Origin of the sequence: Pseudovibrio sp. Ad5 (genome assembly GCF_001623095.1) — a bacterium.
Lineage (GTDB): Bacteria > Pseudomonadota > Alphaproteobacteria > Rhizobiales > Stappiaceae > Pseudovibrio.
Genome location: NZ_LMCH01000012.1, coordinates 1 through 57,671, shown reverse-complemented (window position 1 = coordinate 57,671; position 57,671 = coordinate 1). Strand labels below are relative to the sequence as shown.

The following is a 57,671-nucleotide window of genomic DNA, read 5'->3' as shown; positions in this document are numbered from 1 at the left end:
GAACGCTTTGCCTATTCCATTGGCTTTGCCAAATGAATGGTTTCTTTCGCAGTACTTCTTAAAGGTTGAAAAAAGCTCTCCAAGTTCCAAGGTCTCAGCCTGTGCTTGATTGATTGCTTTAACTAGCAAAGTCTTCCGCTCGTTATATCGCTCCTGCCTTTCCTCCAAACCAACAGAGTAATCTTTCTGAAGTGTCACCACCTTTTCAAGGGCCGACGTAATCGGACGTTTGAAGCGGTCCAAACGCAGCTTGTCAAACGGATTACGCAGCGTGGGATCACCCAGGGCCACCTCATCGGCCAAAACCATCGCAAGCTTTTCCTGCTCGCTATTCAGGAAGTCACGATACGCTGAAAATTCTGTTTCTTCGCAGATGGAAGGTAGGTTGAAACGAAATGAATAGAGAATCTTGGTTTGTTTATTCTCTTCCCTTAGTTTTTCGATATCTGCACAAGCAGCTTTAACTCGCCTGATTGTTTCTGGAAGACGGTCCTGTGTATTTTTCACCATCTTCAACCCTTGTTGGAGATCTTCCTTGTGCTGTGAAAGGATTTCGGCATTTCTTCTCTCAATCAAGCTTGCCCTCAGATCAATAATCCGCCTGGCGAGTTCTGCATTCTCGAAATGTTTCAGCTCAAGTTCTGTTGAGTTTCGTTCGGGGTCACTCAGCCTTTTTTGCAGATCTTTTCGGCATTCAAGCGTCACTTGACTAATTAAAGTACCATCAAGCCCGGCATAGATCGGCACATCCAAGCCAGCCATAAGCATCACGCATTGTTCAGTTGATTCCGAAATCAATGGCTGAAGGTCGCTGTTAAAATTCCAGCCTTTGTCGCCAAACAGAGCTGTAAGTTGATCATCAGACACTTCAGGAAGAGGATTGCAGCTCACTAATAGAGCGCATGACAATATAGCTACTGCGCTCAAAGTTGCTTTTGCTGAATGCTTCAAAATCATTTTATTCATAGTCCTTCCAAGAAAATAAGTCTCATTTCGCGAATAAAAAACGCATTATGGAGGCGCGGTGGTCACTGCAAGCCTTCCAACAAGCGCTGCAGGCGAGCACCATCAGGGCTATCCAGCAGCGTGACTTTCTCTTGATTGGCTTTGCCCGGATTGGTGATCATATCGAATGAACTTGTGATCTGAGTACCACCATCAACCCTGCTGAAGCGCAAAGCAGCACGGGCACGTGGAATGCCATCGCTGTAGGAGGCATGCTGCTTTCGTTCCGTGCTGTTTGGGGTGAGGATCTGTTCGACCACAACAGTGTTGCTGGTCTTGCGGATCACCTTAAATCCTATGCCAGCAAATGCATCGATCACAGCCTTTTTGGCTGCTGGAACAGATTTTTGTGTCACCACCCGAGGTGGCTGTTTTGATGAGACGGGAATGGATGTTGTTTGGCAGGCCGCTAAGAGCATGGTTGCGGCAAGAAGAACGAAAAGCTTTTTCATGGAAATCTCCGTTTGAATGATCCATCAAGTTGCGATGGGTGGATTGGTAAGTGATCTGCAACAGCGCAGAGCTTGGGACTGAGTGCGGCTGAGTGAGAAATGACACCCTAAGCGAGCTAAGAACGGCCAGCCGTTAAGGAGGCGAGATCCTCAAAGTTGCCTGAGCGGTCTATGCCGCTCATAATTTGGATGAAGGTTTTTGAGAGCACAGTGCGCTGTTCTTCATTGAGATTTGCCAGCAGGTTTTCAGCTGCTTGCCTGCGGGACTTGACAAGTTCATCAGCTTTTCTTTTGCCCCCGGCCGTGAGCTTCACCTTAACTTGACGGCCCTCACGCTTCATACGCCGGACAAGCTTGCCCTCTTCTAACCGGTCGACAAGCGTTGCCGTTGCGGATTGACTGAGACAGACTTGCTTTGAGATGTACGCAAGAGAGGGCGCTGCTTTTCTGCGCAGAAGTAGCAAGATTGCTGCGCAATTTGCTGGAAGCTCCCCATAGGTTTGCACAACTGCATCTTCTAAAGCGGTGCTGACTTCACAAAGCTGGTCGGCAAGATACTTGGCCTGCACTATAAAATACTCCAAATTCAAATTTCAAAACAATGAGGTGTTGTTCGTTCCCAACATCGCTCAGATCGGTTCATTTCTTCCGTCACAAAAACGGGGGAGAGCGCTGTCAAGGATCGACCCTGAGGCGGGGTATCTCCCACTGGAATGCACTTGCAGCTCGTGTCCTTCTTGCATGACTTTTGGGCCGGATGTGCCGGCGCAAAAGTCCTGCAGGAAGGATGGGGAGGCCTCAGGGTCGGGGAGCAGTAGCTCCCTTGTCCTTGACAGCGATCGGGGGCACAGTCCCATTTTTTTTGAGAGGTGCTTATTCATCCAGATTTGCCTTGCTGAGCAGGCCAAAAACAGACTTTTGAAGGTGCAGATCCCCGGCTTTAGCTTTTGCCAGACAGCCGCGCACAAAGCCGCCATAGGAGTTGATGGTGGTGGCCGGATCGGTGCTGCGGCGCTCGGCAATCACAATCAGCGTTGCGGCCGCGCTGCTCCCAAGTTTGCTGCACGCCTCCTGCCATGCTGGTTTTGAGATCCCAAGATATCCTGCTGCCAGTGTTGCGGCCTCGATGACAGAATCCCAATCGGCACCACCGCTCTTTGAGGCATTGCGGATCATATCGCGCAGCATGGGACTGGCACAGGCTAAAACCTGTTTGAGCGTGATGTGCTCGATACCGGAGCTCAGGAGCACGGCTTGTGCTGAAGGCGGTTCAAGACCGGGCAGGGGAGGCGAGTTGGACCTGTCCTCATGTGCAATCGGGTGTTGACGTGCTGGAGCAGCACTTTCACGCTCGATCTTTTCAAGAGCCCTTTCCGCGTCAGCGGTCAAAGCAATCTTCAAGTCATTGCCGGCAGGCAGTGTCCGCTCACTACTTCTTTCGTTAGAAAGTGTTTGTTTTGTATTGCTTGTATTTATGTGTCGGAACTGGATTTCCGACCTGTCGGAAGTTTTCTTCCGACCAAAGGTGTTTTGAGGTTCGGATTCCGCTGCTGGATCGTCCTCGATCTGGTCAATGGAAGAGGGGTCACGCACCTCATGAAACGCTGCGATCAGCTGCAAGAACTGCTTGCTCCATTGCAACAGCTGGGTGATGGTCAAGCGCGCCTCGATACGGCGCGGCAATGACAGCAACAGCTTTTGCGCATCCCCTGCAGCTGGGTGGTCTGGATGCAAGGTCAGCTGCTCTCTTAAGACCTTTTTGTGAAGCAGCAGCGTTGTCTTTTGCTGTTTCCAGACAAGGGCGCGCTGCTCCAGTTCTTGCGCCATGCGGTAAAGGCGCTTGTAACTTGCGGCCAGAGGGGCAAGATTGACACCGAACGCCTGCAGGAGCTCGCCAGTTGCTGAGCGATGGCCGAACCGGCGCAGGTTGCCGCTGTCGTGCCAGCACACCAAACCAGCACGATTTAAGGCCCGCTCGATGTTGAGCACCTGGCGCTCGCAGATTGAACGCTTGTTGGCGGTCGCGCTTACCGTCAGATAGACAATCGGATTGCTGCCGCTCTGCCAATCCTGATCGCGGGTATAGCCCACGAGGAATTCCAGGTGCGCAACTTGTGTTGCGGTCAAGCCAAGCTCGCGTTGCAACCTCTTCACCAGCGAGAGCACATCCCACCGGCTCACACCGACCGGCAGACCAGTAAAACCTCTGGCCGCGACTTCTGCCTTCTCATTCTGCTGGCGCGATGTGTTGCCGATTCCAAACACTGCCGCTGCCTCATCTGGCATATAGGCATCAATAAACATTCCAAATATTCCGTCTTCACTGGAAGCGTTGAGCCAATTTCAGAGTGAGTTCTCCTGTTCGCAAAAATTATTGCGTTCTTCACTCTTGCAATTTATGGGAGGGCAACATAGAAATTCAGGTGCTAATCATGATTTCTATGTTGTTCTCCCTGGCGGCTCCTGGCTTCCAGGGTTTACTTTTTTATAGGGCAGTGCCCTGATTGCTTTTATCCTTGAGATTTTCGCTAAATTTCATTCAATTGTTACAAACCCCTTTTCGATTTAAAAAGTACAAGTTTAATCGACTTGTGTGTTACACACATGTAAAGACTGATTTCTGATCAATTATTCATAGGACTTTCGAATAGAGCTATGGATTTCCCTAAGTCTTCGAGTAAACTAATCTCATTCTTACTTATTAATTGAGCATCACTACATTATTGATAATGCCCTCCTTTACTTGAACACATTAACTATACTTGAGTTAGTTGTGAACAAAGATGGAACATGCCCAAGTTTCATTGAGAACTCCCCCAGAGTTTTGTAAACTAAAACCAATGGAGGGACATTCAAATGCGCAGAGTATTCAGACACATAGCTATTGATTTGAGCTGGTTTATTTCGTGGGCCGTGATTTCGGCTCCAGCTTTTGTAATCTTGTTTTATGCTTTGATCCCGGTGACTTCTGCCATTAACAATTATGACTTGCTGCCGTTCCATGTCCCTCACGTCAACGAGCTGTTTGTTCTTTGCGTCCAATTCACGCTCATCCTGTTCCTGGCTTCGATACCGGGCATCTCTGAATTCTTTGATGATATCAGGTTGGGTGCGCGCCGCTGTTCGCAGCGCGAGCTTGATCAGATCGAATCCGCTTTTGCCTATCTGCAACACAGCGCCGATACCAAGAACATCAAACTGCCTCACATTGTGTGGCGAGTGGTTGACGACAAAAGCTACAATGCCTGCGCTTATGGCCGCAACCGGATTGCCATCCATAGGGGCGCTCTTTTTGATACCAAATTTCGCGAGCACGGCCTTGAAGAACTGGCTGGGCTTCTTGCTCACGAGATAGCTCATTTGCGGTATTGGGACACAAAACACGCGGTAATATCGGCTGCAATCTTCACGCCGTTCAATGTGCTTTTGTTTTTTGCAAATCTCTTCAAAAGTGTACCAATCCTCAATCTGGTCGTGATGTTCTTCTTCTTTCCTTGCAGCCTGATTATCGGGATCGGAAATCGTATCCCGGCCCTGACCTCTCGTATGGCTGAGTATCGCGCCGATGAGTTTGCTCAAATGCTGCTTGGAAAAGACTGCATGTGTCAGGTCTTTAACAGCATAGGCGATGAACGGGGCGGCACGAACATCATGGCTCACTACCTGACCTCCCATCCCCCGACTGAACTGCGTCATAACAATTTGCAGCTGCGATCTGATTATCGTGCCCAATTCAATGCTCCTCCCTCTGAGGATCTCCTCGCCCGCTTCCGCAAGCATTAAAATGCCTTGCCAAACATAGTCTTCATCCTGTCCCTCTTGCCGCTAGCACCACCAGCAAGTCGGGCAGGGCGCTTTATCTGTCCCGGCCTTTGTCTTTGACCTTGTCGTTGTCAGGCCGCTTAGCCTTGTGCTGCTTTTGCTTTTGCAGTTTCACTCCAAAATGCTTCTCCAGCAGTCCTGGTTGTCGTCTTGACCCAAGTCCCATCAGGGACAACATGGCCTCTTCCCCTTTAAGCATCTCGATGGCCGCATGATTGAGCTGGGCGTAATCCGTTAGAAACGACTTCCAACTGTGTTTGCGTTTGCGCTTGGGTTTACTGAGCTGATCGGTGAACTTCTCCCAAAGATCGGTTTCCCGGTGCCGGTCATAAAGCGGCCTGCGTTCATAGCGGTCCTTGCGCTTAGCCTGAGAGAGATCTTTCTCCGCTGCCTGATAGGGGCCGAACTTGTCTTCCAATGCCTTTTTAGAAAAGTCACGGTGAACCGTGCTGGCTTTTTCCGAACGCGGGCCGTCCAGCTCCTTGAACACCAGGCCATTGCCGCGCTGCTTCAGTTCCAGCGAATACGCCGCGATGCCCTCATGGAACTCCGGCCATGTCTTAGAGCTTTCACGGATCTTCAAAAGCTCTTGCTTGTAATCCTTCACATAAGTGGAGAAGGAGACCTCATAGGTGTTGGCCTCATAATCCCTTGCCTTTGGATTGGTCTTCTCCAGCACCTCGCCCTTGGCGTTGGTGCGGGTCAGGCCGTATTTCACTTCCATCTCAAGACGGGTGCGCTCCAGAGCGTCAAAATCCATATAGGGCGTGTGGACCTTGTAGGTTTTGGGATGAATCCGATTGATCGCCACGTGCATGTGGTAGTTGTCTGTATTGGTGTGAGTGCCGATGATGCGCTCATGCTCTTCAAAGCCAAGCGCCTTGGCAAAGGACTTTTCAATGTCCTTCAATGCCGCCAGCTCGGGCACTTCTCCTTCCGCAAACGAGATCACCAGGTGATAGGAGCGGTCGCCCTTCACACGGGTGTTGTGCTTTTGCGTGTTTTCAATCTCGACAATGGCAAGCTCCAGTTCGTCTTTGGTGCTTGCCAGCTCGCAATTTTCAATCCAAAGATCGCCCAGCTTCTCATTGTCTTCCTTGGCAGCAGCCACATAACGCGCCAGCGCCTTAAAAGAATTCTGTCCGGATTTACGGTCTATCTTGTGTGCAATCATGGATCAGAGCGCCAATACTTTTGCTTTGAGCGCGCTCTGCGTGTCGCGAATGTCGTGCAAGAGCTTTTCCATCTCGCCGTGATTGGCCCTGAGCGCCATATCGGCCAGACCAGCGTTCAAAAGGTTGCCCAAACGCGCCTGGTCGTGATTGACCTTTTTCAGCTCATCAATGGCGGTTAGTTTTGCCGGGTCCGGATGGGCAACGTTTTCATAAACGTAGGCAACGTAATGACCGTATTTCCAGTTCAGCTTTTTGGCCCGCTTTTTGATGTCAGCAATCACGCTGAGCGGCATGTAAAGGTTGAACGCTGCCGTTTTCTCATTCTTTCCTCTTCCGAACTTAAAGCCTGTCTTGTCGATTTTCATAAGCTCATCTCCTGCTCAAAGCTTTGCTGTTTAGATTTTGTGGTATCGATCTGAAGCTCCTGCGCGTTTCCCAGCTTCCGTGCCAACCGGACTTGCGTAATGAACTGGGAGGCCGCTCTTTCTTCGCCGCGCGCGGTGGTCAGATCGTTCCAATCTTTCAGACCTTTGGCTTTATCAGCCTTGTTAAGGGGAGGGCGCACCACATACCCGCCAACGGCCTGCGCGGCCTCAATTGCTTTCTCCATTCCCTTATTGGGAAGAGGCTTTTCGCGTGTGGTGAGATGATGGTCATCATCAGCTGCAAACAGCATGGTCACGTCTGGGAATTTGTCACGCAGCGCTGTGGCAACCTTGACCAGGTTGTCAGCATCAAATGTCACGATGACTGGCTTATTTGTGAGTTTGTGAACGGACGCACCGGTCGCGTAGCCTTCTGCAAAGATAAGCGTATCTCCCTGTCCAGGCTTTTCCGCATCGTTTAAGTAACGCTTTGGATCAATTGCATGGAACAGCCCCTCTTTGCGGCCATGCTTGAGATAGTGTTTGCCTTCACCAACAAACTGCAGCGAGTGGATTTTAAGATCCGTATCACGTAGCGGAATGACCATGCGAGCGTCTTTATCCAGCTTCACACCAAACCCGAGGACGTTTTTTCGTTTCAAGTACTCGCAGTTTGACGGCTTGGCCCAGTCGGTCATGTTGGCCCATATCCCATAGGCTGTCTTCGCAGCTTTTTCCTGATCCAGCCTGCGCTCATTATCCCGGTTTCTTGATGCCTTTTTCCCAGCTTCAATGGCCCGCTGAATTTCATCTTTGGAAAGGTTAAGGTCTTCAAAAACCCACCTTTCTTGCTTGCCTCTGAAGTTGTGCAGCATCCCATTTGGAACACCACCTTCAAGGAAACCTCGATAAGAAGCACTCTTGTCTGGATCACCGTCAATTTTTACCCGGTGCCACTTGCCATCCATCTGTGCCAAGCCGCCAAGAACGACGTTCTTAGACCTTAACCATTTGCTGAACTCCCCTTCCGGATCGCGCTTTTGCTCAGCCGCAGGCGCTTTGCCTTCAACCGACCATTTCATCGTTGCCTTCGCGATTTCAGCGGTCGGCGCAAACCAGCTCTTAGCTTTGCGATCAAACCTGGCACCAAGTTTCTTAGCCTCCTCGCGCTCGTCATAAGGAACGGCCAGATAAGTCCGCTCGCGCTTGTCCCGGTTTGCAGCCTCACTCACATTTCCTTGCTTAAGCACGGGTGTCTTGGATCGGGCAGGGGCTTTGGTCTCACGTTGTGCCATGGTGGATCTCCTCAGGGTTTAAAACGACAGAAAGAATGAGAACTTTTGAGCTCATGAGCCGCCAGCCTTGCTATCAGTGGCCGGGCCTTCAGCAACCCGGCTGAGGGGGCCAAGAAATGGATTGCTCTGAGTTGCAGTCCCGGATTTGCAAGTCTCAGCCTCAAAAGCTTCCTGGATCACCTCTGGCGCGACCTGTTTATCCATATCTGGCTTGGGTGAGGGCTCTGGCGTTCCAACTTGCGCGGGCGAAGCCGGCGCACCTTCAGCAGGGTGAGCACTGTTGCCGCTCTCAATCTGAACCCCTGCTTTGACGTTGCCAGAAGGTTTCAGTTTGGAGCGGGCGTTCATCACCTCATCAAAGAAATAAAGGTATTGCTGGCCCTTGATGGTTGGTTTACCGGCTGTGAACACCAGCACCTCACCTGGGGCAGTAACCCTGCCGTCTTCATCGTATTTGAGACCGGGGAGCAACATGCATTCATCGGGTGTCATCAAAGGCCGTGAGGTCTCAGAAACACTTTCCGAAAGACTGGCACCGCCCCGCTCTAAATTCTTTGACACCGAACGCTTGCGTTGCACCACCGTTGTCTTGCCGGTCATGTCAGACAGAACACGAGCCGTCTCGATCTTGTTAGGTGCATAGGCGATGCGCACATGGCAGTTGGAGATGATGCTCTCATCACGGGTATAGGCGCTTTGAAGCTGGGTGATATCCTGCGTGATCAGGAAAGCTTTGAGGCCATAACCTGCCATGAAGGCAAGCGAGCTTTCAAAAATGTCCAGCTTGCCGAGCTGGGGAAACTCATCCAGCATCAAAAGCATGCGGTGCTTGTAAAGCGTCTCACCCTCATTATGGGACATTTTGGCTGTCAGGCGCGTGAGCATCTGATTGAGGATGATGCGGATAAGCGCCTTCATGCGCCCAATCTCAGCAGGCGAGAGGACCAGATAAACATTGGTCGGCTGATCCGCGTTCATCAGATCATGAATGGTAAAATCACAGGCCGATGTGTTTCGCGCTATGATCGGATCTGCAAAGATCGCAAGTTGAGCCGTGGCCGTGGACGAGACACCTGAGCGTTCATTGGCTGCCCGCTTGCGCATGCGTGATGCCCCGCGCCGGACTTCCTTGTCAGCACCCTCATTGCCGTGCTCATAGCCCTCCATGTCGAGCAACAGCTTTTCAAATCCGTCCTCGTCCTTTTTCTTGCCCTCCGCTTTGGCTTTAACAAGCGCATCAAGCTTTTGCTCATCATCACCGGCTTCATCATCACCGACTGACAGGAAGTGGAGCACATCGGCCAGATTTGCCTTGCGCTTTTCCTCATTGCGTACCCGGTAAAGCACATGCAAAATGGCCGTAGACAGCCACGAAAACCCTTCCTGTTCCCAAAAGTTTTGAAGCCCCTTGCCGGAGGTGTCGATGATCATCTTGGCAACGTTCATGCAGTCACCAATCTGGAAATCGGTGTCGATGCGGATCTCTTCTAAGGGGTTGTAACGGGCAGAGCCTTCGGTTGCAGTCGGCTCAAAGTAAAAGACGTTCTGGCCTTGCGCCGCTCTCCAACCCGAAGTCTTCGCGTAGTTCTCACCCTTGATATCAAGGATGATGGTGCTTCCAGGCCAGGTCAGCAGGGTCGGGATGACCACGCTGATGCCTTTACCGGAACGGGTCGGGGCAAAGGCAAGCACGTGTTCAGGTCCGTCATGGCGCAGCATGGCCGCGTTTTTGAACTTGTCTTCCAGACCACCAACCACAACGCCTTTGCCGCGCAGATAGCCCATGCCCTTGATCTCGGCATCTTCAGCAAAACGTGCCGTGCCATGCAGCGAGCCTGAATCGCGCTCACCAGAGACCGTTTTGTTACCCGCCTGTTCCATGAGGATGCGGCCGACAATCATTATGATGATCATGGCGACAAATCCGCCGCCAAACGGGATCAGGATCTCATGGGGGAGTTCATTGGTCTCAATGTAAAAGGCATAAAGCCATTTCCACCACTGGGCATCGGTGGGATCAAACGCGAGCGTGTAATACCACCCTGCAAGCGTGACGGCGATGAAGGCAAATATGGAGACAAGAGCAACAACGCGAGGGAATACATGCATCACTGAGGTTTCCCGTCTTTGAGGATGTAACGGTTGTTTTTGACCTCGTAAATGTCAGTGACATGACGCACTCCGCGGTCAAAACGAGTGATATGGAAGACCACATCAACCAACGTGTCGAAGTACTCGCTGACTGGCTTTGTCAGGTTCATGCCTGACATATCGATGTTGTGCTGGAACCGCTCAACCACCATCTCAGCACGGTCAGCGTGGATCGTGCACATCCAACCCTTTGCGCCGGTGTTAAGCGCGTTCAAAGCTGGAAAGGCATTTTCAGTAGAGATCTCTGAGAAGATGATGCGATCTGGAGAGATACGCATTTTGTGATTGAACAGTTGCTCCCATGTTCTCAGGCCTGCGCCTTGTGAGGCTTCACGAGCTGCAAACAGCGCAGATCCATTCCAGAAGCGCTCAACTTCCAACTCCGGCGTGTCTTCACATGACACAATGCGCTCTTGGACAGGCAAGAGGCCAAGCAGTTTGTTCAGGAATGTTGTTTTGCCAGTGTTGGTGGAGCCGGATATCGCAATATTCCAACGCTTCTGCATGGCTTCACCAATGTAATCGATGATCATTTGGCTAAGCCCCAGATCTTCGAACTTGATCTCATAGGGATGCTTACAACGCACCGCCATGGAAAGGCCGTTCTGCGTGCTCGGTCCGATCAGACACTCAAAACGATGGCGCTCTGGAAGCGACACGGAAAGATTGGGGTTTGAACTTTCAGAAAACTTCAGGCCGTTGTAGTTGGCAAGCGCCTGACATATGCGCCGGATCTCGGTGAAGCCGATATTTGGCGTCTCGATCTGCTGCAGGTCTGACTTGCGATGTTCCAGAATGAGTTTCCGAGGCCGCATCTGGCGCAGCTCAACTACATTAGGATCGCTGTAGAGTTCAGCTAAAGGTTCCATAAGCTTCATTATCAGTCGATCAGACATAACTTACCCATTCACCCTGAGGATTGCCTCTGGGAGTTACTTTCAAACCATTGGTGTTGCTTGCGTTTTAAGAGTTAAGGAGGATCTGGCAGATCCATGACCTCGGCCTGCCAGATCCTTTGCGTATACTTAGACGTTCATCAGCATTCTTCGCCGCCATCCCCTCTTGAGGTCACGGTATTAGACGTGTTTCTTTGTGAAACCGTCTTCCACTTTGAATAGAATACTTCACCTGCCGGATTAGTCTTTTTATCCCGCGTATAGGTCTTAAAGAGATTGGTTGCTGTGAATGTAGCAGTGTTGCAACGATTGCTTCTTTTGGCACCAGTTGCTGTGTATGGACCGTTTCTATGTGGGCCGTCGTTAGAGTAAGCCCTGTTCTTATCTTTGTCCTCTAAATAGCCCCAACTTGCACGGTTGCTCGTAAACGACACACTCACCCAGCGCTCTTCGATCTCCTGCTGATAGGTGCACCGATCACCTTCATTCACAGGAGTGCCGTCGCTGACAGCCACATAATGCTTGCTTCCATCTGGCCGTTCATAAGCTTGTTTACGCTTGACAGGAACCATCGCATTACATCCGTCATAATAACGCTCTGAGGTGTCTTCATCTTCTTCAACACTCTTCTTCTTGTAAGCAACGTATTGTGCGCCAGGCAGAAGCTTCTTAGTTGCAATGGTGTAACTTAAGCCATCCACTCTGATCGAAACGTCAGACAGTGGCCGTGCTTTGCGCTTGGGATCATCATATTTCCAGGAAGATGTCTCAGCGATATGCGTATAATTCGTATCGCTCTTCTGGCAGCTACCCACATAAACCCTGTCTGGATTGGTGTAATAAAAACGCTCCAGTCCGGTAGACACGCCAGCTGCAAAATCATGCGTGAAGTCCGCAGGACTGATACACCCTTCAATGGTTGGCTTGCACTGATAACCTTCCTCAAAAACGTCCCCATCCCCCAATGGAACCTCCAAACGGGTACTGTCCGGACGCTCAAAAACATCTGTCAGCCTGGTTGGCACAAAGGCATAACAGCCCTCAAAGTAACGTCCTGAAGCAACCTGCTCGGATTCTGTTTCCAGCTTGGTGTAAGCAACTTCAGGTGCCCCAGGCAGCATCATGTTTGAAGCAATCGGGTAGACCTGACCGGCTACATTGATCGACACATCGGAAAGCGGCTGTGCCACCTTCTTCTCGTCATTGTGCTTCCACGACGACACATCCACATTGTGAACGTATGTTGTCCCGCCCTGCTGACAGGAACTTACATATTCACGGGTCGGGTTCTCAAAATAGTGCCGTTCAAGGCCATAAGAGACACCAGCTGCAATGTCGTGATTGAACTCGGCTGGATTGATGCAGCCTTCTGTGGTGGATTTGATTTCAATCGAGGCATTTGAATCTGGTGTGCACTGATCAATATACTGAGAAGCGCCGCCCACTGTAATTTGCGTGCGGTACTGAGGAATTGCCCTGCGCCCGCTCAGATCCACCATGGTCTGGCAGATATCAACGCCGTTCTTTTTAAAGACCTTCTCATGCGGATAGGTGTTTTCAGTCACCGAGCAAGGAGAGGCCTGGAAGAACTGATCGTCCTTTTGATAGATCCACATCGCCATTTCAGTTGAAAGGGAATTGCCGAAATCATGACGGATGGAACAGCCGTCTGTGACCTGCGCCATCTTGATTGGCTGGTAGAATTCAGAGCGTTCACAACTACGAACGGTCTGCAGATTGTTGTTGCCATCGGTGTAGACCATGGAGGTTTCAATATAGGCCATACCCGCTTCCAGATCGATATCAATCGGGCAGCTGTCATCCTCGGTAATAGAGAACGTTGTATCGGGATCAGGCTGACAATCAGAAAGCTGGATGCGCTCCTGCTGGCTGTTGACGTAATATTCGAGATATTGCGGCTTTGCGATCCGGGCAGTCACATCGATCTTGTCATCACAGGTTGCCCCGCTTTTCTGGATCGTGAAATTGGTCCCGCTGTCTGAACACGCGCTTTCCTCAACCACAATGCCTTTTTTGAGCGTTTGCGTCTTGCTTTGAACCCGCACTTGTCCCTGATTGCGGTCAATGACCGGCGAGCACCCCTCAAAGGTCACACGGATTTCTTCTGGCACATCCTCAGGAGCGTCTTTTTCTTCCACCTCTTTGCGATCAGGTGTTTCATAGCCGTTCTGACCAGGCGTCTCACCACCATCTGAAGAGCCTGACCCGGCACCGGACCCGCCGTTCTCATCGCGCTCAACGTCCTCGTATTTCTCCTCGTCCTCTTCCTTGTCCTTGTCTTTGTCGTCCTCAGGCTCTTCTTGCGCATTGAGCTTTTTAAGCGCTGCGATCAGCTCTTCTTCATTGCCCGATACATCAAGTGTTTCTTCCGGATCAATCACATCCTCTTCAACGTCGAACTGAGAAGAAAAGTTTTCTGCATTGAGTTCAACAAAACGCTCGCCCTTTGTCAGACGTGTGAGCACAGCTTGCCCGATCTTCTTCCCATCATGCATGACATATTGGGAGAAGCCCTCTGCGCTCACACCGGCAACGGAAACCTCATCCTTGTTGACCCCAGCGGTGAACTGAGGAGCCTTCTTGATCTGCAGGGCAAGCTCAACCGCTTTGCCCTCAAAAATGGGTGTGGTCTGCTTCACAGCAACAGCAAACAGCTTTTCACGAAGTGCAGCGGTGGCCTGCGCCGCACTCGTTCCTTGCTGACCTATCTGGCCTTGCTGACCGATCTGGCCTTGCTTGCCTGCCCCGGCCGCCTGAGCGGCGGGTGTTGGAGGGGCCGCTGTTTGGGAGAACCCGGCTGCTGTACTTGTCAGCAACATGGCCCCTGTCAGAGAAAGTCTTAAAATATTCCGCATCTAAATAACCTCACATTACTGCTGGGTAGGTGGAGCCAGGTACCAGTCATATTCAGGTCTGATCTGAACTCTGGTGCCCTGGGAAATACGGATGACCGGCCTTAAATTGACCGTGTCTTCCATAAACTTTGCCGACAACTCGCCAACGTTCTCCGAGATGCCTGTCAGGGCAGAAGCAATCGTGTCGGAGCCCTCTAAGCCATAGGCAGAGGCCATGGTGACAGCAGATTCAACGCCCGCGCCAATGGCAACGGTGGTCACAGCAGTGCCGTATTTCTCCCACCAGCGATTATCGACGTGGCCGGACATGCCGCCATACCCTTGCGCATCACCAACTTTGGCTTTGAGCTGGTAGATTTCAGCACGGCTCTCAGCCATGAGAACGCGCTCGCACTGGAAGCCAATACGGGTCTGTCCAACCTTCTTGGCGCTCTCATAGCGGCAGATCATGCGGCTTCCCTTTGGAACCAGAAGATTGGCCCCGTGATAGCCGTAAACATCCCGGCTCACCTGAATGACGACCGTGCCCTCATCAGCAAGCTGGCTGTTAATGCCGGTTTCCATGATGCCGGTGATGTAGCGATCAGCTGTCACAATCCGACTGTTGTCAACCGCACTGGTGGAGATCCGGCCAGACGCCTTGTAGGTGCTGTTTTGCGGGTCGATGCCTTCCGGGGGACTGAAGGAACCGGATAGTCCACCTGCAGGAGGTACGTTGAGCGCCGCTGTGCGCGTTAGACCTTCATCAAGACCTGGAACATTGCCCTCTAACCCGTTTGCCAACACACCTCGCGAGGTGATGTAGCCTTGTGTCCCAAAGCGGGCGGCTCGTGCTGCTTGCAGTTCCAGCTCAAACGGGCTGGGATCTTTGGGTTTTGGAGGCTCAATGATCTTCTCAACCGTGATGTATTCTTTCTTGATGATCGTTCTGGGCGGTGCGTCCTTGCTGACTTCCTTTTCAACCACGATGGGAGGAGCCATGATGATGCGCGGCGGCGGCGGTGCTGGCGGTATCACCGGCTTTGGAGCCGGTGGGCGCTTATACTCAAACACACCATCATCATTTGGAGGCAAACCACGAGAGAGAACCGGCTCAGGGACACACGCCCCACCAAAACTCAATCCAACCGCAAGGAATAACTCACATACACTCATGTTAGTTACCCTTGTACTGGATACACATGTAGGACTGACCGGATTTTAAGGTGATGAGTTTGCTGGTGTTCTCAATGATGTATGCCTTGCCGGACACGCGGGTATTGACCAGTTCATCAATCCCATCGACCACCACATACGCGGTCGGCAACTCCAGATCATTCCATTTGTCGCCGTAAAAAATGTAGGTGAAGTGATCATCACGCAGCACCAGTTCCGGCTTTAACGAGTTGTCAGATCCCCAAAGCTTGTATTCACCCCATCCGCGCAGTTTGGACGGGTCAATGTTGGCGCGTTTGACATAATCGCCCGGCACCTTCTGTGTCTCGTCGCCCTTGGGAGTATAAGCAGGCATATTCATCAAGGGCACTGGCGATCCCCCTGCTGCAACTTCGATCAAAGCCGATTGCACCAATCGGGGTTTTTCGATCTTGAATTGCAGATCCGGAATATGCTTTGAATTGACGGTTTCTGCACGCAGGTAAAAACTGAACACTCTGCCATCTTCAGCATAGACCTGCAGGGAGCTGTCAACGCCTGCTGCCAAAGGCTTGATGACCAACGTGGTGTCATTGCGCACTTTGGTGTCAAACAAGTTCACATCCGCCACATCCGCGTTTTTAATCTTAACGTCTTCAGGCAGCTGGATCACGGTGAGCATGAACTCGCGAAGACGGACCCGGTAAACGCAGGTTCCGCATTCAACCTGCGTGTGAACGCCGCCATCCTTGCCAGCCTTATCCCAGGCCTTCTGGATCTGGCCCAATGGCACGGTCGTGCGGTTCAGGGGACCAAACTGGCCGCGCCGCTGTGCAGCTGCTTGTTTGAGCGCATCCTGCGGCACACTGGCAGCAACATTTGACGCTACCTGCTGACCCTGCGCAACCCGCTGGTTTGGTGTTTGAGGACCGCGATCCAATGAGGTCTGGGCAAGAGCGGTGTTTGAAACAAGTAATGTGACAAGAAATAGAGAAATACGGGGGCTCATGTGGTCGGTCTTTCCTGAACAGCCAATTTTAAGATGCGAATGCCGAGGGGGTTCTCAAACCGCTCCACGCTGGTGACTTCTTGCGGGCGTGTGGTCATTTCCACATAGGCGCGAAGTCTGGATTGCTCAGGCTTTGCCCTGCCGATCCTGTCTGTCTGGATGAAGTCAACGGCGTATTGGTAGATCCCGCCATAGGCATCGACCTGGTTGGCGCTTTCAACGGTGATCGAGCGGTTCAAACCATCTTCAATCGCTTCATCAATGCGGCCTTCGTTTTCTTTCAAGAACTGACGGTAAAAGTCCTGATCGGAATACGTGGCGACTTCCTGAAATCTCGAACTTTGAGAGATCGGGTCAACGGCGAGGATCTGCGCCACATAGCGCCGTGCCATTTTCTCTAACATCAACTCAAAGCCATCCACCTCAACAGAGATCGGCTCGACCCGGTAAATCCGCTCATCTGCTGGATCAACCCGAAGCAGCGCGATTTCCGTCGTCTTAAGGGGCAGGGCAACCGCAATGGCCTGCAGGGCCAACGCCAGACACACGCCCAAAACAACATTGAGACCGGCTGAGATCCTGAACAGCGTCACCATGCGCCGATGGGCGCTTTTATAGGCGAACGGATCTGCATCCAGCACTGCCTTGCGCTGTGCCTGGTCTTTATCAGGAACGCCCACATCAGGCGCGTTGTCCTGAACAGGGACCGCAAGTCCTTGATGCAGTGCCCCCTTAGGCTCGCTCTTTCCCTTGTCTTGCCGCCTTCTTTTAAACATGGGCCGCCTCCACCCACTCAAAGCTTTGCGGCTGGTAGTCCAGATCTACGCAGGCACAGGGCGAGGGACGCATTTCGTCCGTATCAACCGGGGCGTAGGGCATTTCTGCATTGGAGGCGCAGCCAGCCAGAAACAAGACAAGGGAAAGCGTGAAGAGGAACGGTTTGCTCATGATAATTACTTCTCTGATTTCAGGGCATCGGTTGCTTTGGAATTGGGATTGCCGCCAGATTGCAGGCTCATGTCAGCGGCTTTGTCACTGAGCGTGGCATTACTCACGCCAAGCGCTGCCTTACCAGCGCTCCAGCCGCCTTTGGCTCCAGCAGCAATGCCTTTGCCGTAAGCCCCGGCTGTTTGAGCTGCCCCGCTCATCATCGCACCCGGAGTGGCGGCATTGAGCGTCACTTGTGCCAGTGTGCCGGCCAGTGAGGTTGCTTCCTGCACCAGCGCCACACCCGACCACGCGGTCAGGATCACAAGGATGTAAGCCTTCCAGGCGGTATCATCTAAAACATCAGAGCTGATTTGCTCACCACCCGGCATAAGATTGCCGATGCCAGTAATAATCAGCTTGAACACCAGCGTGACTGCAACCAGCGTCAGGATTGAGGTCAAAAGAGTGGAGACCCCGGAGCCGATTTTCTCACGGCCAAAGGGAAATGCAGCCATGGAGATCACATAAGGGGCCAGCAAGCACACCATCATGATCCGGAACAGGCCGATTGCCACATGGACCACGAACACGATCATCATGATGATGAAGGGCAGCATCAGCGCGGCGACAAAGAGCACGATCCCGAATTTTTCTAACCACCCTGCCCCATTCATCATGGTTTTTGCCATTGCAAAGGGTTGGGTAAAGGCAGCTTCCAGCTCGGTGACAAGGCCGGTGATGGCATCCGCGCCACTGCCAGCCCCCATGAGCGCACCTGGGATACCGAACATTAAGGTCGTGGTCGCTTCATAGATCATTCCGGCAAGGCCGAATTTGAGGGCCGTGAGCACGCCAAAACCAAAGAACAAGAACACAAACTGGGAGGCGACCCAGGTTAAATCCGTGGTGGCTGTAGCCAGTTTAAATCCCTGCCAAACCGCCCATAAACATGCTAGACTGGCAAATATTACCAGCATCGGCTCATAGGCTATTTCCATGTATTTATTGACGAATGTACTGCCGTTATCGACATACTCAACAATCAAGGGGCAGCTGATACAGGCATCACTCATAGCCTTCTCCCTTTTGGGGTTTGTGAGTGCGGCCCAGGCTGCGCCCGATCTCGATCATTTGAAGGGTTCCATTGTTCTCAAAGGGAAGGGCTCCACCAATATTTTTGATGGGATAAAAGACACCCGCTTCCTTGATCTGGCTTACGTCCAATGGGCCTGGAACAACCTGAAGAGCCCAACCGATGTTGCGGCCGAGCTTGCCAAATACAAGGGCGCCTACAAAACCTTTGAACAGGCGTCGAAGGTCGAGTTCAAACCTCGCTGGAAGGTCAAGTACATGAGTATTCCAGACAATCAGTGGACTAAGGCCGGACGAGAACTTCGCGCTCAGGTGGACCGGGAGGTATTTGTACAAAGCCCGGATCAGGACGCCATTGCCCGGTACCGTGATCTGACTTTGCTGGAAATGGCATGGGATGGATATGTTTCGCGCAGAGCCCCGTGGCATGCAGAGGACTGGGAAGCCTTTGAGAGCTTTTACTGCAACAGGCACACCCGCGTTCTTGGCTTTGTCATGGACGGTTGCGCCATTCCCAACTGGCACAGGCCCGATCCGGGCGCATGGAAAAAGGTTGGTTATGAGCGGCTGAAACGCGAAGGCAGGCTTGAATTCCTGCAAAGCAATTGAGCTAAGCGTGAAGGTCTGGGAGGTCATGAGGAGCCTCCCTTTTTCTTCATGTCGTCCTTTGCCAGCTCGCTCTCCAATGGAACGCCCTGAATAATCGACTGTGCCGAAGACACTTTAAGAAGCTGGGCAAGCAGCTGATTGGTCTGGGACTGGCTTTGCAGCAGGGCAGAATTAACTTCAATAAGCACCTGCAGGCGCTCATTAACTGTTTGTGCCTTTGCTCCCTCGCTTTTGAGCTCTTGCGCCGCCTCCAGAGTTTTAACCGCGTTTTCCTGCGCCATATCAGCCTGCGCCAGCCCTTTAAACGAGGCATCGGCCACCGTACTGAGGCGGGCTTTTTTAACACTGTTCTGGGCTTTTTCTTTTTCCGACCAAGGCATGCTCTCTATGTCTTTGGGATCAGCCACCAGACCGTTTTGATAGGCATCAGAACGTGAGCACAGCGAGCCCATATCCATCTCATCAAAGCTCACATCCGGCATCAGACTTTCAAAGTCGGGAACCAGGCAGGAATTGTCCGACATGATCTGACCGGTAATGTCACTGAAGTTGATGGAGGGGATCGAGATCTTGGTGACCTCGCCAATGCTCTTAAGCGTATCGTCAATGCCAGCGCGCACATCCTTGACCACATCAAGTTGCTCTTTGAGCGTCTTGATCTGTTCTTTCATCTGCGCAATCTGCTTCTTGGCTTCTGCGATGGCCTTGATATCAATGACGGGACGGGCAGCAAAACCGACGCCGGGTATCAGGCTCAGCGAGAGGACAAGCATGGAGACGGCAATAAACCGGTTGGCTCTCATCAGCTCGCCTCCCCGTCTGCGTCCAGTTCAAGTTTGATCTGCCCGATTGGTTTTAACGGCGTAGAAATTGTCTCAGAAGCCAACGCCTCTCTTTTGAAGATCGTTTCAGGTGCGACCAACCGGTTTGCCTCTCGATCAATGATGACAGGAGGGTCTATAATGACAGGCTGCGCAGTCAACGAGGTCGCAGACAAAGGCATAGGCGTCACAGATGCAACCAGATGAACTGCTCCTTCCAGCCGGGACAGTCTATTTTCTATGTCGCTTTCATCGGCCCCACTGAAGAGGAATGATCCCAGAGCAAAGCAGGTCAGGCAGGCCACCATGACAGCACCCCACGAAGGCCGGTACTGATGGAGATCTTCGTCTACAAGATCTTCATCAGCAGATCCTTCCTCCTCAACGCCTTCCTCGTCTAAGCCTTCCTCGTCTAAGCCGTTGTCGTCATAAAGGTCCTCATCCTCGTAATATTCACCACAAGAATAGTGATCGTCCGACCAGTCAGTCTTATGGTCATAGGAGTGTCTTGAACCTGTCCCGTTAGATGCATTCATTTTACTTTGTTCCCGCCGCTTTGATGATTAAGTCCTGCATGTGCTGTTAGACATGAGCGAGCCATTGCTCGCCCCACACGTCCTGAATTTTGCGAAGTTCTGCCATTGGTCCGGTGCCTGAGCGATAAAACCGCAAGGCATCCCCAAGGCCGGAAAGGTCCACATCAATGATGGTGCTCTCATTGTATCCAGAAGCCAGATCACGCTTGACCAGAAGAACCTGACGGCCTCCTGCCAGATCCCCTTCCCCGCGAATGAAGGCGATCTGATCCTCGCTCAGATTGAACGGCTCAAGGGCTTTATCGCTGCCACCACAGCCAGCCATGAACATAAGGTTCGGGGCGTTGTTGACGATCTTGGCCGAGCCTTCAAACTCCACCAGCGCTTCCGGGTTCTGGAAGGCCAGCCCGACAACACCGCCTAGTTTGCGGTATTCCATGAACATCTGCCCGACGAGATGACGGAAGCCTTCATTGCGGAGCAGATTGGCCGCTTCATCGACAAAGATAGAAAAGCCCTTGTGGTTGACCTTGGCCGCCTCATAAATCGCACTGGAAATATGCGTAACCAAGGCAGGGCCAAGCAGCGGGTCTTTAAGCGGCTCGGTCATATCAATGCCGACCAGATGGCTTTGCTCCAAAAAAGTGCGGATGCTGTCATGGGGGGCGTTGAAGATATGGCTATAAGCCCCCTCTCCAAGCCGCTCATCCTTCACCCACCTGGTGAAAGCGCGCTTGATATCGGAGTTTGAGGGAAAAGCGGCTTTGAAAATGCTGTCGAACGTGCGCTCCCCCCGATCCATGACACTTGCAAAGTCGAGCACGTCATTGATCTGGTCGTCCATCTCCTGCACATACTGGTCGCCCAGCATGATCCGCATCATGGTCGCGGCCCGCTGGCGAGCGCTCTTATTGTCAAGATCACAATCAAGCGGGTTAAGGGAGAGCTGGTCAAAGGACTGGTACTGTCCGCCCATGACCTCACTCATGAACCGCGCGCCCTCCAGACTGTCAAAGACGTAGTTGCGCACGCCTGCAAACTTGGCGATCCCGCCAAGCAGATGCATGATCAGGGTGGATTTACCCGTGCCGGTCGGGGCAAAGATCAGGTAGTGCCCTGCCGCCTGAGGCTTATCTGCAATATGGAACTGGAAGGAATAGTTCTGGCCTGTTGGCGTCTTGAACAGACGCAAAGGACGGTTCCCGAACGGCGATGAATACATGCCTTCGGGGGAATATTGCAGCGGCCAGAGCGCGGCCACGTTATAGTCCATCAACCGCAGTTTGCGCACCAGCTTGTCTCGTCCGGGCAGCCGGTTAAACCAGCAATTGGCAGCTGGTGCCGTCTCGATCGTATGTTTGACGCGGCGCGTGTTCAAAATCGCCGAGATCTGGTCGAGCACCTCATCCAGCTCTTCTTGTGTGCGCGCTCTGACTGTGAACTGAAGCTGGGTCTGGAACATGGTGTTCGTGCTGTTGGTGAGCGCTTCTGTTGCATGAGAAAGCTCTGTGACCATAGCCCCGGAGGTTAAGAAGCTGTTGAGCTGTTCTGCCTTCTTGCGGGTGTATTCTAAAATGGTCTTTTCTGAACTGAGCGGTACACAGACCTGCATCACTTCCAGCTCTGCAGACAAGGCCAGCACCCTGGAGATCATCAGGCCCGATACACTATCTGGATACTCACTCACGCCAATGGTTTTATGAATGTGCTTGAGCGGGGTCTGGGTGAGGATCGTCCCGTCTTTGTTGATGATCAGATCACAGGCGGGCAGGTTGGCGTTAATAGACCGGCTGACGCGCTTTGCATTGTCCGGCATATGTCCGCACACCAGATAGGTTAGGAACGCGGTTAATTCGCACGGCTCATCAAGATCCTTTGCCGCCTCAACCGGCGTGACCTGGTAGTTCTCAAACCCGTTAAGAAGCGCCTTGCAATGCTTGTTCAAAGTTTCAAAGGTGGTTGCTTCCAGCAGGATATACCAGCTCATGGAGTAGGCATGCTTGTAAAGCTCCTGCTCTGCTTTGCCGATTTCAGCTAAGGCTGGAGAGGGCCAGTCCGCCTCAAAGGAAATGTCCTTGAGCCGTTTGACGGCCATCAGGCGAAACGCTGATCCGCTTGATCCAAGCTGGTGCAGGATGTTGCTGCGCTGGCGGGCAAGCGTTTCCTGCTGCGCAAAACTCATAGTGTCGTAGGAAACGCCTTTCAGCCTGAACACCCGGAACAAGGTTCCATCTTTAAGGGCAATGGTGGTGCGGTCTTCAAAAAGAACGTCAAAGTCCAGCTCATCTGCAAGCCAGTCCTGCTCAAAACTGCCCTCCCCATCCTGACGCAATACCTTATTGGCGAGCATGGCCGCGCCGCCTGCAAATCCCAGGGTCGCTGCTGTTGAAAGAAGGAGGCTCATTTTGTCTTGCCCTTTGTCGTTGTCTTTGAAGACCCGCCGACGATGAGGCAGCGGGCTTGATTGCCTTTGAAGAAGGTGTGAGGCAGCAACAGTGTTGCCTCACAATGTGCATCCTTGCGGCGCAAGGCGATGGTGAAGGCAAGGGCTGGGGGAATGGAGAAAATGCAGAGAAGCATGACGAGCGGCGGATCAATCACCAGGGTTAAGATTGCGCCCACAAAGAACACTCCACCCAACGCAAGAGCTGCAAACAATGGCGGCATGCCAAAGATGGTCGAGGGTGACTGAAGGTGCCGATAAACGCCGTTCTGCACTCGCATACCCGCCCCCTTAGGCTAGATTAACAAGGGCGCGGATAGCCGTTGGGGCGGCTACAATGATGATAGCTGCGATGACGTAGTTGACCAGTCTCTCCCAGCGCATGCTGCCAGACATGGCCGACCAAGCACCGAAGGCCACCACACCAAGGCCAACGACAACAGCACCGATCTGAACCATGCCGCTTTCAAGGAAGCCGAATGTTGTAACAACTGGGCTTGCCCAGTCCGCGCCGGCAAAGGCGAGCGTCGGATTTAAAAGCAGAACAGCAAAGACAACGAGTTTGACCTCGCGGGTAAGAAACGACTTTGAATTCTTAGATGAGGACATGACAAACCTACTTCATGATCAGATAAAGAGCTCCAACGGCAAGCCAGTTCAGAGCGGTGAAAAAATAGAGCGGCGATGAAAAGCGTTTGATTTTAGATGTGAGATCTCCAAGTTCGCTTGAGAACTGAGACTGCTGCTTCAAAAGACCCTCAATTGAGCTGGCCTCAACGTTTTGGCGGATTTGTCCGAGCGTGTCGCTCAAACGCGATAATTCGCCCTGCATCTGCTCAGAAAGGATCTTTGCGCTCTCCCCAACCAGTGCTTTGAGCTTGTCTCGTTCGCCGGATTGTCGGGTTTCCACCTCGGAAAGGAGCACCGACAAATCCGAGGTAAAGACCTCAAACAGCGAGTAGAGCATCCAGATCGGATCGTCTGATCCCATGGACTGACCACCATGTTTTTTGGCGATCAAAGCACGAACATCTTCAAGCGAGGAGATCTGAGCGCCGCCCATGGGGGTTGACAGATCCGAATCTATAAAGTCGAAATTTGCCTGATTTTGCTCCGAATCGGGTGTCATAGCCGCCATCACATCCTCACCCACGCTTACAAGGCCATGTTTTCGAGTTGCGTGGAGACGTCAGACCAGACCTTTTTGAGCCTTTGACGGGTCATAAGACCGAAATTCTCGTCCAAAATGGCCTCTGAGAAGGTCTTTCGGCGCTCAATCATGGCCTGAATGTCGTGGTTGAAGGAAGAGCCGGTGCGCTGCGCTAAAGTAGGCACAGCGTAAATACGGTCCTGATTTTCCTTAAACAACTTCAGTTCTTCGAATGGCTTACCGTTTTTCTCCGCCCGTCCTGAGTATTCGTTCTTCCAAAGGACGATCTTTTGCTTTGGGAATACTTCAAACAGTTTCTCAATGCAGGACAATGTGGCGTCTATTGCCCCTCCCCCGCTGACCACGGAATGGATGGCAATCTCGCACTCATGATCATGCAGGAGGTCCAACACATCGTTCTCAGCCAGGTATTTGACCAGCGGTAAGAAGGTGGTTGCACCCGTATCAATGACGAAATGTGTCTCATCATCTGATTCGATTATGCCCTCAACAATGGCGTCAAAGCTGCGATGATCGATCTCTGCGTTATCCATCATCTTTATAAGGTTACAGTTGAGTGCCTTATAAGATGAAAGAGTGGGGTTTACTGGATCGGTATCGATGGCAATAAGGTTCCGTCCTTCTTGCCGAAAATACTCACAAAGCAGAAGAGAAATAAAACTCTTACCGGCCCCGCCTTTTCCTTGCATTACAAAGTTTACATATCTCATGTTTGCTTAAACCTATCAGTCGTAATCTTTAATGGAGTCAGCCATCTGGAACCGGTTTGTACCCTTAGGTTGAGATGGAAGGAGCGGTTCCTGGGGTGTAGTTGACCCGCTCCCTCCTGTTTTGGGTGGAGGTACAACGGCACTTCCTGGAGCCAATTCAGACTTAGGGTTCAAAGCCTTAGCCGCACATTCGTAGAAGGTTTTTTCCGCCATATCGATCTTCCCTTTACTGGAAAGGGCCTCGAAGATCTTACGTTTGGATATACCTCTCCCGATCTCAGCCTCAACATGCGCACGCACAAGTTGAAACTGAGCTCGGGCATCTCCCCATGGAAGCGCCATTGTTTGATTACCCGTCTGTAAAACGGGTATCCCTGATGTTTAATGTTTGGATAAAGGAATTAGACGCGGGTCTGCCCATCGCATTTCGTGACGAAACACGCTAAGCCTCACATCCATTAGCGGACATGAGATGAGCTGCGACTGAATTATGAGTTGTGGGTTCTCCCTATGCGAGTGCCAAGTCTGTTTTGGTACTTGCAAGGCTCTGATGGTTATGACCTGGAAGTTACTAACCGTCAGAGCCGCATGCCATTTTGCTATGGCAGCAAGTAGTGACGTGCATAACGCATCCTTACAACTTTATCTAGCCCTTTTTTGGTCACGATTTCCCAAAGTAAAGCCTTTGTTTTTACTTAAACTTTTACCCATGATATAAAACGGCTGAAATCTTAGAGTTTTGACTCAAAGTTGAGGGAAATCCCCCAGCGCGTTTTCCACAGATAAACTCAACCACAAGTTCCTTTAAATTTGCGCAGCAAAAAGCGTTGAGCACGACAGTGCGAATAAGCTCAATTGTACGGGTTGGGCTCAACTCGTGGAATTTCCGCTAACCGGCTCCGGTTAGCATATCTTGCCAACTCTCACTCACAGAATCTCATAGGAAACTCCCAGAATTTCAAAGCACTCGCAGAAACTCCCAGAATTTCCCGGAATCTCCCAGAATGCTACGCTGGAACTCCCAGAAACTCCCAGAAACTCCCAGAAATACGCAGAATGCTACGCTGGAACTCGCAGAAACTCCCAGAACCAACTAGATCAACCTGTTGTTTGATGAAAACTGAATAGTTGATCAGCTGATGTATGGTTTTTCTGTCAAGGCGACATGGAAAAGAAAACGAAAAATCCGTTACAGCAGCAACAATCACCAGAGCGCGGAGCATGTGCGAGCTTGCAAAGCTTGCGCGTGCTTCGCGCGACAAGGCGCTTTGTGATCTGTGAGTGCAACGAGCGATCGCAAAGCGCCGCACGCCCCGATCTGACAAGGCGAGTGCGAGGCATCGTGTGCCCTGCAAGGGTGCCGATGCCGAGTGCTCGCCTTGTCAGACGGTTGGCAAGAAAAATGAGCGCAGCGCCAAAGCTGGAAGGCGCAGTGGGATCGGCAGATCCCGCGGAGCCTGGAAGGTTTGGAGCAAGCCCAAAATCACAGCCACTTTGCACGGCGATGCTATTTGATTTTTAGGGAGTTTCGGAGTAGTATACCGGAGTGGAAGGGAACCTAAGTCCCCTTCCCTTTGCTAGCTATTTGAAATAGACTCGGAGTTTCAGTGTCCAGCTGTTCCGAGTCTTTTTCATTTTAAGCGTGATCGTAAATGGTAAAAACCACATTTCATCACCCTCCGGTTTAAAAGCAAGGCTGTTGCCTCAGTCGGGAGAGCCTATCTTTCCCGATGCGTTGGCTGGATCAACGCGGCTGCTTCTGCTCTTAAAACTCTCAACTGCTTGTAGCAGATGCACCCCTTGGTTGCTATGGGTGATCACTCAAGGGCTGAGTGATCCCATGCCTTTTTTGTCTTTCTTCAGTACACGGCCCATTCAACGTCTTTGCATTCAATGTGCTCGTGTTTGTACCGCTGTCCCATACAGTCCATGGCCTGAAGGCTCCACGACCCCTTATTCCCGAGGCGGGTGGAGAGTTCCTTTATCACCTGCGAAAACTCTTCAGCTTGAATGAAGACAAGATTGCCAGCGTATCCGGTTGAGGCCATCTCATCACATACCGGACTGATGAGGCAGGCAAATTCTCCCATACCCGGATCAATGTCGAACTCATGGAAATAGTCGTGCTCGTTGCCTTCAGCTTCACACCGGTGCTTGTAGGTGTTGTCGTTCCAGTCCCGTGCACTGACCGACCATGAGTAATCCGTGTGGTAACGCTCAGTGAGGATCGCAATCACCTCATCAAAGGTGTCCGCCTCGATGATCTCCTGATAGTCAATATCAGCTTCCGCGTTCCAGCCCTCACAATGCGTTCCGCTGATCGTGCAGGCAAACTCACCCTGTGACAGGTCCGCTTCCAGCCGTTGGAACACCTCGAACTCATCATCCAAATCATCTTCCTGAAGCGCCTCATCATCCAACATCTGAAAGTACAACTCTGCTTCAGGGTCATGCTGGCGATTTTTGAACTCCAGCTCTTCGCGCTGGTGATCGGCGGAGCTGACAAACAAGTCAGAAAGGAACTCTTTCAGGGTCGTCAGGCTAGGAAGATGCAACATGATTTGTCTCCGTCTTGGTGTGGTCCGTTTCTATTTTCCTTGCCAAGCAAACGGGTGAGCGGGAGCTAGTGAGGAGAGAGGCTGTCCACATTCTCCCGCAGCCCATAAGGCGAGGAAGATTGTGGTCAGGCGAGTGACGATCTAGCTTTCGTGAGGGCGCAAGCCCTTGCAACTGGCCCTCAGGTCAAAACGACATGGAAGAATGAAGAGAAGTGCGGCTTGCTGGAGGCTGGCATGTGTCCCGTGCGCGGGGCGCTTGCCAGCTTCCAGCCCTTCAACAAACATGAGTGAGCTGGTTTGCAAGCGCGAGCTGGGCTCGGCAGAGCCCGGTGAGCGTTTGTGAGCCAGATCGCCCCGCATCAAGACAAACTATATTTAACCTGCCCTGACCTCTCTCAAACAGAGGAAGGGCGCGGAACCCGCCCCCTTCTCTTCCATTCCCTCCCTGTGGCCCTCACTGTGGCCTTGCCTCTTATGCGGCGAGCTTCTGAATTTCTTCCTCCAAGATATCCGGTGCCTGATATTGGGTCTTCAGGCATTCAGGAACCCAGTTTGCAATCCGCTCCTTGGCCTCACTGGAAAGACCATTGCGGTCCGCCTCATTGTTAAACAGCCCATGAAGGCAGGATACCTTGTCGCCTTTTTTCATATTGGCGAACTCCGGCCCCACTGGCTTACCGTCAATGTAGCTCTTGACCTCATCCAACTGGCCGGACTTAAGCCGCTTTAAAAACTTGTTGTTCGGCGTCCATGTCTTGCGGGCATCAAGATTGACGGTGTCAGCCACCAGCTCAACAAACGGCACATGTCCGCTGACAAGGGCGATACGAGCCGCAAAGGACCGCGCTACGGCCTGTGTGAGAAGGGTTGATTTTTCCTGCTCGCTCTTCAGGCGGAAGGCCGCAAACTGTACTGCAACATCTTCGCCATAAATAGAGGTCTCATTTGCAAGGGTCAGTTCCTCAGGTAGGTTCTGGCCGTGATCTTCAGCCTCATTGCGCCAAGTCCCTGACTGGATTTTACAAGGCAGGTCGCCCTCATAGCTCTTGGTGATCATGGAAAAGATCGCGATATCTTTTGCAAGCTCTGCCTCATTCAAAAGAGCGGCCTGCAGGGCACCTGTGCGGATGGCGTTCAAATCGTCCATCAAGGCTTGCGAGTACTCTTTGCTTTCTGGCTCCTGAGACGTGCCTGCAATGATTTGAGAGCCCTTCAGCACACCAGCGGCAATCGCTGCGTCCTGATCTTCTGCCGCAACATAGCCTTTCTCTGCTCTCAAGTCCCCATGATAGCCGATGCCAACAAAGACCCCTGCAACGCTCTTTTGATCGGCATGGAACTGAAGCTCACTTAACCCTTTCAGTTCCTCAAGCTCTTCAGGTGTTGCTCTGCCCTCGTTTTCAGCATCGATTAAAACCTCTCTGCGCTCTTCCTGCTCCTCGCTTAAGCGCACATCTTCAGCATAAAGCCGCTTGAGGCCCCGCAGTTCTGTATGGTCTGGCAGTTCAATGTTGGCCGTTGCCCACTTCCAGCCTTGTGCCAGAAGCTTCTGGCGGGCTTCTTCAAGCTTATCTGTGGCAAGCTGTTCTAAAAGGTTGCTGTCCAGATAATAAACCTCTTCCCCAAACAGGTCTTCACGGATCGCTCCCCCTGCAGCTTCATATGCCTCACGGCCAACAAACACGGCTCGGCGATCGTTGCCCTCTCCAACCTCATCCATCAGACTGCGCTTGATGGTGTGTGGTTGATCTCCGCCCCATCGCTCATTCAAGCGGCCAAAGACGTCTGCTTGCTTTTCCTGATCACTGGAAACCGTATAAGCTGCCGCGATATCAAGCGTGATCTTTCCAGCTTCCAGCGCATCAAGGATGCACTGCGCCAGTCCAGAAAGGCGCAAACGTCCTTTGACGTGGCGCACGGTCTGGGCAAATGCGATTGCAATACTATCAGGTGTGTGACCTGCTTGCGCCATGGTGCGGTATGCTTTGATCTCTTCAGCTGGATTGAGGTCTTTACGGGCGGTGTTTTCGGCATTGGCCCACTGTAGAGCCTGCTGCTGCGTGGCCGCGATGCGCACGGCAACGCTGTAGTTTGGAAGGATATCCTTGCTCTCTTGCAGAACTTGCAACGCACGAAGGCGGCGACCACCAGCAACAATGCCGATGCTATTCCCTTCAGCAAAGCCGACAAGGTTCTGAATCAGGCCGCAAGCCTTGATGGACTGGGCCAGCAGTTCAATCTCGCTGGGATCAACGCTCTGGCGAGGGTTCAGCGCTGACAAGGTGAGTTTGGAAACTGGCACGTTGGAAAGCAGTTTGCCGTTGGTGGTCTTGGTCATGATGTTGTCTCCGTCTCATGAGGTCCGTTTCTATCTTCCTTGCCAATAAAACGGGTGAGCGGAAGCTAGTGAGGAGAGAGGCTGTCCACATTCTCCCGCAGCCTGAAAGGCGAGGAAAGATTGTGGTCAGGCGAGTGACGATCTAGCTTTCGTGAGGGCGCGAGCCCTTAACGCTGCCCCTCAGGTTAAAACGGCATTGAGGAATGAATGAAGCGCGGCTTGCTGGAGGCTGGCATGTGTCCCGTGCGCGGGGCGCTTGCCTGCTTCCAGCCCTTCAGTAGACATGAGTGAGCTGGTTTGTGAGGGCACTGTGGGATCAGCCGATCCCGCTGTGCGCTTGCAAGCCAGATCGCCCCGCTCTTAGATCACTGAAACTGGAAAGCTAGCCAAAACGAAAAAAGGGAGCCTGCGCTCCCCTCCTCTGCCGCGTTCCTCACACCTACTCGGAACCGTCATGAGAGTAGGCATACAGGCTCTCGTCAATCGGCCCATCACAATCAAAGAGAATGTGGGAGCAGTCCTGCGCCCATGCAGCCGTGAGGCAGCTAAGCAAATCAATGGGAAGCTTCTCGCCGCTGTAGTCGTAATCCTTACTGGCAGAGACAAACAAACCGTTCATGAGGTTGCCACCATAGAGCGGGAAGGTCTCAGGCGTCTTCTCGCCAAGCATTGCAAGCGTTTTGGGGGATAGGTGAGCGGTCGATAGATCGAGAACAGATAAGACATTCGAAGCCCGGCTCACAGGTTGTTCCTGCCGCTGAACTGGGGCCTTATCAATTTCACAGACAATCGCACTTGGATCTTCAAGATAGTGATGAGTGGCTTCCATGTACTGATCCATCATCGCAAGCATCAAAGATGGAAGCTCTCTGCCAAAATCGCAGCCTTGAGGGCTGTCGTCCGGGTGAAACATCAAGTCTGCTTTATGCAGTTCAATCAGAAAGGTGATTGCGGTTAAAGAGCAGGTCGGTTTCGTGAAGTTGTACATGGGGTGTCTCTGGATCTGTGCGTTAGAAAAGGCTTGGTTGCTGGTAACCGGCTGGGCTCGCTTCAACTTGCTGGCGATGGGCCGCTGCCTTACTGGAGAGCTTGTGTGTTGGGATGTGAGCAAGACTGGCCGTTGTCTGCTGCCATTGCGCAAGCCCTGCCTTGCTCATATGGCGCTTAATCGCCTGCTTTAACTCATGATCGGTTTCACTAAGGCGCATGAGAGCTGTAACGACAAAAGCCCCGTCATACATTTCAAAGCAATTATCAAAGGCGCGGCTGTCTTCTCCAAGACAAAACCCTTCCCGCGCATAATTCACCCGCTGCTTAAAGGTCGTGTTTTGCGGGTTGATCAGACGCTTCCAAGCCCTGGCACAGTAATAATCTCCCATATCATCAACCTGCCGCTCTTGTTGTGGCAAATGGAACGTCTTGCATCCTTCGCAATACCAGTTTGGTGCATCTTGCTTCGTTTTCATATTCTCAGATCTCCTGTTCAAACTAGCCCCGTGCCCCCTCAAAAGAGGGAGAGTTGAGCAGTTGGGGCTACGTTGGAGATGGCGGCAAGAGGGGGAAGGCAAACCGGCTCCACGGGCACAACAGGAGGTGCCAGCACTGGTGTGGTAGTGAGCTGGACTTCCTCTACCTGACACGGTGAAAAGTCGATCAGGGCCACCTCACACAGCGGGGAAACACCTTTCCAGCTTTTGCGGTAGACGGCGGTATCAATCCCCACGCCGGCCGTCATTTCAAAACCCTGTTTAGCTGCAAACTTGCCGCCTGCGCTGGTTGGTGTCTGGCGATGGCACTGCACACCAGAATAAGCAAAGCTGGCGGAATTCTGGGGAATGATAAATGTCCCCTCATCTGCAAGTTTTGAGGCAATATCTATAACATGATGTTCAAACAGCCCGCCTTTATAGCTTGGGCCATTGCCTGAGCGCGGCACCTTGCCAAAGGGCGGGTTGCTGATCGCCTGATCAAACCGGCCAAGGTTGAGCTCTTCCCACTCAAACACATCAGCACAAATCCAGGTTGCCTCTGGAAGCAGTTTCTTTCCAACGGCCACATAAGCGGGGTTGCGTTCAATGCACACGATTTCCGGCGCTCTGCCGTTGCGCTCTTTTAAGCGGTGGTAGACTGCAAAAGACAGCATTCCGATGCCGGCACAAAGATCAATGATCCGGTGGCCGCCACAGTCAAATGAGAAATCAAAAGCCAGATCCCAAGGGGTGAAAAACGCGCCACGGGAGCCGTTTTCAAACTCAGCGCCTTCATGCCAGTTTTGAAAAACAAAATCCTTGTCGTTCTCGGTGAGCACGTCTTTGTTAAGGAGGTCCACTGCTTGTGCGTGGCGCTTTGCTTCTGCTTTGGTGAGTTTAGCCATTGTTTTTGCTCCCTGTGAGGTCCGTTTCATTTCCCTTGTCTTTAAAACGGGTGTGCGGGAGCTGGTGAGAAGAGAGGCTGTCCATGATCTCCCGGAGCCGCAAGGTGAGGAAGATTGTGGTCAGGTGAGTGACGAACTAGCTTTCGTGAGGGCGCGAGCCCTTGTAGCTGGTCCTCAGGTCAAAACGACAGAAAAGATAGAAGAAGGTGCAACCCGGCACGAAGGACAGTCACCGTATGGCAGAGACAGACTGCCTAAGGCACTTAGCAAGGCTTGGCGCTGTGGTGGCTCAGGAAGAGACAACGCGGCTCCTTTGCCGCGCTTAGTGGTGTGGTGGTTTGACTCTGTAAGCGCCGAGAGGCGCGTTGACCGGCCTGACCCGTCAGGGACGTGTCCAATTACCAATCAAACCAAAGCGATAGTGCCAATGCTGACACTGAGGACCATAGAAACCCAAACAATCCCGAACTTTCGGGCGTTTCCATCATGGGTTGATATGATCTGAATGACGGGCTTAATTTTGCTCCCTCTTGCCAAACATAATTTCCCGCAACTCATCACGGGGGATATTGGCGAAGGCATCGAGTTTCTTAGTCTTCGGTTCTAACAAACTGTAAATCGTGGCACGTGAAACGCTGAAGGTTGCCGCTATCTGTGAGATGGTCTTGCCTGAAGCCTTCATTTCAACAGCTTCAAGCTGCTGCTCTTCGCTCAGCTTAGACGGTCGCCCCTGCTTCCTCTTCGCCTTCTCAATCGCCAATGCCCGGCGTTCATCATCCAGCCCGCGAGCGAAGCCAACAAACGCCGCCATAACCTGAAACACAATAGGGTTTTCTAGTGTGTTTAGTCCTTCACGAAGAACCACCACATCAACGCCGAGCACTTGACATTTAGCGAAGAATTCAGCGATATCACGTTGATATTCCGCGACACGATCCAAAGAGCAAAACACCAACACATCACCCGCAACAGCCTCTTGCATCAGCCTATCAAGCTCAGGCTTCAGGAAGGAGCGCCGCGAAATTCCCTCATCAACGCGGAAGGTTTCGCAGTTTGCGGCTCGCAACTCTTCCATCTGGCTATCTCTGGTGTGCTCGTTTTTGTCGGTTCTTATATAGCCACGTATCATTTCGAATACCCAAGTGTAGGAAAAAATCAATTTCAAATATTTTACTACATCTCATCAGTGCGTATTAAAAGATTGCAATTACATATTTTCCAACGTTCTCCATTTTAAACGCCCGAGTGCGTTTGCGGCTCTATAGAGCACAATGGGATATGGTCTGTGAGTAATAAACTATCATTCTGAAATGACGCCCAATGATCCGAAGTTGCCTGTCAACGCGGTTCGATTTCATAATTGAAGTCTGGACTTTGCTGACGTTCGCTGCGGCGTAGAGAACTGAAAATGAGCATGGCTACGTCAAGATGCGTCGGGCCAATTGCTGCCATTAGAGCGTTTCCATCAAGGGTTGAGCAAATTCATCCAGAAGCGTCTTCAGCTATTTTCGTGAAGGGCCTGAAGTGGCCTGTTTCATCTAGGTCTTCCCAAAAACTAACGGTCAAATCATGGCGTATTTTTATTCATTTGCCTGATGAAACTGGAAACTTTTGAAACATCACCTTCCAAGAAGCGAGAAGGAGCGTTAAGCACAAATTCTTGTACAGTTTTGGTGAAATGTGCCTGATCATAAAATCCAGCCTCCGCAGCCAAATGCGACAGGGGTAGTTCTTCACCAGAAAGTATGATTGAGACGATATAATTGAACTGTGTGATGCGAGAAAAATACTTAGGCGATACCCCAACTATCTTTTTAAACCGACTCGTCAACGTCCTTTCAGGTATATTAAGCTCTTCGATCAGGTGCTTCAGTTTAATATCTCCATAGGCTTCTTCAATAAGGCGAACTGCTTTAACGACAAAGTCTGGCGCTGAAATCGCCTTACCTGCTTGCCATTTGAGTGCTTGCTGCAAGCAAATGAGATAGTCCTCTGTATCCTTGACACCGTTAAGCTTTGCCTGCAGTACAGCTGCAAACTCCGAAGCAGTTTCGTTCACCGAAACAGTTCTGTTAACGAGCGTATCACCATAGATACCAAACAGCTCATAAAGTCCTGTTGCTGTGAACTCTGCGAGTATATGGCCTATATGTCCTTTCCAATGAACGCATGCATTGGTTTTGTACAGCTGCCCGCTAAAATGGCTAACTGGAGGTTTCATTTGAGGGATCGTTTCACCAGCCACATCAACCGTCCCGATCCCCTTCCATATATGCCCCAGTAAAGGGTAACCCGTTGGAGGCGATTGAACAGTGAGATCGTTAACTTTCTGATCCGCAACGTGGTATCCTTTAATGTAACGAAATAGCTTAGGTGACGTAGGGTACTTTTTATAAATTTCCATAAAACCCTCATGGCTTGCCGTTTTTTACAAGACGCCTCATTCAGGTGTCGATAAAACGTACTCAGGCACTAAAATTAACTGTCTTCTTTATTCGAGTTTACTTATCTTCCAAATATTGCCCATATCAACACTTGCTATTGCCGTAGGGTTATATAGATAATACAAATTATGATGGCCGATTTATTGTCGACTTTGTTGAGGCAGGCGGAAACTAAAAAATAACAGTCTGGGGTTTTGAAGGCTAGGCCCATACGACGAGTTCACACTTGCATTGGTGTGAGATGCAACACAAGTGACCGAACCAAAGTGCCGTAGTCCGACAAGAACAAGCCGAGATTGCATCGCCAACTTGATCACAGTTTGCAACCTATCACGCTCCAGATATCGTTACGGTACTATTTGAGGAGCGTGTTTCTGTCCTCCGCAAGCAGCATTTGTGGATTATCGAAACAACATTGCGGGAAGAAGGGGAGGTGGCAACTAGAACATCATTTTGGAAAGCCCAAACGATAACCACGGCGTTTGTCGTTTATTTCGGTGACCGCCAATTGAAGCGAGCAAGTGTGCAAACATTGAGACCCTGCACAAGTTGCGGAGCAACATCTTAGAGAATTGGGGAAAAAATGGATAACTACATTTCGTCAGTTAATGAGTTAGAGGCGCTTTTTGTCAATCGTCACAATTTAAAGAGCTTTCATTACTTCACCAATGACGAAGGAATCTACGATCACTTCTGCAAATTGGTCGCCGAGTCGGTCGAGTCGGACGAAGACCTGAGAAACGCATCGAACATTACCGAAGATGAATTACGGTTGCTAAACGACAAGTACAATCTCAATCTTACAGCTGCGTATATGAATGGACCAGAGTGTGGTTGTGGCCGGATAACCAATGGATACGACTTTATTGTGAATGCCGTATACAGACATGGGTCTGGATTCCTAAGAAATCAAAAATCTACTTACGGTGCGCAATACATTATGCCAATGAGACGAGCCATGGACTATATAGTATGCACCAATTGTGGTGACTTGCTGCCATTGAAAGCAAAGACGACTTATAAGGATTCGTCTAGCATCGACTCTTATGGACCGTGCACCACCGACAGTATCGCTGTCAGTGACAGTGCGAGCCAATAGTGATCCATCCCTGAGCTTAATCGCTCGGTAATCCCTCCATGAATGGGGGGATTACCGAGCGACATAGCGCGAATTGGATTGTCACTATAAGAAAGGTCCGCACCATAAGGCGGGGACCCAATGTTTGGACTGGCCATGACTTAGTGGCGAGACTCTATCTTGATCTATGGTTGTTTCTACTTGCTGACTGGAAGCGCCTAGACTACGGACAAATGGCAGGTATGGTCACGCTGCTACGTGCTAGAAATGTCTGGAAGTTCGGGCCAGCAGCTGCCATTCGACAGATTCCATCAAGGGTTGTTGCTGTCTACATAACGGGCCTTCTGAGTACCTTAACGGGTAGTCCTTCATGGGTCTGTATGATCACTAGATTAGGAGTGAACAATGGAGCAAAAGTTGAAATCGTCAGGCCAGCTTCAAAGATTTCTGGTAGTCTTCTCCGGCCTGCGCAATCTCATCGTTCCACCTCATCATCAACGTTCCGAAATCGACACTCAACTCCACCGTATCAACGCTTTACCACAATGGAAACAAGCCGCGATGCTTCACACTTAAAGTGCGGCTGGAGAAAACTAGCGCGGACAAATTCAGGCTGGCCTTTGATAGCGCCATCAAAGGCCAGCCTGCTGGGAGCAAATTGAACCGCTTTGTATTAATTGCTTTTGCTGAAAGTTCGCGTTTTAAGGCTAGATACCAGTATCTTGAGGCAACCGACAATCAGCAGGACAATGACACAACGAAGCTCCTTACAGGGTAAGATAACACCCGAAGTTCTGGAAAAAGTCTTTACCGCCTCCTTTGAGTTGATCTTTGAAAACGGCCGCTCCAATCTCACTTTAGAAGCTATTAGCGAGCGGTCCGGCGTATGCCTTGAAGCGCTTCAAATGCAGTTTAAGGGTGATCAAGACCCTGTCGCTCCTGCAATGCGATGGTATATTATGCGGTTTAGCCAAGAAGTTCGTTCCAGTTCCGCATTGTTCTCAGACCTGTTTTCACGCATGCATTCCATGTTGATGGATTTTGCCGAACTGTGTGCTGCTCAATACAAAATGGAGGGCAATCTGTTCTGGTCTACCGTTGGAGATATCGCCCGATATGATCCAGAATTGCGTGAAGAATATCTTGAGCTGCGATCCATGTGGGCAGAAGACATTCGAAGCAGATTAAAAAACCATCGCCGGGAATTGAATGACGATGTTGACATCGAAGCTCTCACTCAGTTTTTTATGATGGTGTTTGAGGGCATTATCGAAATGGTCAAGTTTGACACGCCGTTGGAAGACGTACGCAAAGCAATCGACACAGCCATGATAATCCTCAGTAAGCACATGAAAAAAAATGATCTCGAACGAGATTAGGCCTTTGAGTGCCCGCCTCCATCAAAAGGTTTGCTCGTAAGGTCCCGTTAAGACGGATTTGAATTTCGCCTGCCTTTCATCAGCTACTATGGAACAGGCTTGCAGATTTGAATAAAGGAGTGTTTTGCCTCATCGTTGACTCTTAATCTAGTGATCAGGGCCAAGAGCTGCCATTCACGGATTACTACCATCAGTGGAAACGATCTTGAAGAGATGATTGCCTCCTCATTGGGAGCAAACTATTCGTAAGAATGTCGAACTTACACCCCTGTAATCGAACAGCACCGTCATCGTTGATTTACGTCTTAACGCCGCACTCTATTGAGAACTTGGTATCGTAATCTCGTAGAAGATAGAGAGTGAGGAGACCGGCTAACATGGGCCATCCTGCGAAGAATAGGAGGTTGGGGCTTGTGAACGGATCGAGATATCGCTCGAAAGAGACAAGAGTCGATATGATATGCATGATCAAAATGGCGCCTATCGAAAGACGTTTCTTAAACCCAACAAGAAAGCAGATGACGATGAGTGCTTGTATTCCGCCGAGTGCAAACGAGAGAGCCTCGCTCATAGCTGAAAAGCCATAGAAAGCTTCGAAAGTCTTCGCCGTCGAGTCAGGGCTAAGGAATTTATTTAGTGTCCAAAGGACAAACACAATAGATATACTCAGGCGCAAGCTAAAGAGAGACCAGATCAAAGGAGATTTAGGCACCGTGATTGTGTTCATACAAGTATACCTTTCAGTAGGTCACTAAAATACCCTGAAATCCAGAGCAACACTGATCAATCCTATGTATGCTGCCAGATCAGCAATTCAATCGCAAATAATCGACTTTTCAAGCCCTCACAGCGTTGTGACTAAGCAAGCAGGAGATTCTGCTATCAATCCTGTGAGACGTGGCGGCACGTGCTGCCATCGCGTGCCGCCAATCGCTTTCAGGCTACGCGTTGGTCAGATCTTGCTTCGCCATATCAAGAAGTTCCCGAAGAGTGTCTGTTGGTTCAGGACGTTTGGTGTAGTCCGGACTAATGTCAGCGTTCATGACTTTGCCTGTTTGGCTAATAATCAGGCGCGCCGGCATAGGGAGTTCCCAACTTTCATCTCCGTTAAAACTTGGTAGGTCGATACCGATCCCTTTATAAACCTTGCGCAGATCCTCAGGTAGAGAGAAAACGAGACCGAGCTTGCTGGTATAAAGACTACCAAGATCCGAAATGATATCGTAAGATAGACCTTTCTCGGTTTTGGTTTTGAGCGAAGCTGCTTGAGTTTGTGGCGAAATAATCAATATGTTCGCACCAGCTTCTTGGAACTGCTGTGAAACTTCTTCCAGAGCTTCAAGCTCTAACATGCAATAAGGGCACCACGCTCCTCGGAAAACACTGATCACCAGTGGACCGTTCTTAAGCAACTCGTTAGAGTTGACTGGTGTGCCATTCTGATTGGGCAAGGTGAAACCAGGAAGCGTATCGCCAACTTTAATAGTGCCATTCAAAATGCCTGATGCTGCCAGATCTGCAGTAGCTCGGTCCATGACATCGCGAGTCTTCTGAGGCAGTTTTTTTTCGACTTGAGCTTTTAAGGTCGCAATTTTTTCATGTAAAGACATTGTAGATGTTTCCTCTACTTGGTTGAATTATGATCGGTCAAGTCAAACACTGCATGACTAAAGACTGGAAAACGGGGCTATCTTGTGACTCAATTCAAGACATGAAGATGAGAAAGACACGAGATTGATCAAGCCGATGATCGTTTCACCATTGCCTGAAAGAGGGCAAAGCGATTACTCGCGATCTGCTTATCAAGTCATATTTTCCAGTAGTGACAACGTTTGTTGGACAGTGCGAACCTGAGCCTTCGGACAAATGTTATTTAGTGTGCTTTGGTCCTCAATAGATCAGATGAGGGAAATATGGCAGTACTGACGTGCGTGATAAACTGGTTGTTCGGTCAACGCACTATTGCTCAGGAGCAACAATCTCAGGGGGGGCTGAGTTGCTGGAGCATTGTATTGCTTTTGAATGCGGTGGGTTCAAACGACTGCTTAATAAATGAGCTTCATGAAGGGCAACTGGAAGGGGCTGTTTGACTTCAGTATTTCTTCAAATGTTCCACGAGCGAGCGTACCCGGAAGGGAAGGAATGCACGAGATGGATATACCAAGAGGGTCTCCTGGGGTGATATCTCATAGGGCTTGAGGACGGCAACCAAAGCACCCGACTTTAATGCGCTGGTCAGATACCCTTCAGCGAGCCTCGTGAATCCTAAACCTGCACATGCAGCAATCATTAGCGCTCGCCCATTATTGCTGGCCCAACGACCGGAAACCCGGACTTCAAATGTGTCGTCATTCCTGGCAAAGAGCCAGCGCAAGCCCGGTGTTATTAAGCAAGAATGAGATACCAGATCCTCCGGCTCGTTTGGCTCACCATACTCTCTCAGATAATCTGGAGACGCACAAACCATCATCCGTCGGCTTCCTATCCTGCTAACTGTCAAATCAGGGTCTGATGGCATTCCATGACGAATAGCCAGGTCAAACTTTTCTCTGGCCAAGTCTACAGGCCGGTCACTTATTTCAAGGTCAAGTTCAACCTCAGGGTGCGATCTGGCAAAATCAACAAGAGCACTGGCCACCCAAGTCTCGCCAAATATTCCCCCAGCGGCTACTCGGATACGCCCCTTTACCAGGTTTTGCTGTTCAGCTAAGTCAGCTGATAGTGCGTGTATATCTGCCAATATCGCTTTTGAACGCAGGTAATATTGCTCCCCGATATCTGTTAGATTCACGCTACGCGTCGTCCGGTGCAGCAATAGCACCCCTAAGCGATTTTCGAGATTGGAAACTCGGCGGCTAATGAATGATGTCGATACATCAAGAGACTCTGCAGCTCTTTTGAAACCACCGTTTTCAACGACAGCGCAAAACTCCATCAACCCATCAAGCTCTTTCATTGTTGCTCCTGAGCAATAGTGCGTTGACCGGATAACCGATTTATCACGCGTGCCAGTACTGCCATATATTCCTTAACCGATCCATTCAGGACCACAGCGAACAACAAAAACATAAGTCGGCAAATTGGGCCTGTCACGGCCCGGTTATCCTAATCAATCCTGAGAACTCCAGTGAACACTGCTCCCCGCAGATACTCTCACAGTTAAGAAGGTGGTGGCGTTGCCCTCTCAGACATCCTGCTATTTTGTCGATGGGTTGCTTCTGCGAGGGACGTCGCACTATGAGATCGCCTTGATTTCTAGTCTGTCGTGTTAGCGACGTAAATCTCAGCATCTTCCGGGATAAACCGATACGCCGTCTGATCCGCTTTGGTCCTGCTCAACATATTGGTCGACAAGTAGACCGGTTGCGAAGGAGAAACAAAATGTTTCATGTTCAGGCCACTAAAACGGAAATGAAAAGCGTTTTATTGGAATGCCCCGTTAAGAAAGTCCCAAGTCTCGGTCCAGGGATAATTGCCGGGCTTACCGCCAGTCTAATCTGGGGTGCGTATCTCTCACTCTCGCGTGTCGGCGTCACCGCAGGCCTTGATGGGTTTGATATCGCATTTCTCCGTTATATTGTAGCAGGTCCTCTCGTGCTGCTGTTTCTTTTGATCGTGCGACGTAATCCCCTCAAGCGCATCTCCCTCTTACAAGCAGCTGTTGTGTCTGTCCTGTTAGGACCTCCCTTCGTGTTGCTCGGTGTAGGCGGCTATATTTATGCGCCATTGACGCACGGTGCCGTTATTGTGCCGGCCTCTATGATGCTTGGCGGGTTTTTGCTTGCTCGTATTTTTCTGAGTGAACAACTTGGCCTACAGCGCATATTTGGGACGCTGATAAAACTTATTGGTCTTGCTCTCATTGCTGGTCCGGCTGCCATGACCAGTTCTCTTGAGATTTTCATTGGTGATACATTTTTCATTGTCGCAGGAATGCTTTGGGCTGGCTTTAGTGTGTTGCAGCAGCACTGGAAACTAAACGCGCTTGACGTGACTACAGTTGTTTCAATCGCAGGACTTTTGACTGTTGGGCCAATCTATCTCAGCTCTCGTGGTGTTGATGTTTTCACTGCGCAGTCAGTACACATTCTGGTGACCCAGCTCATTGTGCAAGGTGTTCTGTCTGGTGTTGTGGCTATGATTGCATTTGCTAAGTCGGTTCAGATATTGGGTGCGGCTCAGGCTGCTATGTTTCCTGCTTTAGTTCCTGTTTTTGCGTTGATTATCGGAGTTCCCCTTACCGGAGAAACACCATCAGTCATTCAATGGGGCGGCCTCGCTACCGTCGGCGTTGGTCTGACAATTGTGGTGATGAGTGCACTTAAATCCACCCGTTGAAGAGTTTGTTCCATCCCCTTTAATCCGAGGAGTTACCAGATGACACAGGAAGAAGAAAACACAGCTGTCTACGCCATTGTTCAACTGAGCATTCATGATGTTGACCGCTACTTCAATGACTACTCAGCCCATCTAGGATCGATTAGCGCCCGTCATGGTGTCGAGCGGATTGCTGTTTCTCAGCATCCCGATGTCATTGAAGGGACCTACCAGAAAGAGAACACCTTAATTCTGAAGTTTGCCAGCCGTGCTGTCTTTGATGCCTGGTACAATGATCCAGAATATCAACCATACAAGAAAATCCGTCACTCAGTGACCGACCCCAATGCATCCACAATAGTCGTGTTGCCTGCTTTTCAAGGCTAAAACCCAGTACATTTGGGTCAGATTCTATCTTCTCTGACCCAGTATTTTTACCGGAAACCTACACTTAGTAAGACAAGACCTTCGGTGCATTTGCTGTGAGCCGAACGGTGAAGCCAATTAGTAACCGTACCATCCACAGAACATCTAATAGGGTCCTTACAACAACTGTATCTCAACGGCTCTAACGGTGTGTAGCTAAATATGTTGCAATGCCCATGGCTGCCACAAGTATTGTAAGTTCTTATTTCTCTTATGATCTGGTAATTTTGTTAGAAGACAATGGTCCAAGTTACATCGTAGCCGATCCTCACCATTTTCAAACGTCCAGCAAGGCCAAACATTCGCAGCAGACAATAGAGAATTGGCCTTGCTTAAGAAGATATTGGGGAGTTACTTAATCGTCTTCATACAGCGTTTCATAGCAACAACTAGAAATAGCAAGCCCGAAAAATAGGGTGAGCTCTGTACCGAGGCGAATGTCAGCTATTGGTCATAAATTGCGGTTCGACTGTAGGCTCACACCAGCGCTGAACAAGAAAATCCTACGTTTTTCTTGTAGCCCAAGAGCAAGCCTGAACAGTGCGGGTTGAACATAAGAAAACCCGTTGCGAAAAGCATCGCAGCCTCTGGTCTTTTCTTGCGGGCCTGCGTGGGCTTGGAGGCCCCTAATCAGAGACGCTAATATATGACATTCTCAAGCAGCGCGGTTCCGCCTAAAAACGCTCTTCATCCTTAGCAAACGAGACAACACGAGCTGAGATATTGCGAAGCTTCAACTCTTCGACAAACGCCTTGCAACCCGCTTCATAGACACACTGCGATTTGTAAGGCAGTCCCAACAACAACGAGACTTTCCATTCTCCTGTGCTCATGGCCTCACCTACCCCTTTGACTTTTAGAAGGCGCACAAACGGGGCATTGAGATCAGCAAAAACAACATGGGCTCCACCTTCCTCAAAATAATCCCCGTTCTGTTCAACAAACTCCAATGTGGCTTCCAATGAAGCATCCCAAGCTGCCTCCAGCACCTCAGAAAATGAGATGACTTCAGAGCGGTTGATTGCTGACTACTTTGTTGGAAATGTGAGGATCTTGGCATTCATGTTGTGCTCCCTTGTGATCAAGAGACTTGAACGGCTTGCAAAAACCATGATGTTCATTCCGTCTCGTTGAGGTCCGTTTCATTTCCCTTGCCAAACAAACGGGTGTGCGGGAGCTAGTGAGAAGAGAGGCTGTCCATAGTCTCCCGCAGCCCTAAGGGCGAGGAAGATTGTGGTCAGGCGAGCGACGATCTAGGTCACGTGAGGGCAAAGCCCTTAAAGCTGTCCCTCAGGTCAAAACGACAGAAAAGAATGATCAGAACTTCGGCTTGTTGGAAGCTGGCATGTGGTGGGTGCGGCCATCGCTTGCCAGCTTCCAGCCCATCAACAAACATGAGTGAGCTGGATTGTAAGTTCGAAGTGGGATCTGCTGATCCCGCGAAGGGCTTGCAAGCCAGGGCGCGCCGCTTTCATACTTTCCCAGATGAAGACTTTGGAGAGAGTGTGCGTCGTGGGATCGGTAGATCCCGCAAAGCACCGGCCTGCGCACGGCTTAATTCCAAATGAGGCAATAAAGCAGATGAAAGCCTCCCCGCTTCAGGAGGCATTCAGGAAGGCGATGAGCTGCTCCATCTTCTCCAAAGACAGATGTTGAATCTCCAGATCACAATAAGCGCTGTCAGGCCGGATCTCGAAAGCACCGCGAGCACCGCAATCAAAGCTTTGAATAGCCTTGCGCAAACTGTACCTGCCGTGAATATTCACATGCGCTTCTGATGGAGCTGCCCGCTTGACCACTTCTGCAATCCTGCATTTCTTATCGTGATGATCAGCAATCGCCGCCAGTGCCTTAAAGGCCAGCGGGAACGCTGGCTCTGTGATGTGACGGTTGATCTCCTTCATGACTTGCTCAGGATGGGATGTAAACCGGTCAGGCGCAAACGTTCGCCGTAAGGCTGGCTGCTCTCCCCACGCAGCATATTCTTTCAGATTGCGCCAATAGTGACTGTCTCCCAAATCATGCCGCAGGCTGGCATTGGCCCGAATGCGGCCGCGCTCTTTCATAAAGCTGATGACCAAGGCTCCCATAGGAGCCTCAACCGTGACAAGGTGGCCTTGGGAGAGGATTGTCCCCTCCCCCTCAAACAACATTCTGGCGACCGGTAAAACCGTTTCTTCCAGTGTCATGCCGCTGCTCCAAGTGCATAGTTACGGCGGGGAGGACGAGACGGGCGCGTGCTGCCATGTGCGTCTCTGATATCATCCATTGAATAGGTGCCACGGCTGCGAGACTTCCATCCGGACGGGCGATAATTCCACTTCTGTTTTTTCTTGGCGTATTTGAAGCCTACCTGTTTCAAGGTCTCTTTATGTTCTCGGGTATTTCCACCAACCCACACCCATGCACCGCAGATTTCAATTTCCAGCCCATCCAGATCAATAATGGCGTTGATGGCCGCGTTGAGTTCTTCGCCGTAATTACAATCGCTGTCTTCTTGGGTCTGTGTGCTGGTCGCATCGCGCAGCACATCAAAGGCAGCATTAACAAGCTTCATCATCTCAACCCCAGCCGGATTCAGGTCTGGATGGTATTTCTTGGCAGCACCCTTGTAAGTGGATTTGATTTCGTCTTGTGATGCACCTGAAGAAAGTCCGAGGATGGAAAGGGCGTCTGAGATTTTCATGGTGTTTGCTCCGTCTCTGGAAGGTCCGTTTCTACTTTCCTTGCCAATAAAACGGGTGAGCGGGAGCTGGTGAGGAGGGAGGCTGTCCATGATCTCCCGGAGCCTGAAAGGCGAGGAAGATTGTGGTCAGGTGAGTGACGATCTAGTTCGCGTGAGGGCGCAAGCCCTGCTGCGGTGCCTTCAGATCAAAACGGAAGAAAGGATGGGAGGAATTAGCTGATTGCGCTCAAAACGTCAGGGAAGAGTACCCAGCGACACTCATTGCTCTATGAGCGGCCAGAGCACGGAGTGCATGGAATTGCGAGAAACCTGCGTCTCATCAAATCGCACTGGTTTGTCATGAAGGCGCAAGGCAGATAGCAAGACCCATGCTCCTCCCGGTGACTGCCCGAGCTTCAGCACTGTCGCCAGGTCTGGGTTTGGTAATAATTTTGGATTGGTCATTTGGGCAGACAGGCTGGTCACATCAGATTCCAGATCAAGATTATTGATGGCTTCCCACGCCTTCAGCACGCCTTTCCATGTTGTGCCCTCACACCATGAGAGTGCCATGGCTGAAACCGGTGTCCAGCCAGCACCATCGCCAATCAGCGCCCACTTTCTGGCGGGAAATGCTTGCAGCTCATTCAGATATACTGAGTTTTCTGTATCTCTTAGTGGGTGCAGGTCTTCGTTCACATGGCTACATTTCAAGCGCCAGTTCTCCAGCTCGACATGCAGCCCTGTCCAGATCTCAATTGGCGTAAAAGGGGCCAGAACAAGATTTGCTAAAAATCGTACGCTAAGAAAGAACAGAGCTAGAACATCAGGCTGCGTCTGATATTAGTCTCGGAAGTCGTAGAGGTCTGTAGGTATCATTAAATGCAAGCTCGCTATCCCAGGAATAGATACCTGTCAGATTGATGTGCTCCCATGCGAGAGGGGAAATGTGCTTGAGCAGGGTGTTGGGAATATCTCGACCTTGATCGCGGAGGTGTTGGACGATGCGGCTGAGATAAACCGTGTTCCAGTAAACGATAGCACTGACGACAAGGTTGAGACCTGAGGCACGAAATGCCTGGCCGTCAAATGAGCGATCGCGGATCTCACCGCGTTCATGGAAGAATACCGCTCGTTTGAGCTTGTGAGCCGCTTCACCTTTGTTGAGGCCTGCTCGGCAGCGTTGCCGTAAGGCAGGATCAGAATACCATTCGATCATAAACAGCGAGCGTTCCAAACGGCCCAGTTCTCGCAGGGCTTTGGCAAGAAGGCTGGGCTTTGAGGAAGAGGCCAGCTTCTTCAATATGGTTGACGGAGACACTGCTCTGGTTGTCACAGAAGCTGCCAGATGCAGCAGATCCTCCCAATGATCCAGAATGAGAGTAGTGTTGATTGGAGTACCAATATGGCTGGCGAGAGCCGGATAGGCCTCAGCCTTCTCAAAAGCATGTATCTTTCGGGTTTTTAGGTTCCGCAGTCGTGGTGAGAACCGATGTCCCGTCAGCATCAACAAGGCAAATACGTGATCACTCGCGCCGCCCGTATCAGTAAAGATCTCTTCAATTTCTAAGCGGGTTTCATGGTCATACAGTCCATCGAGCACATATAAGGCCTCACTTTCTGTCGGACTGATGGGCAAGATGCCGAAATACCCATATTGATCGGATAAGTGGCTATAAAATTTCGAACCAGGCTCATTGCTATAATGAAGGTTTACATCTCCAAGCTTTTCAGCCCGGTCGCTGGCGCGGAAGAACTGACCATCAGCTGAAGCGGTAGACCCGCTGCCCCAAAGCAGGCTGTGGGGATGTAGGGCGTGGGCATTTGCGATGCAAGCCTGTGCAGCCCGGTAGGTCTCGGACCTGGCATGGAACATCCTCATCCAACCAATTTGATGAGCGCTGATCCCTTTTGAGGCTCCAGCCATCCTTTTTGGGCCAAGGTTTGTGGCGTCCGCCAGCGTGCCTGCCAGCATGGTCGTAATGTTGTTTGGTGCATCCCCAGTGCGCACATGGGTGAACTGATCTGCAAAACCGGTCCATTCATGCACATCCCGCAAAAGATCGGGCACTTCTACATGCGGATACATCTGCGTGAGTTCCTCGTTCAGCTCCTCAACGCCTGAAGGAACATCGCTGGCCTGAGGAGTGACGATGAGTGTACCGTTCTCCAGTCGGACGTCCTTCAGCTTGCCATTGCGTGCTCGGTAGGCCAGCTGCTTGATGTTGAAGTCAAGCTGTTCCTGCATCTTCGATAGCCACGCTGCACCATCTAACGGAACGCCAAGGGCAAGATCGTTGTTGTCTTTGAGCTGAGCAAACTGAGCGGGCGGCATCAAGTGCTCTTTGATAGGGCGATACGACCGGCTACCTTCGACCCAGACATCTCCAGAACGAAGGCGATCACGCAAAACGGCCAAAGTCGCGATCTCATAAAGACGTCGATCCGGCTTTGCTTGACTGAAAATCAAACGGTGTTCCGAATTCCCAAAATGGGAACTGGGTACAGGGCGAGGCAGAACGCGCCGTCCCTCAGCATACATCTTCCCCAGCGTATCGATGGCAGTAAGCAATGGATCATACCGACGAGCAGAGCGAAACTCAAAAGCCTTGAGGAAAGAGCCTGAATATTTGCGTAATGTTCCATAGTGAGCAGCAGCCAGGGTAAGAACGGAAGCATCATTTTGTGCTACAAGCGAGCTCACACCTTGCTGCGCTTGCTCTAGCTGGAGCCATCCTACTTGACGGTCCAGCGCTGCAAGCGCGTCTTCCCCGCTTTCTCGTGCAGATTGAAGTGTTGAGATGGTCTTTAGAAACAAGCGCAATGCCTTTGACGTTTCTTTCTGGGTATCGACCTGTTGTTGCTTTTTCTTGTTGTTGGCCTGAGAGAACAGGCGCCCCATGAGCTTGATGAACATAGTCAGCGCATCATCGGTGATTTTCTGACTGAGCTTGAGGACTTGCACGATAATCATCGCCAGACGGCGGTTTGCCCTGAAATCACCAGCAAGCCAGGCTGGTGTGACATCACTCTCGCGTACCATCTGGTCCCAACGCCCTCGAGGGATTGTTGCTTGCAGATCCGGGTCAATGTGCAGCGCACGCAGGAATTCCAGCCGTTCCAATAATCCCAACAGGTTGTAAGCTCCCGGCGCTTCTGAAGCGGAGCGCAGCCAATGGAGTGGCGTCTGCCCGAGCTCTGGATCAGTCTTTAGCAACCCTTCAAGTTTAGTCTGCGTCTCTAAACTGATCCCTGAAATTAACCTTTCTTCTGCCCGGCGACGTGCTAAGGAGCGAGCGGCAAGACCAATCCGCTCTAAGGTTTCAGGCGCTGGAAGCAGGACGTCCCGCTCTCGCAAAGCAGTCACTATTGCAGAGGCAATCTCAAAGCCGCTGTCGGTTTCTGAGGCTGCATGAAGTGCTGCAGTCAAAGCTGCACGGCGATCTTCTGCAGTGGCGGGCCGCCTGGATACGTAATGCGACAGATAATTGGCATGTTCACGCCGTGTCTCTTCACGTTCTGCATAGATCTGGAACACCGCTGGATTGATGCCGACTTGCTGGGCCACATAATCCAGCATGGCTTTTGGCGGGATCTCATCCACCTGCAACACGCGCCCCGGATAACGCATGAGACAGAGCTGAATGGCAAAGCCAATCTTATTGTGGTCACGCCGACGCCCCTCAATTTCAGTCAAATCAGCCGCAGAAAGCGTATAGTGCCTGATCAGGCTTTCTTCATCTGAGGGAATGCCAAAGAGCTGAGTACGGTCATTAGGTTTTAAGAGCGTCCGGCGGGCCATATTGTGTCTCTCCCTGTTTGAAATATGACTACCACATCTGTTCAAAAACGGTGGTTTACGGACAGGGCTCCAACGCCTGTTCAAATATTAGATTGACCGCATTATGGACAGGCTTATAGTTTCGGACATCAATTTTGGACGGAACCACCACCATGTCACGCACGTCTGCAGCGCACTAAGGCTGAGGGTAAATCACTTGGCAGGCCGCAGCGCCTATCATCTCAGCAGAAGCAGGAAGCTCTTCTGGACCTGGAGAGCGGTATGAGTGTCTCCGCAACTTCCAGAAAACACGGTGTTAGCCGACAAACCACCATGCGCCTTAGAAGATATCCAGCAGTTCATGCCTGAGCCCACTCTGCTACACTGCGCTTCTTAAGCTTCAAAGCCTTTTCTCCTGGAGCCAGATGTCACTTTGCGGATGTACGCAATACCAATACGTTTAATTTGCGCTTAAGCTGAAATGAATTCATGTAGCGAGATCTTCCGTCCTCGTGAAATCACAGCAAAGCGCTTAATCTAGGTTGTGTCCTCTAGGACGGGCACGCAGTAACGTTGAACAGCTTTTGGTTTTTCCGGTTCCTCTTCTCATATATGTTCTCTGCTGGAGCGGAAAGTATGTTGGAAAATGCATGCCTTAAGAAGTATTAATAAGAATGGTCAAGACCTGATATCGACAATCTCATGCAAAAAAAGAATAAATCCTATAATACTTATGTGGCGCAAGAAAGATAATGAGTAATATTAATAAAAGCAAGTATATTCAGGAGAGGGAGAAGTACATGACATTTCTTCCGTTCGCTGCTTCTATTTATGATAGTTATGAACTTTATGTTTCATGGAGCAGAATATCTCGTTGGTTTCTTGTGATTTCAATTTTTACCATATTGATACCATCTTATCTATTTCCTCGGATAATAGCTGCTTCAAGTTTTGATTTTCTCATCCCCTATATTCATGCATTTCCATTGCTTGCTGATAGATTCTACGTCTTGAAATCAATTAATGAGCTGAGTTCTTATCAGTACTTAATTAGCTCATCGACTTCACTTGTTAGTATAATACCCCTCGCAGCTATTTTATCTATGAGTTATTTGAGATTATGCTCTGATAAGAAAATAAATATCGGAATGGCAATGCTTTCCATTCTATCTATATTTCTATTTTTATCGTCTACATATGTATTGTTATTCTTTAATCCTAACTTTTCTGTAAGTAATTATTTGGGGACATTCTATTTGTTTGTTGGGTATCCCTACCCAATACTTTGTGTGGCATACGCATTCTTCTTTTCTGCTGCGCTCTCTCAACCGATCATATTTTGTGTAAAACTGCTCAAGCTCGTTAAATGGGTGTCTCATGATTGAACTTACAATTTACAGAAAAGACGCCCAATGGGGGCGCCTTCCTAAGCCAAAACCGACTACATCTTCTGAACCAGATCTGTCAGTATCAGCTAAAGATGTTGCTAACTATTCTATCGGGGTTATCCGTGAGAGTTCAATCGCATTAGCCGAGAGTTACGGCGGGATTTCTTCAAAAGTTGCTGCAAGAGTTAATCTTTATAGTAGTACCATTTTGGCCTCAGGAGACGTAATTGCGGCACTCGGAACTGGAGACCCTCATGAGATTGCTGTGGAGACTGCCGGCTTCGGAGGAACACTCGGAGGAGCTTATTTAGGAGGGAAAGCCGGAGCTGTTGCTGGAGGCTTTTTATTGGGGCCAGCAGGCGCTATCGGTGGTGGAATTATCTTCGGTGGCTTTGGTGCGATTCTTGGCGAGAAATACATAGAAGAGTGGGTAAATAATATACTACCTTCTTCCTCGCCGTCCCCCTCCCTCGGAAGCGACTGGAACCTTCGCGGAAGTATAGACACTGAGATTCCTAGCTTTGGCAACACTGGTAGTCTGTATTCTGACCCCAATGCACTTAATGCGGGTATTCCGGTGACAATCGGCCTGCCGGAGGCAGCTGCTCCGGTCGGAGGGGTCGGGAACCTTTATTTAGATCCCAATGCTTTGAATGCAGGCACTCCAGTGTCAATTGGTTTACCTCAACCTTTTGGGCAGGCTGGTAACCTATATCATGATCCTAATGCCCTGAATGCCGGAATACCGCCAACAATAGTTTCTCGCCCACCGCTTCCTGGCGATCCGACAGATCAATTATATCATGATTTGGATGAAGCGGCTTCGTCAGGTTCTGATCGTAATACTAACAGTGCCCACCAAAGAAGCACATCGTCATATTGGAATGAGGATGGAACTGGATCGTCTACTGGTGGGGTTCAGACGGATGGAAGTTTTGCTGGCGGCGACAGCGGCAGCACCTCTTCTGATGGCTCCGATTATGGCGGAGGTGGCTGGGGGTTCGGCTCTGATGGCGGAGATGATCACGGTTATGGTGGCGACGGTGGAAGTTCATACGGTGACCCTGATGCTGGTGGTGGCGGGTCTTCTCCTGATGTCGGATCTGGCTGGAGCGATGGTGGTGTAGGCGAAACTTGTTTTGTTGCAGGTACACTGATCCTGATGGCAGATGGTTCTGCCAAGCCGATCGAACAAGTAGCCCTTGAAGATCATGTCATGGCCTTTGATGGTCTTGGTGCGCTTGAGCCGTGCGAAGTTACTGATCTGTTTGTCCATGGCAAAAGACAAGTTCTGGATGTGGATGGTGTGCAGGTCACCTCTGAGCATCCGTTCTTGCTGGCTGATGGCAGTTTCCGACCTGTTGCTGAGCTTCGGGTGGGAGATCAGATCGTTCGTGCTGATGGTTCGCTCCATACCATTGAGCAGATTGCGGACGTTGAAGGCCGTCATACGGTCTACAACTTCACAGTAGCCGAGCTGCACACTTATGTGGCCGCAGGCTTTCGGGTACACAACAAGTTTGTTGATCCGGTTATTCTTGATTTGGATGGCAATGGCATTCAGGTGACGCGGCTGGATCAGTCGACGATCTTCATGGATGCAGGTGGGGATGGTCTGGAGCATCGCACGGCCTGGGCAGCCAGTGGTGATGGGGTGCTGTTTTATGATCCCGATGGCCGCGATGCGATCACCGAAAAACGCCAGTTTGTGTTCACTGAATGGGATCCAACAGCCACCAGTGACATGGAAGCGCTGGCCTCTGTCTTTGACAGCAACGGCGATGGGGTCCTGAGTGCAGAGGATGCTGCCTTTGCCAAGTTCAAGCTGCTGGTGACCAATGCGGACGGGTCCACCAGCGTCAAAACATTGACCGAGCTTGGGATTACGCAGATCAACCTGACGGCGGATGCCTCCAACATTGAGCTCAGTGATGGCTCTGTTATCGCCGGTCAGACCACCTTTACCTGGTCTGATGGAACCACAGGCACAGTGGGCGACATGAAGCTTGCTGCATCCGACATGGGTTATCGGGTGGAACAGATGGAGAGTGTTGATGGCGCTGGCGCACGCACGCTGATTGCGACGGCCTATGAGAGCGATGGCAGCAAAGCCTATGAGATCCACTCTGTTACCAGCGCAGACGGGCTTGTCCTCACCAACCGCTATGATGACAATGGGGATGGGGTTACGAACCGGATCCAGAGTATTGTGACGGTGGTTGGTTCTGATGGCAGCCGCACGCAAACAGAGAGCAATTTTGCTGGCAGCGATATAGCCAGTGCTGTCCTGCGCAGTCGCATTCAGACCACAACCAGCGCAGATGGGAACACCCTGACCATTGAGCGCGATATGACAGGCGGTGGCTGGTTCGACCAGAACGAAGTGCGGGCAACGCAAAGCGACGGCAGCCAGATCATTACCATCAGTGCTCTAGCCCAGGATGGATCTGTAATCACCTCTCGCAGTGAAACTGTATCCAGTGATGGAACCGTGCGTGTAGATGGGCACGATCAGGATGGTGACGGGTCCGCTGATACCACCCAGACCCACAGTGTAACCGTAAACGGTGATGACAGCCGGTCTGAGACGATTGCGATTACCAATCAGGATGGCTCACTGCGCTCGCACGTCAAAGAAGATGTCAGCTCAGATGGTCGCACAAAAGTGGTTGAGCGGGATCTGGACGGAGATGGTGACACGGACACCCGTGAAGAGCTGTCAATTACGGTTGCAGCAGATGGCCAGACGACTTCTGAACTCACCATTAAGAATGGTGATGGTTCCCTGCGCAGTTCAACGACAACCGTTCAGTCTGCTGATGCGCTGACCAAGACCACAACAGCAGATCAGGATGGCGATGGCGACATTGATCTGACCATCGTGGATACCACCACGATTGCCGCAGATGGCAGCCGTGAGCAGGTAGTTACGCAGACCAACGCGGACGGGTCTGTGCGCGCTATGACCCGGGAAACACTGGGCGCGGACAAGGTCAGCCAACAGACCTTTGTAGACCTCAACCAGAATGGGAGCCTTGAGGCTAACGAGGTTGTGTCTTCAGTCGTGTCCAACTCTACAACTCAGGATCGAGTTGCCACAAGCTGGACCCGTAATGCGGATGGTTCTGTGAATGCAAAGACGGTCGCCACCACCAGTGCCGACGGTCTGCGGACCACCACACACACAGACCGTGACGGGGATGGGGATACGGATGTTGCTGTTCAAGACATCACCAGTACTGATGGAGGCGGCAAATCAACGCGAACCGTTACCACCCGCAATTCTGACGGCTCGCTGCGTTCTCAAGCAAAGGTCAGCACCAGTGCGGATGGTTTGAGTGTTACCACAACCACTGACGTAGATGGGGATGGTCAGATCGATGCCCGCACTGTTGAGGTTCTGGCGAAGGAAACCGATGGCGGTACACGCCAGACCCGTTCAGACTATGCTGGCGATGGCAGCCTGATCTCAAAACAGGTCGTGGAGGAAAGCGCAGACCGGCGCGTGAAGACCACAAGCGTTGATCTGGACGGGGATGGCAACAGTGATGCCGTTTCCATACGCACGGAGCAGACAGATGGTTCAGTCAGCCTGCATGAGACCTCTTATGCCAATGACGGCACGGCGCTTGGACAAACACTGACCACCACCAGCGCCAATGGTCTGACCACAAGCGTTGCAAGAGATCTGGATGGTGATTTATCTATCGACGTGACAGTTACAAGTATAACAGTGCTGAATACCGATGGCAGCAAAGCCACCGTACAGGAAACCCGCAATGCAGATGGCTCTTTGCGCAGCCAAAGCACGGTAAGCGTCAGTGATGACGGCCTGCAGAGCGTGACGCAAACGGATGATGATGGTGATGGCACCTTTGAGCGCAGTGTTAAGGACACCACTGTGCTTAAAGCTGACGGCAGCACCCTTCGCACGTCTGAGACCCGCTCTGATAATGGATCGCTCCTGAGCCGCACACAGGCGACCCTCAGCGATGATGAGTTAAGCTCTGTTGTTAAAACAGATGCGGATGGTGACGGCACCTACGACCTTGTCAAAACAACAGAAGCGGAGCTTCAGGTGGATGGGTCCCTTGTCACCACAGTTGAGCTGCGCGACGGTTCTGGTGAGCTGCGCACTCGTTCTGTTGAAACAGTCTCAGACAACGAGCGCTACCGTTCAAGCGAAGTCGATGTGAATGGTGATGGTCAGGCTGATCAGATCACCACGCAGACTGTTGCAGATAATGGTCAGGTCACGACATCTGTGCGCACGCAGTCAAAAGATGGCGAGTTGCAAAGTGAAAGCGTTACGCTGACCAGCGCCAATGGCCTAAGCGTCACGGAACAGCTCGATCAGGATGGTGACGGTGTCTATGAGCGCCGAACAGAAACCACCCGCAGCCTGAATGGGAATGGCTCACAAACCACCACGACCTCTTTGAAGGGGCAGGATGGTACGCTTCTGAAACATACGGTTTTGGAGGTCTCTGATGACACTTTGGTCTCCACGCGCCGTGATGACCTCAATGGTGATGGTCAGAGCGATCGAACGACCAACACTCAGAGGGTGCTTGCCGCAGATGGCAGCCAGACCACAACCAGCAGCATTAAAGCTCAAAATGGGTCGTTGCTGAGCAAGACTGTGAGCACGATGAGTGCAGATGAACGCTCTCATACACGGTCGGTGGATGTGGACGGCAATGGTCATCAAGATGAGGTTGTCAGCACCGTGATTGGTGATGATGGTGTGACCACATCTACGATGGCCTACTACTCTGAGAGCGGCGGGTTGCTGGCCAAAACGGTGCAAAGCAAAAGCGGCAATGGTCTTCAAACCAGCACAACACTTGATCTGGATGGAGATGGCGTCACAGATCGCAGCACCAGTGATGTCACCGTATTGTCTGATGATGGCAGCCGGACACAGACCGTGACCCATATGAATGGTCAGGGTTATGCGGCCGCACGTCTTGAGACACAGACTGCTGATGATGGACTGAGCGGGCAAGTACGTCTTGACCGGGATGGCAATGGTATTTTTGAAACGAGTTCTTCGTTTGAAACAGATTTTGCCAGCAACGGAGACGTGACGCGAACCACGACGACCACAGATACTGGTGGTTTATTGGTCGCAAAAACCACAGGCACCACAAGCGGTGATGGTCTGCACGTGAGCGAGACCACTGACTTTGACGGAGATGGAAACACCAACCGTTCAGTAGACCGTGAACTGGGGGCCTCTGGCGGCGGAACAGAAACGCACACGCTCAGCGCTGATGATGGACAAAAACTCCATAGCACCACGACAGTGACCAGTGCAGATGAGCGTAGCCGGACCTCTACCATCGACCTGGACGGGGATGGTGTGACAGATCAAAAGATCGAGACACAGCTGGACCTAAGCGGCAATCAGACCACGGTCCATTCTCAGCTTCGCGAAGACGGGACTGCAGGGACACTTGTTACTCAGACCACCTCTGCCAATGGGCATGAGCAATCCTATGCGTTCGATCTGGATGGCGATGGCCGTGCGGATATCTTGCGCAAGACCAGTATCTCCTATGATGAGACTGGCAATCAGGTGAAGGTGTTTGAGGAAAAAGACGGCGATGCACTCAAGTATTCCAGCACCACTGTCACATCAGGCAATGGCCTGACCGCAACAACTACGGTTGATTCCAATGGTGATGGGGAAACTGATACCACCACCGTTGATGAAACCATTTTAGGTACAGATGGCAGTACCACCTTTACCAGCACGGAGCGCAATGAGGGTGGAAGCCTGCGCTCCAGTTATCAGAAAGTCACCAGTGCAGATGGCCGGACTGTCTCAAAGACTTTTGATTTTGATGGTGATGGCAGGAAAGACAAAACAGAGGTCACCAAAACGCTGGCAGATGGCAGCAAGACCGTCACAGAGACGGCTTACAGTGCGAACGGTTCAGCTCAAAAGAACTTTGTGACCCAAACCTCATCTGACGGCCTAACCACCACGATCTTGCGTGAGGGCATCACGCAGACCATCGCACGTTCAGTGTTGAACGATGGCAGTTACACCTGGGACAACGGGGTAAGTGCGTCTTCAAGCAATGAACATATCAAAGTGAGCCATGAGATCGATGCCCATGGTCTGGAGACCTGGCGCATAGAAAAGACAGTTGATGGCTCAACCACGGTAACCTCACAGCGCTTTGATGAGGCGGCAAAAAACCGTTTGCTGCAAGAAGCTGCTCAAATCTATGACAGCGTGCTCGACAGAAAGATGGACATCTCTGAGATTGAGATGCTTGTCCAATACGCGGACAACAGCCAGCTCAATCACACTGCGCTGGCGCAGGGCCTGCTTGATTCCGATGAGTACACCACCCGCTATGGCACTTTAAGTGATGCTGGCTTTGTCGCAAGAACCTATCAAAGCACACTTGGCCGGGAACCTGAACTTGCAGAACTGGCGGAGCATCTTGAAGACCTTAACGCAGATACACTCACCCGCGCACAGCTCAGCGTAGATCTGGCCCGGTCCGTAGAACACAAGGTGACCGGCAACAACACCGGGCAAACCAACAACGAAGATGTCTTCCTCTTTGATCTGGAAAAAGAAGAAGACCTGACTGCGTCTTTTGGCGTGGAAGGGCTGAACGTCACCACCAACGACATGAGAGTGCTCATTGGAAACGACACCAATGAGACCATCCACGTCTCAACTCAGGAGGCGGCCTTTGGTGGCAAGGGTAATGATACCATCACGGGCAATGACAAAGAAGACATTCTGGTTGGCGGTGAGGGAAACGACACGCTAAAAGCCGAAGATGGGAATGACACTCTTGCTGGGGGCAAGGGAGATGATCTCCTCGAAGGGGGCAAAGGCGCAGACACCTATCTCTTCAGCAGAGGTGATGGCAAAGACACAATCAAAGACGCAAGTGGTGAGAAATCCTCTTCAGGGACCGTCCTTGGAGTTTCTGTGCTTTCAGGATTTACCTCGAGAGGGTCTTCATCCGGGGGAACTTTATTTACCCCCTCTCAGGCAGAAATTGCCACTGACGTAATACGCTTTGCTGATGGTATTGAGCTTGAAGACATCACCTTGAAAAGAAGTGGCGATGATCTTCTGATCTATATCTTGCCGAGTGATAGCCATGACCAGCCTCTCAGCGGGGTGGAAGATGTTATTCGGATTAAGGATTGGGATAAAGCCTCTTACCGAATTGAAAGCCTGCAATTTGCCTCAGGCGTCTCAGTACCACTATCTCGTTTTTCGAGTAGCTTCCGGAAAGCTGCTGAGGGCGCTACTGTCTCAGCCTCAAGCGGGCATGATTGGATTGAAGGGGCAGCTGGGAATGAGACCCTCAAAGGTAAGGATGGCAATGATTATTTGATTGGCCGAGAGGGCAACGACATCCTTGATGGTGGTGATGATTATGACAGCCTCTTTGGTGGCGAAGGAAACGATACGCTTAAAGGTGGAGGCCATAATGATCTTCTGGTTGGAGGCGTTGGAGACGACAATCTGCAAGGTGGCGCAGGAGATGATACTTACATCTACTCTCGCGGTGATGGCAAAGACACAATCTCAGACCAACACGGCTCTGATGACCTCCTCATTCTGACAGATCTCAAGCTCGATGAAGTCACACTACGCACTGAAGGCAAAGATCTGATCATCTATGTGCTGGACCCAGATAATCCAGATGCTGCTCTTGCCGATCTCTCCGACAGCATTCGTATCAAAAACTGGAATACAAAAGCAACCTACACCACTGTCTCAAGCTTTGGAGGAAGTGGATCTTCCAGTGCTCAAGCAAATCTATTCAACCTTGCTGAGTATGCTAATCGCATCGATACCTTGAGATTTGCTGATGGATATGAGCTCAAACTTGGAGAGGTCGACAACACCTCCGTTACATCGTCCTCTGCTTCGCAGGACCGCATCCGCCTTGATGGCACGGCTCAAAACGATTTTATTGTTGGCGGAAAAACATCTAACCTCATCTATGCCGGTGCTGGCAACGATTTCCTCGATGCGGGTGGATACTCTGGCTCATGGCAACATTTGCTCGGCCAGGAAGGAGATGACACCTATCTGATTGGAAAAGATGATGGGCAGCTCTGGATCTCTCGTAGTGCCGAATGGTCCAGCAGCGGGACGGATATCCTGCACTTCAAGGACCTAAAACTTTCTGATCTTACAATCGACAGTTTTGATTATGAAACACAAGGTCAGGTCCTGCGCTTCTCCTGGGACAAAGACGGTCAGCCCGGAGAACTGCGTATTGCAGACATGGGCCAGCACATTGAGCGCTTTGAGTTTGCTGACGGGACGAGTTTGAGCAAAATTGAACTTCTGCAAGACGAACGCATAAGACTGGATGGCACAGCTTCGGACGATGTAATTATCGGAGGCAATGTCAGCAACATCATTAATGCCGGT

47 protein-coding genes (1 of these 47 running past the window's edge) are annotated in these 57,671 nt (G+C 51.0%); 9 read left to right on the top strand and 38 right to left on the bottom strand.

Features of this window, described 5'->3' with window-relative positions:
- The 4 genes from PsAD5_RS07710 to repC all read right to left on the bottom strand — a co-directional run.
- A protein-coding gene (locus PsAD5_RS07710) for a hypothetical protein (protein WP_063291675.1) crosses the window boundary here: on the bottom strand, positions 1-966 show its 5' portion. Its footprint begins 261 nt before the window's first position; the window shows 966 of its 1,227 coding nt (coding positions 1-966); the start codon lies at positions 964-966; its stop codon lies beyond the left edge, outside the window.
- Positions 967-1,028: 62 nt separating this feature from the next.
- Positions 1,029-1,457, bottom strand: coding sequence for a hypothetical protein (locus PsAD5_RS07705; protein ID WP_063291674.1), 429 nt, complete (start codon positions 1,455-1,457; stop codon positions 1,029-1,031).
- A 116-nt stretch (positions 1,458-1,573) separates the two neighbouring features.
- A complete protein-coding gene (locus tag PsAD5_RS07700) occupies positions 1,574-2,026 on the bottom strand; it encodes a MarR family transcriptional regulator (RefSeq protein ID WP_063291673.1) in 453 nt (150 codons plus the stop codon).
- Positions 2,027-2,330: 304 nt separating this feature from the next.
- A complete protein-coding gene (gene repC / locus PsAD5_RS07695) occupies positions 2,331-3,761 on the bottom strand; it encodes a plasmid replication protein RepC (RefSeq protein ID WP_063291672.1) in 1,431 nt (476 codons plus the stop codon).
- 552 nt (positions 3,762-4,313) lie between these two features.
- Here repC and PsAD5_RS28810 point away from each other — a divergent pair.
- Positions 4,314-5,240, top strand: a complete 927-nt coding sequence (locus PsAD5_RS28810) for a M48 family metalloprotease (protein WP_063291671.1) — start codon at positions 4,314-4,316, stop codon at positions 5,238-5,240.
- Positions 5,241-5,313: 73 nt separating this feature from the next.
- Here the strand turns inward: PsAD5_RS28810 and traI are convergent, their stop codons facing one another.
- The 11 genes from traI to PsAD5_RS07635 all read right to left on the bottom strand — a co-directional run bounded on the left by traI (position 5,314) and on the right by PsAD5_RS07635 (position 18,183).
- On the bottom strand, positions 5,314-6,453 hold the full coding sequence (gene traI, locus PsAD5_RS07685) for a TraI/MobA(P) family conjugative relaxase (RefSeq protein WP_063291670.1): 1,140 nt from the start codon (positions 6,451-6,453) through the stop codon (positions 5,314-5,316).
- Positions 6,454-6,456: 3 nt separating this feature from the next.
- Positions 6,457-6,819, bottom strand: a complete 363-nt coding sequence (locus PsAD5_RS07680; protein WP_063291669.1) for a hypothetical protein — start codon at positions 6,817-6,819, stop codon at positions 6,457-6,459.
- The gene (locus tag PsAD5_RS07675; protein ID WP_063291668.1) at positions 6,816-8,114 is read right to left on the bottom strand and encodes a DUF5710 domain-containing protein; all 1,299 of its coding nucleotides are present in this window, start codon (positions 8,112-8,114) and stop codon (positions 6,816-6,818) included. The genes PsAD5_RS07680 and PsAD5_RS07675 overlap by 4 nt, the downstream gene beginning before the upstream one ends.
- 51 nt (positions 8,115-8,165) lie before the next feature.
- A complete protein-coding gene (locus PsAD5_RS07670) occupies positions 8,166-10,223 on the bottom strand; it encodes a type IV secretory system conjugative DNA transfer family protein (protein ID WP_084405924.1) in 2,058 nt (685 codons plus the stop codon).
- Positions 10,223-11,161: an ATPase, T2SS/T4P/T4SS family gene (locus tag PsAD5_RS07665; RefSeq protein ID WP_063291667.1), complete on the bottom strand. Its 939-nt coding sequence runs from the start codon at positions 11,159-11,161 to the stop codon at positions 10,223-10,225. Before PsAD5_RS07665 ends, PsAD5_RS07670 begins: the two co-directional genes overlap by 1 nt.
- A 140-nt stretch (positions 11,162-11,301) precedes the next feature.
- Positions 11,302-14,037, bottom strand: a complete 2,736-nt coding sequence (locus PsAD5_RS07660; RefSeq protein WP_063291666.1) for a hypothetical protein — start codon at positions 14,035-14,037, stop codon at positions 11,302-11,304.
- Between the two features lie 15 nt (positions 14,038-14,052).
- On the bottom strand, positions 14,053-15,192 hold the full coding sequence (locus tag PsAD5_RS07655) for a TrbI/VirB10 family protein (protein ID WP_063291665.1): 1,140 nt from the start codon (positions 15,190-15,192) through the stop codon (positions 14,053-14,055).
- Between the two features lies 1 nt (position 15,193).
- Positions 15,194-16,180: a TrbG/VirB9 family P-type conjugative transfer protein gene (locus tag PsAD5_RS07650; RefSeq protein ID WP_063291664.1), complete on the bottom strand. Its 987-nt coding sequence runs from the start codon at positions 16,178-16,180 to the stop codon at positions 15,194-15,196.
- Positions 16,177-16,956, bottom strand: coding sequence for a VirB8/TrbF family protein (locus PsAD5_RS07645; RefSeq protein ID WP_063291663.1), 780 nt, complete (start codon positions 16,954-16,956; stop codon positions 16,177-16,179). Before PsAD5_RS07645 ends, PsAD5_RS07650 begins: the two co-directional genes overlap by 4 nt.
- Complete coding sequence (locus tag PsAD5_RS07640; protein WP_063291662.1) at positions 16,949-17,128, bottom strand: hypothetical protein; 180 nt, start codon at positions 17,126-17,128, stop codon at positions 16,949-16,951. The genes PsAD5_RS07645 and PsAD5_RS07640 overlap by 8 nt, the downstream gene beginning before the upstream one ends.
- Positions 17,129-17,133: 5 nt before the next feature.
- On the bottom strand, positions 17,134-18,183 hold the full coding sequence (locus tag PsAD5_RS07635; protein ID WP_063291661.1) for a hypothetical protein: 1,050 nt from the start codon (positions 18,181-18,183) through the stop codon (positions 17,134-17,136).
- Between the two features lie 22 nt (positions 18,184-18,205).
- On the opposite strand from PsAD5_RS07635, the gene PsAD5_RS27810 reads away from it, so the two are divergent.
- Positions 18,206-18,811, top strand: a complete 606-nt coding sequence (locus PsAD5_RS27810; RefSeq protein ID WP_153041347.1) for a hypothetical protein — start codon at positions 18,206-18,208, stop codon at positions 18,809-18,811.
- 23 nt (positions 18,812-18,834) lie between these two features.
- Here PsAD5_RS27810 and PsAD5_RS07625 read toward each other — a convergent pair whose 3' ends face one another.
- The 14 genes from PsAD5_RS07625 to PsAD5_RS07540 form a co-directional block, all read right to left on the bottom strand.
- Entirely contained in the window at positions 18,835-19,614 is a 780-nt protein-coding gene (locus PsAD5_RS07625; protein ID WP_063291659.1) for a hypothetical protein, read from the bottom strand.
- On the bottom strand, positions 19,614-20,168 hold the full coding sequence (locus tag PsAD5_RS07620; RefSeq protein WP_063291658.1) for a hypothetical protein: 555 nt from the start codon (positions 20,166-20,168) through the stop codon (positions 19,614-19,616). The genes PsAD5_RS07625 and PsAD5_RS07620 overlap by 1 nt, the downstream gene beginning before the upstream one ends.
- Before the next feature lie 46 nt (positions 20,169-20,214).
- Positions 20,215-22,572 (bottom strand): VirB4 family type IV secretion system protein, encoded by a 2,358-nt coding sequence (locus PsAD5_RS07615; RefSeq protein WP_063291657.1) that lies wholly within the window; start codon positions 22,570-22,572, stop codon positions 20,215-20,217.
- Positions 22,569-22,892, bottom strand: coding sequence for a hypothetical protein (locus tag PsAD5_RS07610; protein ID WP_063291656.1), 324 nt, complete (start codon positions 22,890-22,892; stop codon positions 22,569-22,571). The genes PsAD5_RS07615 and PsAD5_RS07610 overlap by 4 nt, the downstream gene beginning before the upstream one ends.
- Before the next feature lie 10 nt (positions 22,893-22,902).
- Positions 22,903-23,220: a TrbC/VirB2 family protein gene (locus PsAD5_RS07605; protein ID WP_063291655.1), complete on the bottom strand. Its 318-nt coding sequence runs from the start codon at positions 23,218-23,220 to the stop codon at positions 22,903-22,905.
- Between the two features lie 7 nt (positions 23,221-23,227).
- Positions 23,228-23,740: a hypothetical protein gene (locus PsAD5_RS07600; RefSeq protein WP_153040771.1), complete on the bottom strand. Its 513-nt coding sequence runs from the start codon at positions 23,738-23,740 to the stop codon at positions 23,228-23,230.
- Between the two features lie 26 nt (positions 23,741-23,766).
- Positions 23,767-24,471 carry a nucleotide-binding protein gene (locus tag PsAD5_RS07595; RefSeq protein ID WP_063291653.1) on the bottom strand — a complete coding sequence of 235 codons (705 nt, stop codon included), beginning with the start codon at positions 24,469-24,471 and terminating at the stop codon, positions 23,767-23,769.
- A 1,880-nt stretch (positions 24,472-26,351) separates the two neighbouring features.
- A complete protein-coding gene (locus PsAD5_RS07580) occupies positions 26,352-27,050 on the bottom strand; it encodes a hypothetical protein (RefSeq protein ID WP_063291650.1) in 699 nt (232 codons plus the stop codon).
- A 472-nt stretch (positions 27,051-27,522) separates the two neighbouring features.
- Positions 27,523-29,388, bottom strand: coding sequence for a ParB/RepB/Spo0J family partition protein (locus PsAD5_RS07570; protein ID WP_063291648.1), 1,866 nt, complete (start codon positions 29,386-29,388; stop codon positions 27,523-27,525).
- A gap of 439 nt (positions 29,389-29,827) precedes the next feature.
- Positions 29,828-30,376, bottom strand: coding sequence for a DUF5983 family protein (locus PsAD5_RS07565; protein ID WP_063291647.1), 549 nt, complete (start codon positions 30,374-30,376; stop codon positions 29,828-29,830).
- Positions 30,377-30,398: 22 nt separating this feature from the next.
- The gene (locus PsAD5_RS07560; protein WP_063291646.1) at positions 30,399-30,854 is read right to left on the bottom strand and encodes a hypothetical protein; all 456 of its coding nucleotides are present in this window, start codon (positions 30,852-30,854) and stop codon (positions 30,399-30,401) included.
- A gap of 38 nt (positions 30,855-30,892) precedes the next feature.
- The gene (locus PsAD5_RS07555) at positions 30,893-31,762 is read right to left on the bottom strand and encodes a methyltransferase (RefSeq protein ID WP_193776961.1); all 870 of its coding nucleotides are present in this window, start codon (positions 31,760-31,762) and stop codon (positions 30,893-30,895) included.
- Between the two features lie 514 nt (positions 31,763-32,276).
- Positions 32,277-32,891 carry a recombinase family protein gene (locus PsAD5_RS07545; RefSeq protein ID WP_084404444.1) on the bottom strand — a complete coding sequence of 205 codons (615 nt, stop codon included), beginning with the start codon at positions 32,889-32,891 and terminating at the stop codon, positions 32,277-32,279.
- 438 nt (positions 32,892-33,329) lie between these two features.
- The gene (locus PsAD5_RS07540; protein WP_063291643.1) at positions 33,330-34,166 is read right to left on the bottom strand and encodes a helix-turn-helix domain-containing protein; all 837 of its coding nucleotides are present in this window, start codon (positions 34,164-34,166) and stop codon (positions 33,330-33,332) included.
- 623 nt (positions 34,167-34,789) lie between these two features.
- Here PsAD5_RS07540 and PsAD5_RS07535 point away from each other — a divergent pair.
- The 3 genes from PsAD5_RS07535 to PsAD5_RS07525 all read left to right on the top strand — a co-directional run bounded on the left by PsAD5_RS07535 (position 34,790) and on the right by PsAD5_RS07525 (position 36,663).
- On the top strand, positions 34,790-35,305 hold the full coding sequence (locus PsAD5_RS07535) for a hypothetical protein (protein WP_063289750.1): 516 nt from the start codon (positions 34,790-34,792) through the stop codon (positions 35,303-35,305).
- Positions 35,306-35,689: 384 nt separating this feature from the next.
- On the top strand, positions 35,690-35,860 hold the full coding sequence (locus PsAD5_RS27995; RefSeq protein ID WP_161831179.1) for a hypothetical protein: 171 nt from the start codon (positions 35,690-35,692) through the stop codon (positions 35,858-35,860).
- A 173-nt stretch (positions 35,861-36,033) separates the two neighbouring features.
- Positions 36,034-36,663 (top strand): TetR/AcrR family transcriptional regulator, encoded by a 630-nt coding sequence (locus PsAD5_RS07525; protein WP_208986564.1) that lies wholly within the window; start codon positions 36,034-36,036, stop codon positions 36,661-36,663.
- Between the two features lie 298 nt (positions 36,664-36,961).
- Here the strand turns inward: PsAD5_RS07525 and PsAD5_RS28805 are convergent, their stop codons facing one another.
- The 3 genes from PsAD5_RS28805 to PsAD5_RS07510 form a co-directional block, all read right to left on the bottom strand.
- Positions 36,962-37,390 (bottom strand): hypothetical protein, encoded by a 429-nt coding sequence (locus tag PsAD5_RS28805; protein WP_063291641.1) that lies wholly within the window; start codon positions 37,388-37,390, stop codon positions 36,962-36,964.
- 214 nt (positions 37,391-37,604) lie between these two features.
- The gene (locus PsAD5_RS07515) at positions 37,605-38,273 is read right to left on the bottom strand and encodes a peroxiredoxin-like family protein (RefSeq protein WP_063291640.1); all 669 of its coding nucleotides are present in this window, start codon (positions 38,271-38,273) and stop codon (positions 37,605-37,607) included.
- Positions 38,274-38,755: 482 nt separating this feature from the next.
- On the bottom strand, positions 38,756-39,619 hold the full coding sequence (locus PsAD5_RS07510) for a LysR family transcriptional regulator (RefSeq protein WP_063291639.1): 864 nt from the start codon (positions 39,617-39,619) through the stop codon (positions 38,756-38,758).
- A 425-nt stretch (positions 39,620-40,044) separates the two neighbouring features.
- Here PsAD5_RS07510 and PsAD5_RS07505 point away from each other — a divergent pair, with 425 nt between their 5' ends.
- Positions 40,045-41,001: a DMT family transporter gene (locus tag PsAD5_RS07505; RefSeq protein WP_063288922.1), complete on the top strand. Its 957-nt coding sequence runs from the start codon at positions 40,045-40,047 to the stop codon at positions 40,999-41,001.
- A gap of 39 nt (positions 41,002-41,040) precedes the next feature.
- On the top strand, positions 41,041-41,367 hold the full coding sequence (locus tag PsAD5_RS07500) for a DUF1330 domain-containing protein (protein WP_063288921.1): 327 nt from the start codon (positions 41,041-41,043) through the stop codon (positions 41,365-41,367).
- 713 nt (positions 41,368-42,080) lie between these two features.
- Here the strand turns inward: PsAD5_RS07500 and PsAD5_RS07495 are convergent.
- The 6 genes from PsAD5_RS07495 to PsAD5_RS07475 all read right to left on the bottom strand — a co-directional run bounded on the left by PsAD5_RS07495 (position 42,081) and on the right by PsAD5_RS07475 (position 47,873).
- Complete coding sequence (locus PsAD5_RS07495; protein ID WP_153041346.1) at positions 42,081-42,368, bottom strand: hypothetical protein; 288 nt, start codon at positions 42,366-42,368, stop codon at positions 42,081-42,083.
- 296 nt (positions 42,369-42,664) lie between these two features.
- Positions 42,665-42,802 carry a hypothetical protein gene (locus PsAD5_RS27990; protein ID WP_193778140.1) on the bottom strand — a complete coding sequence of 46 codons (138 nt, stop codon included), beginning with the start codon at positions 42,800-42,802 and terminating at the stop codon, positions 42,665-42,667.
- Positions 42,803-43,004: 202 nt separating this feature from the next.
- A complete protein-coding gene (locus PsAD5_RS07490) occupies positions 43,005-43,595 on the bottom strand; it encodes a hypothetical protein (protein WP_063291637.1) in 591 nt (196 codons plus the stop codon).
- Positions 43,592-44,092, bottom strand: coding sequence for a J domain-containing protein (locus tag PsAD5_RS07485; protein WP_063291686.1), 501 nt, complete (start codon positions 44,090-44,092; stop codon positions 43,592-43,594). The genes PsAD5_RS07490 and PsAD5_RS07485 overlap by 4 nt, the downstream gene beginning before the upstream one ends.
- 258 nt (positions 44,093-44,350) lie before the next feature.
- Complete coding sequence (locus tag PsAD5_RS07480; protein ID WP_153040706.1) at positions 44,351-44,785, bottom strand: hypothetical protein; 435 nt, start codon at positions 44,783-44,785, stop codon at positions 44,351-44,353.
- A 112-nt stretch (positions 44,786-44,897) separates the two neighbouring features.
- Positions 44,898-47,873, bottom strand: a complete 2,976-nt coding sequence (locus tag PsAD5_RS07475; protein ID WP_063291635.1) for a Tn3 family transposase — start codon at positions 47,871-47,873, stop codon at positions 44,898-44,900.
- A gap of 165 nt (positions 47,874-48,038) precedes the next feature.
- Between PsAD5_RS07475 and PsAD5_RS28800 the strand changes: the two genes are divergently transcribed.
- Both PsAD5_RS28800 and PsAD5_RS07465 read left to right on the top strand, forming a co-directional pair.
- Positions 48,039-48,221, top strand: coding sequence for a helix-turn-helix domain-containing protein (locus tag PsAD5_RS28800; RefSeq protein WP_446737481.1), 183 nt, complete (start codon positions 48,039-48,041; stop codon positions 48,219-48,221).
- 1,008 nt (positions 48,222-49,229) lie between these two features.
- Positions 49,230-57,671 (top strand): DUF4214 domain-containing protein (locus PsAD5_RS07465; protein ID WP_063291633.1); only part of this gene is annotated, 8,442 nt, incomplete at its 3' end.

Excerpts from the sequence above, each read along its gene's own strand:
- PsAD5_RS07705 (WP_063291674.1), bottom strand. The coding sequence starts at position 1,457 with ATGAAAAAGCTTTTCGTTCTTCTTGCCGCAACCATGCTCTTAGCGGCC.
- repC (WP_063291672.1), bottom strand. The coding sequence starts at position 3,761 with ATGTTTATTGATGCCTATATGCCAGATGAGGCAGCGGCAGTGTTTGGA.
- PsAD5_RS28810 (WP_063291671.1), top strand. The coding sequence starts at position 4,314 with ATGCGCAGAGTATTCAGACACATAGCTATTGATTTGAGCTGGTTTATT.
- traI (WP_063291670.1), bottom strand. The coding sequence starts at position 6,453 with ATGATTGCACACAAGATAGACCGTAAATCCGGACAGAATTCTTTTAAG.
- PsAD5_RS07680 (WP_063291669.1), bottom strand. The coding sequence starts at position 6,819 with ATGAAAATCGACAAGACAGGCTTTAAGTTCGGAAGAGGAAAGAATGAG.
- PsAD5_RS07675 (WP_063291668.1), bottom strand. The coding sequence starts at position 8,114 with ATGGCACAACGTGAGACCAAAGCCCCTGCCCGATCCAAGACACCCGTG.
- PsAD5_RS07670 (WP_084405924.1), bottom strand. The coding sequence starts at position 10,223 with ATGCATGTATTCCCTCGCGTTGTTGCTCTTGTCTCCATATTTGCCTTC.
- PsAD5_RS07665 (WP_063291667.1), bottom strand. The coding sequence starts at position 11,161 with ATGTCTGATCGACTGATAATGAAGCTTATGGAACCTTTAGCTGAACTC.
- PsAD5_RS07660 (WP_063291666.1), bottom strand. The coding sequence starts at position 14,037 with ATGCGGAATATTTTAAGACTTTCTCTGACAGGGGCCATGTTGCTGACA.
- PsAD5_RS07655 (WP_063291665.1), bottom strand. The coding sequence starts at position 15,192 with ATGAGTGTATGTGAGTTATTCCTTGCGGTTGGATTGAGTTTTGGTGGG.
- PsAD5_RS07650 (WP_063291664.1), bottom strand. The coding sequence starts at position 16,180 with ATGAGCCCCCGTATTTCTCTATTTCTTGTCACATTACTTGTTTCAAAC.
- PsAD5_RS07645 (WP_063291663.1), bottom strand. The coding sequence starts at position 16,956 with ATGTTTAAAAGAAGGCGGCAAGACAAGGGAAAGAGCGAGCCTAAGGGG.
- PsAD5_RS07640 (WP_063291662.1), bottom strand. The coding sequence starts at position 17,128 with ATGAGCAAACCGTTCCTCTTCACGCTTTCCCTTGTCTTGTTTCTGGCT.
- PsAD5_RS07635 (WP_063291661.1), bottom strand. The coding sequence starts at position 18,183 with ATGAGTGATGCCTGTATCAGCTGCCCCTTGATTGTTGAGTATGTCGAT.
- PsAD5_RS07625 (WP_063291659.1), bottom strand. The coding sequence starts at position 19,614 with ATGAGAGCCAACCGGTTTATTGCCGTCTCCATGCTTGTCCTCTCGCTG.
- PsAD5_RS07620 (WP_063291658.1), bottom strand. The coding sequence starts at position 20,168 with ATGAATGCATCTAACGGGACAGGTTCAAGACACTCCTATGACCATAAG.
- PsAD5_RS07615 (WP_063291657.1), bottom strand. The coding sequence starts at position 22,572 with ATGAGCCTCCTTCTTTCAACAGCAGCGACCCTGGGATTTGCAGGCGGC.
- PsAD5_RS07610 (WP_063291656.1), bottom strand. The coding sequence starts at position 22,892 with ATGCGAGTGCAGAACGGCGTTTATCGGCACCTTCAGTCACCCTCGACC.
- PsAD5_RS07605 (WP_063291655.1), bottom strand. The coding sequence starts at position 23,220 with ATGTCCTCATCTAAGAATTCAAAGTCGTTTCTTACCCGCGAGGTCAAA.
- PsAD5_RS07600 (WP_153040771.1), bottom strand. The coding sequence starts at position 23,740 with ATGACACCCGATTCGGAGCAAAATCAGGCAAATTTCGACTTTATAGAT.
- PsAD5_RS07595 (WP_063291653.1), bottom strand. The coding sequence starts at position 24,471 with ATGCAAGGAAAAGGCGGGGCCGGTAAGAGTTTTATTTCTCTTCTGCTT.
- PsAD5_RS07580 (WP_063291650.1), bottom strand. The coding sequence starts at position 27,050 with ATGTTGCATCTTCCTAGCCTGACGACCCTGAAAGAGTTCCTTTCTGAC.
- PsAD5_RS07570 (WP_063291648.1), bottom strand. The coding sequence starts at position 29,388 with ATGACCAAGACCACCAACGGCAAACTGCTTTCCAACGTGCCAGTTTCC.
- PsAD5_RS07565 (WP_063291647.1), bottom strand. The coding sequence starts at position 30,376 with ATGTACAACTTCACGAAACCGACCTGCTCTTTAACCGCAATCACCTTT.
- PsAD5_RS07560 (WP_063291646.1), bottom strand. The coding sequence starts at position 30,854 with ATGAAAACGAAGCAAGATGCACCAAACTGGTATTGCGAAGGATGCAAG.
- PsAD5_RS07555 (WP_193776961.1), bottom strand. The coding sequence starts at position 31,762 with ATGGCTAAACTCACCAAAGCAGAAGCAAAGCGCCACGCACAAGCAGTG.
- PsAD5_RS07545 (WP_084404444.1), bottom strand. The coding sequence starts at position 32,891 with ATGATACGTGGCTATATAAGAACCGACAAAAACGAGCACACCAGAGAT.
- PsAD5_RS07540 (WP_063291643.1), bottom strand. The coding sequence starts at position 34,166 with ATGGAAATTTATAAAAAGTACCCTACGTCACCTAAGCTATTTCGTTAC.
- PsAD5_RS07535 (WP_063289750.1), top strand. The coding sequence starts at position 34,790 with ATGGATAACTACATTTCGTCAGTTAATGAGTTAGAGGCGCTTTTTGTC.
- PsAD5_RS27995 (WP_161831179.1), top strand. The coding sequence starts at position 35,690 with ATGGAGCAAAAGTTGAAATCGTCAGGCCAGCTTCAAAGATTTCTGGTA.
- PsAD5_RS07525 (WP_208986564.1), top strand. The coding sequence starts at position 36,034 with ATGACACAACGAAGCTCCTTACAGGGTAAGATAACACCCGAAGTTCTG.
- PsAD5_RS28805 (WP_063291641.1), bottom strand. The coding sequence starts at position 37,390 with ATGAACACAATCACGGTGCCTAAATCTCCTTTGATCTGGTCTCTCTTT.
- PsAD5_RS07515 (WP_063291640.1), bottom strand. The coding sequence starts at position 38,273 with ATGTCTTTACATGAAAAAATTGCGACCTTAAAAGCTCAAGTCGAAAAA.
- PsAD5_RS07510 (WP_063291639.1), bottom strand. The coding sequence starts at position 39,619 with ATGAAAGAGCTTGATGGGTTGATGGAGTTTTGCGCTGTCGTTGAAAAC.
- PsAD5_RS07505 (WP_063288922.1), top strand. The coding sequence starts at position 40,045 with ATGTTTCATGTTCAGGCCACTAAAACGGAAATGAAAAGCGTTTTATTG.
- PsAD5_RS07500 (WP_063288921.1), top strand. The coding sequence starts at position 41,041 with ATGACACAGGAAGAAGAAAACACAGCTGTCTACGCCATTGTTCAACTG.
- PsAD5_RS27990 (WP_193778140.1), bottom strand. The coding sequence starts at position 42,802 with ATGTTTGTTGATGGGCTGGAAGCTGGCAAGCGATGGCCGCACCCACCA.
- PsAD5_RS07490 (WP_063291637.1), bottom strand. The coding sequence starts at position 43,595 with ATGACACTGGAAGAAACGGTTTTACCGGTCGCCAGAATGTTGTTTGAG.
- PsAD5_RS07485 (WP_063291686.1), bottom strand. The coding sequence starts at position 44,092 with ATGAAAATCTCAGACGCCCTTTCCATCCTCGGACTTTCTTCAGGTGCA.
- PsAD5_RS07475 (WP_063291635.1), bottom strand. The coding sequence starts at position 47,873 with ATGGCCCGCCGGACGCTCTTAAAACCTAATGACCGTACTCAGCTCTTT.